The sequence below is a fragment of the Nostoc sp. CCY 9925 genome (assembly GCF_963920935.1).
Taxonomy (GTDB): domain Bacteria; phylum Cyanobacteriota; class Cyanobacteriia; order Cyanobacteriales; family Nostocaceae; genus Nostoc.
The window spans coordinates 57,672-115,342 of sequence record NZ_CAWUDO010000004.1; the positions used below are offsets into that span (position 1 = coordinate 57,672).

Below are 57,671 nucleotides of genomic sequence, written 5' to 3' on the forward strand. Positions count from 1 at the left end.
TCTGGTCAACAATGCTGGTATTTGTCCCCGTGCTGGTACCAGTTTTGAAGAAACGACTGAGGAAATATTTGACCAGGTGTTTGCTGTGAATGTTAAAGCACCATTCTTTTTGATACAGCAAGCGTTACCTCGCCTACGAGATGGCGGTCGCATCATTAATATTTCTTCTGTCGTCACCCGAATCGCTTTCCCCGACAACGTTGCTGCCTACTGTTTGACAAAAGGAGCAATTAACACTTTAAGTTTAGTACTTGCCGCAAAATTAGGCTTACGTAATATCACTGTCAACTCTTTGGCTCCTGGTGTCACAGATACCGATATAAATGCTAGTTGGCTACATCGCCCAGACTCGCAAAGCTTTGTCAAAAATGTTACAGCCCTCGGTCGCGTCGGTGAACCTGAAGATATTGCTGATGTAGCAGCGTTTCTCGCTTCTCCTGATGGCCGCTGGGTGACTGGTCAGTATTTGGAAGCTAGCGGCGGCTTTAGATTGTTCGCTTGGCACAAGGGCTAGTAGTCGATTAATACCATGTCCGTCATATCATCCTTAATTAGTCTATTGCGAGTGAAACGAAGCAATCGCAGAGTTTTTGGGATTGCTTCCCTTCGGTCGCAATGACGTTTATTTGAACGGACATGATATAATTCGCTTTTCGGGTTCGCCACTTTGCAATCGACGGAAACCGCCAAGATGGGGTAGTGTGAAGGTAGCTGCGTCCAGGGGCAAACTAAACTGTATAGTAGTTTAAAATTGAGGAATTTTTCTGCTACTAACACTTGAAAAAAGTACCGAATTTACAATTGGATTTGGTACTTTGACCAATTTGAACCCGGAATGCTTGATTAGCAGAAGCAATAAAAGCCCATTAGCCAGGGGAATTTTCCGACTCTACTTAAAGGCGGAACTTTAAGCACTATGGTTGCCATCGCCCACAGTGCAGCGTCGCTGATTGCTATTTCAAAAAGTGCGCCAAATCCTGAAGCGCTTATCTTGTAAAGCTTATAGAATACTTTGCAGTACTCGTGTCAGCTATATTCGCCCATAGTTAGATAAACTAAACCATTTAGTTTGCCCTTGGTCGCAGCTACCTTCACACTACCCCTTCAACGGTTTGTAAGCATCGATGTCAATGGGAAAGCGGAGAGTTGCTACATTCATGATTTTTCTTTCCTTATCCCTCTTCTGTTACTATCGGAAAACAATAATCGAAGCCAAATTCTGAAACTCTGATTTAATCCAGATTTGAGGCTTTATTTCCTAACAGAAACTAAAATTCCTAAACAAAAAGTCAAAACCAAAGCCCCGTAAACGTTTGAGAGATTGGATTATCCCAAAGTGACAGAAGAGGGATTATACTATTTTTAATTTGAGATTTGGGATTGTTGTAATTATTTTTCAAGCATTAATACTAGAAGTAAAGTTATTTTCCCGGTTTGTTGGAAAATATTTCTTAAGACGAAGAATAGGCTGCTCTAAACAATACCAGCTGACAAGAGAAACAGATAAAGTCAACAGTCCACAAAAGAAAAAATTAGCTAAATGTCCCACAATAAAAGAGTTACCGGCGTATTCATAAATTCTGTCGCACAACATCCACGATATAGGAAAATGATAAATGTAAAAACCGTAGCTAATAGTACCTAATTTTTGTAGGGGCGACCAATTTAAACATTTGACTAAAAGGCTATTTACTGATTGTGTGATGGACAATATTAACAGTGAACCAAAGAAAATAGCTATTAGAGAAAAGCCGAATGAAAGCAGCACTGGATTTAATGTATCAAGTCCTACTGAAAAAATTTCTATAATGCCCAAACTCATGCCAGTTACAAACAGGATTTTTGGCGAAATAGATAATAGCCGAGGAAGTATTTTATCTGAACGCATCCACAAAGCTATCAAAGAACCCATTGCTAGAGCATCCACACGGCAGACAGGATTAATGTAGATACTATTAAAAAGGCTATCAGTTAAGGGATGGGTCAATAACAACCAACAGCGAAAAAAAGCCGCCGACAAAATGACTGTACCAAAAAACCAGCTTAACAGTCTCGAAGGCAAAAAATAAATCAGCGCTGGAGAGATAAAATAAAATTGTTCTTCAATGGCTAATGTCCAAAAATGGTTGAGTGGCCCAACCAGAAAGTCTTGTTGAAAAATAAAGTACCAGTTTTCTAAATAAAACCAATACCAAATTTGGCTACTATCTAGGTGATTGGGAGATTCATAACTCCGAATTAGTGGATGTATTATTCCTAAAAAAATGCTCAAGGAAGCATAGTAAGCGGGAAATATTCTGAGTATTCGTCTGGCATAGAAATTTTGGAAATAATTCGGTTTTTCGCGGCTATCAAGGAGGATTCCTGTAATCAAAAACCCAGAAAGCACAAAAAAAGCATCTACCCCAAACCAACCTAAACCCATCAATTTTATGTAAAAACTTTCTACAAAGTTAACGTGTTCAGCAGCAGGTTCGGAAATACAATGACGCAGAAAAACTAACAAAATAGCAACGCCACGATAGCCATTCAATACGGGGATATAGCCACGTATAGTATTAGATACTTCCTTGACATTAGGAGATGATTTGAACATTTAAGGAAAAATGCGATCGCGCTGGTCGTGAATATATTGATAAAATTCGGCTCGTTCTTGTTCAGAACCACCTAAAAAAGTGCCATCTAGGTCAGTTGCTAATAGTAATGAGTGGTTAGATTTCATCATAAAATTAGCCTAAAATTAATCCACTGCGGGGTGCAAGTGTAAAATTCAGACTTGTTTGTGTTGCTTCATCACTCCAATTGGCGTTACCAGAATTATAGGTAAATAACACTTGCTGAGGTTGGGATGACAATGAAGGCTGAATACTAACTTTGGCGGTTTCATCACCAGCATTGACAGCTATAATTAATATTTCTGCTTCTAATATCCGCGCAAAAATGTAAACTTGTGCTTGAGCATATAAAGTTTGATATTTACCAATTCGCAATGCTGGGTGAGTATGGCGTAGTTTAATTAATTTACGGTGATATTCTAAAGTATCTCGATCCCATGCTTCTGGGGAAGGAAAAGCTTTACGACAGTCAGGATCGTAACCACCGGTTAAACCAATTTCATCGCCGTAATATATGCAAGGTGCGCCAGGAAAAGTAAATAGTAGCAGCGTTGATAAATATAAACTGGCGCGATCGCCACCGGCAACATCTATTAACCTTGCTGTATCATGATTGTTTAAGCCGTTGAGTTGGCTTAACTGAATTTCCCAATCATAAAGTTGCAACAATTGATTAATTTGTTCTGCATATCCAGCAGCATCTATAGTAGGTGGTGATGGATATTCTTTGAAATGACCTTTGACTAAGCGATCGCCTACAATAAAAGAAGTGGTAGCGAGTAAAAAAGGCAGACTTGACACACCATCAAATTGTGTACCATCTAACCATTCATTCGCCTCCAAGGGAATTTCCCCGACAATATATGCTTCGGGATTTATTGCTTTGATTCGGTCACGAAATTCTTGCCAAAATCCAGGGGTTTTGATGTAATCAGCTGAATCTAAACGCCAACCATCTGCACCGAGTTTAATCCAATGTTCACCCACACGCATAATATATTCTCGCGCTCCTGGGTTATTGGTATTGAACTCTGGTAAAGCACGATGCTCGCACCATGAAGCATAATTAGCAGGGCGAGATCCATCATAAGGTGCAAGAGGCCAGCCTAGAATTTTAAACCAATCTACCCAAGGAGAATGGGGTCCATTTTCTAAAATATCGTTGAAAAAATAAAATCCCCTACTGGCATGATTAAAAGTGCCATCTAAAACCAATTTAATATTACGGTGATGAACTTCTTTGAGGAGACTTGTAAAGGCTTCATCACCTCCTAATAAAGGGTCAACTTGATAGTAATCGAGGGTATGATAACGATGATTACTTGCAGAGCTAAAGATGGGATTGATGTAAATTGCATTAATACCTAAATCTTGCAAATAATCGAGTTTATCAATCACTCCCCAAAGATTTCCCCCCTTATAACCTTGAACCGTTGGAGGAGCATTCCAATCTTCTAATGGTACATTCAATAACCAATTTTGATCTGGTGGAACACTTCTTGCAAAGCGGTCAGGAAATATTTGATAGAAGATGGCGTGTTTGACCCAATCAGGTGTTTTAAACAGCATAATTTTCTTGATAATTGTGGGTAAAATTCCCAGCTTTGGGATTGAGGGCTGGGAAAATATTTTAACAAGGAAGGAAAAGTTTACTTTTTTCAGCAGAACGGCTAATGCCGATTACCTCATTTTTCTCATCTTCCAATCACAAATCAATAAAGTCACTACCTGAAAATGAATTACTACTAATTACGGCTATTTTGCGAGTGGGTGTCATAAATGATTGGTAAAATATTGGTAAAAAAATGGATTCCTAGACGTTAATTTTTCCTTGGGCTTTCTCTATATATCAATCTGGAACATAGTCGAAAAAATTGTCTTCTCTTTGGTAGTCAAAGCCCTTCAATTCAGCCCAATCTTTGACTGTCTGCATACACTTTTCCAGCCATGCCAGTGTTTCATCTCCGCAATAAGATTGATAAACAATAGTTTTCATCTCAACTATCCTCTGTAAAATCCAAAATACTCTAATCCTTCTAAAATTCCAGATGCAAAATGATTTTTTGCCAAATAACGTTTTCCTAGTGGGGCTTTTTCATGCCATGCTAATACTTCTTTTTGGGCATTACCAACAATAATGGCCGGACAAAGCATGTTTTCAAACATGGATAAATCGTTACTGGAATCTCCGCAAATAATAGTTTGCTCATCAGTAAAACCTAAACGTTGTTGCACATAAATAGCAGCTGAAGCTTTATTGGCTGACTCAGGCAATATGTCTAAAAATCCACCACCATAACAATCTAGCGTTTGGACTGCTAAGCCTTGATTCTTAGCCATTGACTTTAATGGAGGAATTGTAACAGCTAAGCCATCTAAGGAGGTGTAATAGCTAACTTTGAACGAAGTCTGTTCTAGGGGAGGTTGAAAAACAAAACAAGGAAACCGCTTGGCTATTTCTACTACTTTTTCTCTATCCCAACCTGGAGAAATTTTAGCTGTCCATTCAGAATCAGGGGTGTCGCTGCCTGGGTAATAAATTTCTGTACCAACAGCCAACATTAATATATCAGGTTCTAATAGTTCTTTTTGGGCAATTAGTTGTTGATAAAGGGGAAGCGATCGCCCTGTCGTGTAAGCAATAACAGTACCATAGTTTTGACGCTGTTCGCTTAACCATTGATTTAATTTCTCCAATGCTAAATCATCACCGACGAGGGTGTGATCCAAGTCGGTTACAAATAAAAATTTAGCCACTGTTACTCCTGAATGAGGATGTTGCCGATTTTATTTACATCAATACTCAAAATTTCTTCAATTATATAAAGCAGTAGACAATACTGCTACATGACAACATTTTCTCAGTTTGTTTTGATGGTCAGCATCATTCTACATGTTTAATATCATCTATCAAGCACAATTAAAATTACAAACTTTGATATTTGATTAACTAATGTAACACAAAATCAAATTAGGTAAAATCATTTAACTGTTTTTACGATTCCTCCCTGTTTTTAGCTCTTAACTGTCTTAACTGTCCTAAATGTCTTAACTGTCTACTTAACTGTCTGATTTTGATATTGCATTTTCATCACAAAAGTAAGATGATATGAAAATAGTAATTTGAGAAGCCTTGATGCCCAACCACCAAAAATAATGCATCTACCATTTTATAATTTTTTGTATTGTAGAAATATGAAAATTAGTATATATAGAAAAGTGTAATTACTAATATCTAGAATCAATGCCGACAGTACAGCAACAACTATATTCATTTTCCACGGAATACTTTAGCCAACTAGCTAACCTGGGAGAAAAATTTCAAGTTACAAATTATCAAGGCGAATATTTTTCAATTTCTGAAGGCATTAATTTAGCTGCTAATTTAGTAAGCCAGCAAAATCAGCGGCAGAAAAAAGTTATTTTTATTGGTAATGGAGGAAGTGCAACTGTAGCTAGTCATCAGGCAATTGACTACTGGCGCAATGGTAACATTCCCGCGATCGCTTTCAATGACAGCGCCTTAGTTACCTGCATTAGCAATGATTTTGGCTACGAACAAGTTTTTAGCAAGCCAATTTCTACATTTGCCCAATCTGGAGATATTTTATTTGCAATTAGCAGTTCTGGAGAATCAGCAAACATTCTTGCTGGTGTGCGTCAAGCAATCGAAATGAACTGTCATGTAATTACTTTATCAGCCTTTCAACCTCATAACCCCTTGCGTCAATTAGGACATCTGAATTTCTACGTTCCAACTATGTCCTATGGGTTTGCAGAAATCATGCATTTATGTATTTGTCACTGCATTATAGATGGCTTGATTACAGGAGCTTTTCCTAGTGAGGATGTCGGTACAAGCCAATATGAAGTTTCTCGTTAAAAATAATTGGTATTACCAATAAAATTGACTAATGACGGGCTGAAATAGTTAACTTGATTTGTATCAATACTAAATGAAATTAGCAATAAATAGCGAAAATAGCCTTGATTTTGAGACTTGTAGCGAGGTGTTTGCTATCTACCGACAACAGGGTGTAGTGTGAAGGTAGCTGCGACCAAGGGCAAACTAAATGGTTTAGTTTATCTAACTATGGGCGAATATAGCTGACACGAGTACTGCAAAGTATTCTATAAGCTTTACAAGATAAGCGCTTCAGGATTTGGCGCACTTTTTGAAATAGCAATCAGCGACGCTGCACTGTGGGCGATGGCAACCATAGTGCTTAAAGTTCCGCCTTTAAGTAGAGTCGGAAAATTCCCCTGGCTAATGGGCTTTTATTGCTTCTGCTAATCAAGCATTCCGGGTTCAAATTGGTCAAAGTACCAAATCCAATTGTAAATTCGGTACTTTTTTCAAGTGTTAGTAGCAGAAAAATTCCTCGATTTTAAACTACTATACAGTTTAGTTTGCCCCTGGACGCAGCTACCTTCACACTACCCCTATTACCTTGCTCTGTTCAATGATGATTTCCACCAGTTCTTCTTTGGACAACTGGCTCAAACTTTCTCGGTCTAAATCTTGAAGCAGGTTTTGGTTCATACTTGTGATACTGACCCTCAAGTGTTCCCTTTGTCAATACTCTGCTACCTGAATCCTTACAATTTGGTCTTCCAGCAGTATCCCTTTCCCTATCACCAAGTCATCTATTATTAGAAGTATTTAGGGAATAGAAAATAGGCAATAGGGAAGAGGCAATATATTTTCTCTTGTCTTTTAATCTAATCACTTCCACCCCAAGTCCAGGCAGGATTACCCTTTTTTAAGCTGCTTTTTAGGACAACTAAGGGATAATTATTGGGATAAAAGCCGCCTGCCAAATCTAAAATAAAATAAACTTTACCTTTAAGAAAGTGCATCCGTGTGAGGTAAGGAGCGGTCGCCTCCTTTACTTTTTTTCAAAACTTATTTTTGCATTTTATAAACCATTTTACTTAATTCTTCACAATTTACTATAATATCTCCATTTTTAACTTCACATAACATACAAGCGTAATTAAATCCTAAACCCTCAGATACTGCATAAAAGAAATGACTAATTTTTTTTGGACCGAAGAGTTCAATTACACTTAAGTTTTGGCTAAAGAGAATATTTGTTAATCCGCTTCCATGAGGAGAAATAATAAATTTAGCTTGAGTAAATACTTTCACTTGTTCTGAAAAATCTAAATCTTCAATAACATAAGGTACAAAATCCATTTTAGCCAAAGTATTTATTACTTCTTCTTCATTCAATATACGTCGAGCATTTGTTTTTTTCCGAGAAAGAAAAATATATGGACTATAAATACCATCAGAACTCGTAGAATTATCTATGTTACTAAGAATACGTTCTTTTAACCAATGACAAGCTTTAACAGAAGTGCGTCCATCTTCCCGGCGGTTAGAACAAATTACTAATTCGCTAACTTTAGCTCTATATCCATTCCATTGGATACAGTCTTCTGGGCGATAACCCATCAATTCCAAAGTACGGTATTTCCATGCTGGAGAGTTTTTATCAATGATTAATTTTGGCTTTCTACCTGTCTTTTGAGAATAATATTCCAAAGCTTCTAATCGAGTTAAGCCTTCATATATCCAATGACCATATAAATGACTCCAACAATTAACCAGTGAACAAGCTAAATCAATATAGTTTGAATCAGCTATGGGTGTAATATATTGAAAATTAAAACCTTGCTTGAATGTGGTAATGGCACTGTATTCTAAACAGTCTACTCTGTTGATAGATGTTTCTAAAATAATTTTTTTATCTTCAGTAAATCCAAAGGCATGAATTCCAAATAATTCGACATCTTTAACAATCGCAGCAAAAGGATCAGTGAATTTAAAAAATCCCTCTTTTGGTTTTAATACACTCAATATTTCTTCGTGACAGATAACTGGAGCCAGGTTAACACTTTCATCATAAAGCAATTGATAAAGTTGATTTTCCTCTTTAGACTTTTCTATCAACTCCGCTCTATCAATGAAGTTATGGCGTAGGTAATTAAATAAAATTAAATGGATAAATTTGAGAAAGGGTAATTGTTGATATTCTTCCTCTAAATTAGGAAAATCATTTTGTCTTTTGAGTTGCTCCATTGACTCAGTGACAATCAGGAGATTTTTATAAATAAATTTTAACAATACAGGATATATCAGTTTAAAAATCAGAAAGTATTGAAAAATACGCAAAGTTGGAGTCATATACCTGTAAGCCTTTGAAAATTTAATTAACGTAATTGCTAGTTGGGAATGAGTTTTGTGTAATTGCCGATAAAAGAGTAAAAACTGGATAATTTTTAGCTATTTTAGCTACTTGTTTGTTATTCCAATTACCAAAAATCTCAACCATAAAAACTTAGTCACTGCCACTCTTGAACGAGGATGTTGCAATATTGCTATTTTTTTACATCAAAACTCAAAATTTTCTTCAGTTAGCAAGCAGTCAACAATACTATTACATTACAACATTTTCTTCATTTATTTTGATGTTTTGCATCATTATACATGTTTAATAGCATCTAAACTAATATATTTAAAATTACGATTCTTACTTATTTGTTAATTTATATGATACACAGTAAATTAGTTTAACTATTTTTGTGATCCCTGCCTGTATTTTTCTTCTTAACTGTCTTAACTGTCTTAACTGTCTTAACTGTCTCAATTTGCTATTGCATTTTTATTAGAAAAGCTAGAAAATATTAATATCCTGATTTGAGATGCCTTGACATTCAAGCACCAAAAATATTATATTTACCAAAACCTCAATAGCTACAAGTGCAAATAACGGTACTTGAATCAATGATTGCAACATGTTCTTTATGAATGCAGATTGTCGCGTCTGAAGAAGAAATTTAGCTGACGCATTTTTATAATTGATTTAGTACAAAAATTTACCATTTGTAAATAAATATAAACATGTTTGATATTTAAATCAATATCAAACATGTTTGTGTGGTTGTAAAAGCAGTAAATATTTAAATATAGAATATAGATAAACTATTGAATCAGCTGATGAAAAAAATATATTGTAATAAATGCTTTATATTTTTTGTATTGTCAAAACAAAAAAAATAGTATATATAAATTATGTAATCAAGAATTTACCACTGCATCATAGATGGCTTGATTACAAAAGCCTTTTCTTAGCGAAAATATCGCCACAGGTCATTATTAATTTTATCATCAACAAAAATTTGTGTTAGCAATAAAAATGCTCAATGATGACCCTAAATAGTTAACGTTATTTGCATCTAATCAAGGCAAATTTCTTCTATTTTGTCTAAAAATTACCACCTAGTAAGGTATTAAATCACTATGTCTCTAACTGAACTAATTACACAGTTTCTTAATCAAGCAAAGCAAGAAGATCAAAATCTTTTTCCATTCATTGCTAATAAAGAAACATTTAATAGTGAAAAAGATTCAGTCTATTATTCAGGTCCCTATTGGAATGAAAAGGAAATTGAAGCAATTTTTTATACTGTTCTTAAAGGCAAATGGTTATCTTCTGGTGATTCAGTTAATAAGTTTGAAAGGGAGTTTTCTAAAAAGTTTAATAAAGATTATTCTGTAATGGTTAACTCTGGTAGTTCTGCAAACCTTGTAATGATTGCTGCACTTAAAAAATATTTTGGTTGGCAAGATGGAGATGAGATTATTGTTTCTTGTGTGGGTTTTCCTACTACAATAAATCCCATTATTCAAAATAACCTAAAACCAGTGTTTGTAGATATCGATTGGGATGATCTCAACTGGAATATTGATGAGATTGAGAAAAAGATTACTTCCAGAACCAAAGCAGTGTTTTCTTCTCCAGTTTTGGGAAATGTCTATGACCTGAAGAGACTTATTCAAATCTGTTCTGATTTTGGTCTTGAGATAATTGCTGACAACTGTGATAGCCTTGGGAGTAAGTGGAATGATCAATATCTAACTGATTTTGCAGTTGCAGCTTCTTGTTCTTTCTATCCAGCACATCACATCACTACAATTGAAGGTGGTATGGTTTCCTCTAATATCAAAGAAATTGTAGATATTGCCAGAAGTTTTGCTTGGTGGGGTCGCGGCTGTTATTGTGTTGGGCAACAAAACCTTCTTCCCAATGGAGTTTGTGGAAAAAGATTTGATACTTGGATTCCTGGATACGAGGAAATAGTTGATCACAAGTATGTATTTACTAATATTGGATATAATTTAAAACCAACCGATTTTCAAGGAGCAATTGGTTCTGTTCAACTTGAGAAGTTTGATGAAGTTCACAGAAAAAGACGAGCTAATAAACAAAAAATAGATTCTATTTTTCAAAAGATTCGGGGTGTCAGAACTATTAATGAACTACCAGAATCGGAAACAAGTTGGTTTGGTGTTCCATTAATTTGTGAATCTGCTGAGAAAAAAAGAAATTTAGTACAACATCTAGAAACCAATAGAGTTCAAACTAGAAACTATTTTGCAGGGAATATTTTGATGCATCCAGCATATAAAGATGTTGATGATTATACAAAGTATCAAAATGCTAATAAAGTTCTAGATCAAGTTTTCTTTGTTGGATGTTCTCCCACAATTACCGTTCAAATGATTAATTATATTGAAGAGGTAGTTGATAAGTTTATTATCAAGGAGACTATTAACTTAAGCCGGACACTTAGCCTAAGCGGCACAAGTGCGACCGGGAGCATATCAACTTTGTTAAAATAAAAGAACTAACAGGAGCTAAAGCTGGTCATTAAGATAAGCACAGCGATGCATGAGGACTGTCACTAGCACGAATAATTTAGAGCTGATTCGTAAATAAAATATTAAGCTGCCATTCGCCTTACCATCAGACGAATCAACGAGCCATAAATCATTGCTTCACTTAACTCTGTATACAACTCATAATCCTTACTCAAACGCCGAAATCGATTGAGCCTACTCTCGATTTAGCCTATAACCTCAGTCAAGCAATATTCAGTCCTCTTTAGATTTTCTTTACGAATCAGCTCTAAGTAGGGTGTGTTGCCGCAAAGCGCAACGCACCTCAATTGATATAGTCTATCGAGGTGCGTTAGCCTTCGGCATAACACACCCTACATTTATTTACTATTGCTTGAGATTTAGCGATTATAGTTTTAAATTCCCACAATCATTTTTACTGTTACTGGTTCGTCAATTCCAGCAGATTGATTTTCATCTAAATGATATGTATCGGGATCTAAATAAGTTCCAAATAAGCGATCGAAAATAGTTAAACTATCTCCGAAGTTTCTGCCCCTCATGTCATAATGATGTAAGCTATGAAACCGAGGTGTGACATAAATCCACTCTAATATTCTCATCCAAGGTTGCGATTTGACATTGAGATGTATCCAATTATTTTGAAAAGCGCCATGTAAAGGTACTATCGTCATTAGTTCTAGAGGAATGCCTAGCAATGGAAACCAAATAATTGGAAATGTATATAAAATTTCACTGGTCAAACTCGATCTTTGTGCCGCTAACCACCATACTGACTGACTTGAATGATGCCACTTATGAGTTAACCAGGTATACTCGTTTGCATGTTGCATTCGATGGATTATGTAATAAACAAACTCTTTTAGGACAAAAGCAGTAACGAATCTCACCCATAATGGAAAAGATAAAATTCCAGTTGATTCTACAATTTCCCTTGGAAAAGTTAAGACTTTTGTGAGTATCATCCAAGTAACATAGTTATTGATTAGCATATAACAAAATGCTACTGATGCCGCCTGAAATTCTTTAAAAAATTCAGATTTATATTTGACCAAGCGGAGGGGATCTTGTTTTTCCCAAAGCCAGAGTATTACACCTGAACTAAAAGTCATTAGCCAGTATAAAAGTATAGTTTTCATCAGAATTCAATGCACAAGATGTTGTTAGACTGTCAGATTAGCACTTCAAATATTGCGCTTAATCATTGATTTGGGATCTATAACTAAGCACAAGAGTCATCACTGTAATATTCTTAAATACACAAGTATCTCTAAAGTAATTTTTACATCACCATCTGCGATCGAGTGAGTAAAAATTATTTCAGATTGACTGTGCTATTTTATTAAGGATGTTTTACATCCGTAATATTTTGACTCGATATCGAAGTAGTTAATCTTGAGTTTCAAACTAGTAATTTATCACCAATCAAGCGATCGCACAAGGACAGTTAAGACAGTTAAGACAGTTAAGACAGTTAAGACAGTTAATCCCATAATTTTTAGATAAACTAATTACAGGTAAAATGCACTACTCCTAAAATCTTGATAATTAGAGCTTTTATTCAGTCAGAGTTTCAGCCTGAGTGTGAATTTCTGTAGGATTGCTACAAAAACCCTTAGAAGCCGCGTTACTGATTTCATGTGAATCTATTTATTAAACATTCATAAAATTTAGATTAAATCATCCTAAAAAAGAGGAAGATTACTTTGTCGCTGGATTTGAGCTAGCAGTAGATTGTCAAATTTTTGACTTCCCTAAGCTGCATGAATATGGTGTTTTCTCATAAATCATTTAGGATTCTATATGAAAGCTAAATTAAATTCTCGTAGACGTTGCTTAGTAACTGGTGCTGCTGGTTTTATTGGTTCTCACTTATGCGATCGCCTACTCAATAATGGTCATAGTGTCGTTGGATTGGATAACCTGATTACAGGTAGAACGACCAATTTAAAAGTAGCTCAAACCTATCCCACATTTAGATTTATTGAACAAGATTTAGCTAATATTTCTCCGGAGACTTTAACAGATATTGATTGGGTATTTCATTTAGCAGGATTAGCCGATTTAGTACCTTCAATCCAAAATCCTGGGCAATATTATCATTCCAATCTGCATAGTACCTTTGTGCTTTTAGAAGCTTGTCGTCATGCTCAAATTGAGAAATTTATCTACACAGCGTCCTCCACCTGCTATGGTATTCCTGACCAATATCCCACACCAGAAACCTATCCCTGTCATCCCAAACACCCCTATGGTTTGACGAAATATTTAGGGGAACAACTAGTGATGCACTGGGCGCAAGTTTATCAACTTCCAGCCCTTTCTTTACGACTGTTTAATGTATACGGGCCGCGATCGCGTACAACTGGGGCTTATGGTGCAGTATTTGGTGTATTTCTAGCTCAGAAACTAGCCAGTAAACCCTTTACTGTGGTGGGAGATGGAACCCAAACAAGAGATTTTACCTTCGTTAGTGATGTAGTAGAAGCCTTTGTCAAAGCAGCCGAATCAGATATTACAGGGGAAATAATTAACGTTGGTTCGGGTAAATCTGAAAGCGTTTTGACACTCGTGAAATTATTACAGGGGCCAATTACTCATATCCCCAAACGTCCAGGGGAACCAGATTGTACTTGGGCAGATATTACCAAAGCTACAACTCTTTTAAAATGGCAACCTCAAGTGACTTTGAGCCAAGGAGTCAGCGAAATGTTAGCTAATATTGAACTTTGGCGAGATGCTCCCGTTTGGACAACAGAAACGATTCAGCAAGAGACAAAATTGTGGTTTGAGCATCTAGGAAAAGCATAAAAATGACAAACTCATCCCTCAGACTTTACCAACAAGCAATCAAAGTGCAAACCACTGGTAAATCTCTGTGTCAGATTACACCGCAAGTCCAAGCGATCGTTACAGAATCAGGAATTCAAGCAGGGCTTTGCACTCTTTTTATTCGTCATACCTCAGCCAGCTTACTCATTCAGGAAAATGATGCCAAGCCCGATGTAGAAGCCTTTTTTGCCCAACTAGTACCAGAAACAGGTAAATATCTCCTCGCTGGAGAAGGTTTAGACGACATGCCTGCCCATATTCGATCTGCCCTCACCCATACCTCTGAACAAATTCCCGTTGCCCAAGGCATTTTACAACTGGGTCGTTTACAAGATATTTTTATCTGGGAACATCGGCAGTCTGGTTACACCCGTGAAGTCCTTATCAACATTTTGGGATATTAAAGTGCAGCAATTAACAATTAACCAAATTCCCTTCGTCAACCTCAAAACTCAACACGCTGCTTTGAAGTCTGAATTGTTAGCAGCTATTGGCGAAGTCCTTGATGACTGCAACTTTATTTTAGGCGAACAAGTTGCAGAATTTGAGCGTCAGTTTGCTCAATTGTGCGGTGTTAGTTATGCAGTCGGCGTTAATTCTGGGACAGATGCCTTAATTTTCGCACTCAAAGCCCTTGGTATTGGCTCTGGTGATGAAGTCATTACAGCCCCCAATTCCTTCGTGGCTTCAGCTAGTTGTATTCGCGTGCTTGGGGCAAAACCTGTATTCGTTGATGTGGGCGATGATTACAACATTGATGTGAGTCAAATTGCAGCTGCAATTACTCCCAAAACCAAAGCAATTATCCCAGTGCATCTGACAGGCCGACCATGCGAGATGGAACCAATTTTAGCCCTGGCTCAAGAAAAAAGAATCGCCGTAGTGGAAGATGCAGCCCAAGCAGTACTCGCTGAATATCAAAATCAACCAGTGGGTTCTTTTGGCATAGTAGGCTGTTTCAGTTTACATCCCTTAAAAATTTTAAATGGTTGTGGGGATGGAGGGGTGTTAGTTACAAACGATCCCCAACTGTACGAACAGTTCAAAATTATGCGTAATATTGGCTTGCGTACCCGTGACGACTGTGTTTTATGGTCGCACAATTCCCGTTTAGATACCCTACAAGCAGCAATTCTTTTAGTCAAATTGCGCTACGTCCAAGAATGGACACAGCAGCGTCGGCAAAATGCTCGTTACTACCAAACTCAACTTGCTGGCATTCCTCAGATCAAAATACCCCTAGAGCGAGAGTGGGAAAAAAGCGTGTATAGCAACTTTATCATCCAAGCAGAACGCCGCGATGAACTGCGCCAATTTTTAAGCGATCGGGGTATTGGTACCGCAATTCATTATCCAGTACCAATTCACTTATCCACAGTAGGTAAAGAATTAGGTTATCCAGAAGGAAGTTTCCCTGTTACAGAAATGCAAGCACAGCGAATCCTCAGCTTACCTATTTATCAAGGATTAACCGTTGAGGAACTCCATCGAGTCTGTGAAAACATTAAATTATTCTATCGATATTCGTAACGCTTACACAGGCATTGCAGGATCGATTAATATTCCCTTCCCGTTAAAAAATTGCCCATATCCTCTTTTTCTCTGCGTTCTCTGCGCCTCTGCGGTTCGTAAAAAACGGTATTGCCTTGCCAAGCAAATAAACCAGATACAAAACCCGTTTCACAATCCAAAATCCAAAATCCAAATATGCCCAATAACATTACTCCACCAAATATTGCCTGTGCAGCTTGGGGCTGGAGAGAAGTGGAAATACCAGAATATTTTCACTGGATAAGCAACCAAGGCATTCGCTCAGTAGAAGTCAATGCTCACCCCCAAGCACCCAAACATCTTTTAAACGATGGTGACGATGAATCAGTCTCTAAAATAGCTACTTGGGCACAAGAAGCAGGAGTAGATATTATCTGTATAGCCGGACGAAATAATTTTACAATTCCAGAAGAAGCTGATTTAGAAAAAGAGATTCAAAGAGTAGGACATTTCGTTGACATAGCGCAACAACTAGGAGCAAAATTTGTCCGATTATTGTCTGGCGATCACAGAAACGATCATATTCTTCCAGATGTTTTTCCTCGGCTCCACTATGCCTTTAACCGTATTGGTGATTATGCCGAAGCAAGAGGTATTAAAATAACTATTGAAAATCACGGCGGCCCCACAGCAACAGGGCAAAGAGTTGCCAGAATTATGGAAGGCATCAAAACTCCTGCGGTTGGTGTCAACTACGATCCCGCTAACTTTTTGAATCAAGGAACCGATCCCTTGATGGCATTACGCTACATCCTTCCTTGGGTAAACTACAGTCATTGGAAAGATGTGCGATGGGTTAATGGTGGCCCTCAATTTTGTGCTTTTGGAGAAGGAGAAATTGTTTGGCAACCAATTATCCAAGAACTATTAAATGCAGGTTACCAGGGATATTGGGTAGTTGAATATGAAGAACCATCAGATGTTGAACATGGAACCAAAGAAAGTGTAAATAATTTGTGTAAATTATTACAAAAATTCTGATTCCTGTTCCTTGATTTTCATCAAAGGTTAGTAATTAAATGTCATTTTCTCTAGATGGACATGTTGCCTTAGTCACAGGAAGTTCTGCTGGTTTGGGAAAAGCGATCGCCCTGAAATTGGGACAAGCCGGCGCCAAGGTAGCAATTAACTACAACAACAACGAATCACGAGCTAAACAGGCTTTGGCTGAACTAGAACAGCAAGGTAGCCAAGGAATTTTAGTGCGTGGGGATGTCACCGAAGAAGCAGACGTGGCAGATATTTATGAAGCGATCGCCACACAACTTGGTGCTGTAGATATTTTGGTGTTGAATGCCACAGGAAACCAGCCCCAGATTCCCTTTGAGGAGTATAGCTGGCAAGATTTCCAAACAATGCTTGACTTTTTTGTCAAGAGTCCCTACTTACTGACTCGTATTTGCCTACCCGTGATGAAGCACAAACAATGGGGACGAATTATCAATATCAGTAGTGACGTTTGCTTTCGGGGGGTGAATAACTTTAGTGCTTACGTTACCGCCAAAAGTGGACAACTTGGTTTTACACGCAGTATGGCAACCGAACTTGCACCCTTTGGAATCACAGTCAACGCCGTTGCTCCGGGGTGGATTCCTGTAGAACGCCATGAAAGCGTCCCTCAAGACAAAAAAGATGCTTACCAAGTAAGAATTCCTATGCAGCAATGGGGTACTCCACAGGATATTGCTGAAGCAGTGCTTTACTTTGCTAGTCAAGAGTCCAAATTTGTCACAGGGCAGTATTTATGTATTAACGGTGGCTTTACTCTTATGTAAATATATTTAAACAACACGTAACTCAAAAAAATAAATAACAGCTTTAAGCTGTTGACTGTTAACTGTTTTTTGTCTCACGCAAAGACGCAAAGGCGCAAAGAATAAGAAAGAACTAAGCTCTGTACAAATTAATCATAGTGTAAATACCTGAAAGCATCTGAAAAATTCAGTCTGTGCTATGTCTAAAGATACAAGCTTTTTACCAGTAGTTTATGTGATTCTCAATTGGGAAAAGTAGTTATCTTTGAATCAGGGATTATGCCGCAATATTTTGGACAGCTGCACACAAGCGAGCCACCTTGGTCAATTCTGGGAGCAGTAGAAGCAATACAAAAAGACGATCGCCATATCCTATTAAAATGCGGCATTCCCTGTCTGAAGATTAGTATCCTAGCACCTAACTTAATTCGGGTAAGGTTGACCCCAACTGGCGAATTTTTACCCAGGCGATCGTGGGCAGTGGCACAGGCGGATGAAGAATGGTCTAAAGTGCCCTTTGAAGTACGAGAAACAGCAGAGACTATAGAAATTACAACCGAGAAATTGTCTATTGTCGTCTCCCGCGATCCTTGTCGTATCCAGTGCTTCGACTCAGCAGGACAGCCCTTTGCTGAGGATGCAGACATGGGGATGGGGTGGCGGACTGGTGCGATCGCTGGGTGGAAACGCATAGAAACCGACGAACATTTCTATGGTTTTGGTGAACCCACTGGCTTGCTAGATCAGCGATCGAAAGTAAGAACTAATTGGACAACTGATGCGATCGATTTTGGGATTTTGACAGACAGTATGTATCAGTCGATTCCCTTTTTTATCGCCTTGCGTCCGGGTTTGGGCTACGGGCTTTTTTTCAATACTACTTTTTGGAGCCGATTCGATCTCGGTGCCCAGCAGCCTGGAGTCTGGCGGATGGAAACCCAGGGAAGCGAACTAGATTACTACATCATTTATGGGCCGGAACCCGCAAAAATTCTTCAAACCTACACCCAACTAACTGGACGGATGCCTTTACCACCCCGATGGTCGTTAGGTTACCACCAGTGTCGCTGGAGTTATGAATCACAGGATATAGTACAGAAACTGGCGCGGGAATTTCGTCAGCGGCAAATTCCCTGTGATGTTATCCATTTAGATATTGATTATATGAACGGCTACCGGGTTTTTACCTGGAGTCCCAAGCGATTTGCAAATCCTAAAGAATTAATCGAAAATCTCAAGGAAAATGGCTTTAAAGTAGCGACAATTGTCGAACCTGGGGTCAAGTACGATCCAGAAGCAGATTATAAAGTATTCGATGAAGGATTAAAGAACGATTATTTTGTCCGTAAAACCAACGGCCAGCTATTTCACGGCTATGTTTGGCCTGACAAAGCTGTGTTTCCTGATTACATGCGTCCAGAAGTTCAAGATTGGTGGGGAGGTTTACTAAACAGCCTAACTGACATTGGTATTGCCGGTATCTGGAATGACATGAATGAACCCACGCTAGATGATCGCCCATTTGGTGACCCTGGTCGTAAAATTGACTTTCCCCTTGATGCAGCACAGGGGCCGACTGAAGAGAAAACTAACCACGCTGAAACCCATAACGTGTATGGGTTAATGATGTCCCAGGCATCTTATCAGGCAGTTTTAAAATCCCGTCCGACAGAACGGACATTTTTCTTGACGCGCTCCGGATTTGCGGGCATTCAGCGTTGGTCAGCAGTGTGGACGGGAGACAATCAATCTCTGTGGGAACACTTAGAAATGTCCATACCAATGCTGTGTAACTTGGGGTTATCGGGCATTGCCTTTGTCGGTACAGATATTGGAGGGTTTGCGGGGAATGCCACACCGGAACTATTTACTCGTTGGATGCAGCTAGGAATGCTTTACCCTTTCATGCGGGGACATTCAGCATTGACTACAGCACAGCATGAACCTTGGGCATTTGGCGATCGCGTTGAAAAAATTTGCCGCGAGTACATTCAACTCCGCTACCGACTACTGCCTTACATCTACACCCTCTTCTGGGAAGCTGCAACCACAGGCGCACCAATTCTGCGTCCCCTACTCTATCATTTTCCCAACGATCCGCAGACTTTCAGCCTCGCAGACCAAGTAATGCTTGGTTCATCATTACTCGCAGCACCAATTTATCGTCCCGGTGTTCAATATCGTGCTGTATATTTGCCTGAAGGTGAGTGGTATGACTGGTGGAGTGGTGAGGCTTTCACAGGCCCAACCCACATCTTGGCACACGCACCACTTGAGCAAATGCCATTGTACGTCCGTGCTGGTTCCATTATTCCCATGATACCAGTCATGCAATACGTAGATGAACGTCCCATAGACCAGATGAGGCTACGGATTTGGAAGGGCGTAGGTGAGTTTACCCTGTACGAAGATGACGGTCACACTTTTGAGTACAAAACAGGAGCGTTTTGCACAACAACTTACCGCGTTAATTCACAAGAACAACGAACCATTGTTGAGATTGAAGCCAGAGAAGGTGAGTTTTCACCTGCAAAGCGTGAAATCATTGTGGAATTAGTTGGTGTTGGCGAACAAAGCTTTGTTGATGATGGCACTGCACATCAATTAGAGTTTTCTACTTAGCGGTTTATCCCATTAGGGATTTCCAAATAAAAAAATATTCAACTTTTTCAACTTTTATTGTGGGGAGGGCAAGATGCCATTGGTGTCAAGTTAAGAAAAATAGAATCTTGTCAAGTGGTTAAAGCTCAATTTATATTTTTACGATCGCCCACGAGCGCACAATTCACAACTACAACTTATTCCTTGGTTAGTCGAACATCAGCGTTCTATGGGCTTGGTTAAAGCTGTTCGTCAACGGCATCGACGCAACGCCGCAAGGTCGCTTGACATCTCGGCATCTGCTTTCACTTGACACCAATGGCGTCTCGCCCGCCCTAAATTAGCCCTCTTGTTTTTGAAGAAGATTAGCAGAGTCAACAACTTATTTGATAATGATAAATAGCTAGGCTATGAGAAAAGCCTGGACATTCGTGATTGTAGCTGAGCATTCACTGAAGGTATGGCAACTATCGTTGCAGATGGTCGGGATTTTAATACGGTTGTCTTAAAAGGAACTATAGACACTTAGACATGGAAAAGATAGTCATCGTCAAATGGAAACTCAAAGAGTCGGAAGTGTCACGCATTTTGAAAATGCTACCGGAACTGGCTGAGAAGACTAGAAATGAGGAAGGTAATATTTCCTACACGATCTATCAGTCGGAAAGCGATCCTCGTGAACTCATACTTCATGAGCATTACGTCGACGACGATGCCGCAGAAACTCATAAACAATCGCAACACTACAAGAGAATCGTCGTGAACGAAATCATCCCGCATCTTGAAGTCCGCGAGGTAATATTGGTAAAAAAACTCGTTTAAATTGGTTATTGATACAAATATCGCAATCAACCGTGCCAAGGAGGTTTTATGTCGAAAAAGGTGCTAATCATTGTATCGAACGCTCATGTCATTGGTCCCCACAACAGAAGAACAGGTATTTTTTTGCCGGAAGTAGCGCATCCTTATGCTGAATTCGACAAAGCAAAATACCAAATCGATTTTGCAAGTCTTACCGGAGACACTCCGTTTCTCGACGCGCTCAATCTGGCTGACGACCCCGACAATCTATCCTTTTTGGTGGGAAAAGGATGGGCATCAATGCAGAAAGCCAAGAAACTATCAGACGTGGATGTCAGCCAGTATGACGCCATCTTCGTTCCCGGTGGTTTGGCGCCAATGGTTGATATGCCTGAACACCCGCTTCTTAAAAAGGTTGTCAAAGAAACTTACGAGCGAAGTGCCGTCGTTGGAGCAGTTTGTCATGGTCCGGTGTCGTTGCTAAACGTAAAACTGAGTGACGGTGCCTATTTGCTCGCCGGAAAGAATATCACTTCATTCACAAACGATGAAGAAGACAACTACGCCAAAGCTGATGTGCCTTTCGAGCTGGAAACAGCCCTCATCAAACAAGGCGCGATCTTTCACAAAGTCGCACCTTGGCAAGCAAACAGCATTTATGACGGTAATCTCGTCACTGGCCAAAATCCCGCTTCTGCCAAAGGCGTTGCCGAGAAAATGATAAAGCTTTTAGGAGAATTGTACGAAACACCAACCCGCTTCGCAACCTGACGGAGCAACAAAAACTAAAATTTATAGATAAAAAGCGGAAACTAAAGCCCCGTAATCGTTTGGGCGATTGGATTATCCTAAAGTGACAAAAGAGGGTTAGGAACTTCCAGAAAATAAATTATGCCATTAACAATAATAATAATCATTTTAAAGGGGGTGAAAGGGCTTCCGTCGGCAGCCCTTTCACCCCCTTTTGTAGTAAAGTTCCCAGCGTACCCAATTCATGAAACGTATAGTAGAGTTTGCTCACAAACATCAAGGAAATATACGTTTAGCCTACTATCCTCCCTATTACAGTAAATATAATCCGATAGAAAGGACATGGGCAATACTAGAAAACCATTGGAATGGTAGTATTTTAGATGAAATAGAAACAGCTTTAAACTTTGCTAGTACTATGAAATGGAAAGGTAAGCATCCAGTAGTTAAGCTAGTACATGAAACCTCTGCTCAAGGCGTAAAGCTGACAAAAAAAGCTATGAATCAAATCGAAAAAAAGATTGAGCGATTAACCAATTCTAGCCATGAAATTTTCCCAAATCTAGGTAATTGGTTGATTGATATATGTTGTGGTAAAACAAGCGTGATTTGATTTGAATAACAGCATTTATTAATCTACAAAGCAATACTAAATTTACACTTTTTCATTGTCAGCCAGACAACAAGTGTATAGACTATTCATGCGTAGATGAAGGGGAGAAGAGGGGTTGCCGTCGGCAACCCCTCTTCTCCCCCCTAAAATAATTATCATTATCTAAACCAGCCTGCCTCTTATTTTTTTGGAATAATTTATTCTTTGGAAGTCCCTTATGTAATGTAAATGTGCAGCATCTTACCTTATTGGGGCGAATATCCATAAATTTTCTGAAAATTATCCTTTTTCAAAATAATAGGTAAAAATATTTCGTATATTCACTTAATTTTGTACCTAAGTAGGAGCTTTTCGGTATATTCATCACTGGTATCCAGAAACTTTCGGCATAACATCCAAATTAGGAGATTAGACTGAAATTTTCTCAAGGCTATAGTCGCTTTATTTACCTACAGAGGAGCTATAAAGCTCTTAATCCTTAACTCTTTATTTGCAAATGATATACAAACACCATCGACAAAAGCTGTTGAAATCGATCGCATTATTTTTAGTTGGAATATTTCTGCAATTTTTGTTTTACATTCCAACACCAGTCTTATCCCAAAATTCCAATAACTGTAGCAGTATTACAGTTCCTTTAACACCTGAGGAACAAACTTATGCTCGTGCTGCTTGGCAGTATTTTGTGAAAAATTATCAGCCAGCAACGGGATTTACCAATTCTACTGGGGGTTATCCTTCCGGTACGCTCTGGGATATGGGAAATTACCTGATGGCGTTGAATGCTGCACGCTGGTTGAATCTTACTGACCAAGCAGACTTTGATGCTCGTCTGAATAAGTTTTTGACAACTCTTAGCAGCCTAAAGTTATTTGAGGATGCGTTACCTAATAAAGTCTATAACGCAGCCACCGGACAGATGGTTGATTATGGCAACAATCCCATTGAACGGGGTATTGGCTGGTCTGCTTTGGATGTCGGTAGAATTCTGGCTGCGTTCGATGTTATTCGCAGCTGTCATCCCCAATATAATGATTGGCTCAAAGGCATTGTAACGAAATGGCAGGTAGGGCGATCGCTCAAAGATGAACAACTTTTTGGTGCTACTGTTCTCTCAGACAATAAAACATTACTGGTGCAAGAAGGACGACTCGGCTACGAAGAATATGGTGCTAGAGGTTATCAACTTTGGGGTTTCTCTGCACCAAAAGCTATTGCTTTTGAACCGTTTAAGTTAGTGGAAATTAATGGCGTACAAATTCCCGTTGATACCCGTGATTTTCAAACTACTAACGCCAATAATTACGTAGTGAGTGAGTCTTATATTCTTGATGGTATTGAATTTGGCTTGCAAGGTGAGTTAGCTGATTTTGCAGCTAGAGTTTTAGATGTGCAAAAACGCCGTTACGATACTACAGGTCAGTTAACTGCGGTTACAGAAGACAATATTGACCAAGCACCTTATTTTCTCTATAACACCGTTTACGCCAACGGTAAAAATTGGGCAACAATTACCGACGCTAATCAGTCTTATCCACAATTCCGCAGTATCAGCACCAAAGCTGCTTTTGGTTGGCGGTATCTTTTTCCAGATAATTCCTATGCCCAAAAGATTTTTGATGCTGTCAAGGATCTCCGGAGTCCTGATGATGGTGGCTACTATGCTGGTATTTATGAAGAATCAAAGCAACCCAATAAAGCTTTGACAGGTAATACTAATGGTCTAATTTTGGAGATTTTATACTACAAAGCTAGGGGAAATCGCCCTTTAATTGCCTCTGGTTCTGTAAGCGTGTCTACTGGTAAACCCAGTGAGAATGCAACACCCTCAAATCAAGCGAATTCTACTGTTACGGCTCCTACCCCAACCCCTACGGATACTTCTAAAATTACAGAAGTGGCTGTTGCACCGATTCCACCTGTGGGTAGTCCGCAAGCATCATCTAACCTCAAATTAGAACGATCGCTAAGTCTGATTGAAAAACGCTATGCAGAGGCAGCTTGGCGATACTTTCAAGCTAATTATCATTCTAAGAGTGGGCTAATTGACGATCGCAGCGATTTCAAAGGTGCAACTCTTTGGGGCTTAGGAGATTATCTCGCAGCCCTCCATGCGGCGCGATCGCTCGATATAATTAACCCCAAAGAATTTGAAGGGCGCACCCGACATCTTTTAGCAGCCTTGACAAAATTACCGTTATTTGCTGGAGAGCTACCGAGTCGTAGTTACGATACTAGAACGCTGCAATCAATAGATTATGGTGGAAATCCCATTCCAGAAGGAAATGGCTGGTCAGCTTTAGATTTAGGTAGAATGCTGGCAGCGCTTTATAACTTGAAAACCTGTCATCCAGAATACACGGCTGCGGTTGATAAAATTGTGCTGGATTGGTCATACTTGCGTGTGGTACGGGAAGGTATTCTTTCGAGTGCTACTGTTAGCAAAGAGGAAGATGGGCGATATTTTACTCGCGTTAACCCTGAAACCCGCTTAGGTTATGAAGAATATGCCGCTCGTGCTTTTCAATTATGGGGGTTTAATGTTGAGCGTTCGGCTGTTGGCGGTGAATATCAAACTGCCTCAGTAGAGGGAGTAAAAGTACCAATCCAACGCCATCGCATAGATACTAACTCCAAAGTTAACCAATACACAGTTAGCAATCCTTTCTTACTCTATGCTTTGGAATTTGGACTAGATCCACAAATGCGATCGCTCTTTGAGCCTATTTTCCAGGCGCAAGCCGAACGTTACCGTCGTACCGGCACTCTCACAGCCTCAGCTACTACGCTAATCGATCGCAAGCCTTACACTGTCCACAGTACAATTACTGGTCAAGGCGATGGTTGGGTAGCTTTAGGAGATGACGGTCAACCTGTACTAAAGGGACGATTGGTAAGTACAGCAGTAGCTTTTGCTTATCATGCTTTGCTTCCAGAAAACAAGTATAGTCAAGAATTACTGCAAGCAACAACTGATTTATATAATCCATCGGCTGGATTTTATGAAGGCTTCTATGAAACTACGGGTAAAAGGGCAGTTGGTTTCACTAGCGGCACCAACAGTATGATTTTGCAATCCTTATTGTACAAAGTGATCAATAGACAACCTCTAATTCGTCCGACTACCACCATGAAGTCTCCTTGGTGGGTGGCAGTAAACAAGGGTAATTCTGGGCGAGGTTTGCCCAACAATGCAATACAACAAACCAAATTAATTTCTGATGGTTCTGGAAGTTACTGGGGTTCAACTAGTGAAAATACTTCACTAGTAAGTGGTACAAAAGTTACAGAATAAATTAAAAGGCAACTAACTCAGAACTTACGCACAGGTAACAGAAAACGTAGAGTCCTATAACCGTAATCACAAAGCTGTGTTTGTTAATAACCAGTTGTATTTGGGAATACTTGTACATGAGTCAATCTAGTCATATCATGTCTGCCTAATCAGTAATCCAAAATCTAAAATCCAAAATATTACCAAGATGACTTCAGTTTCTATTATTGATAATTCCGCAAATTTTTCTGGTAATAGCCGCTCCTTACTCAAAAAAAGAACGCTGTTATTTCGCTATCTGGCAGAAATAAATTTAATTTTTGGTATCTGGTATTTGCAATGGCGCATCACTCACTCTATTAATTTCGATGCGCTTTGGATATCTATTCCTTTGCTAATAGCAGAAATTTATAGTTATTTCGGTGGCGTGATGTTTGTAATTGGCTTGTGGCGGCCTTTAGTTAGACAAATTAAGTCTCTCGACCAGATGACCCCATCAATACCTAAATCTGACTGGCCAACAGTGGATGTGTTTATAACGTGTTATAACGAGCCGCCGGAAATTGTAGAAGAAACTGCTAAAGCTGCTCTAGCAATGGATTACCCACCAAGTAAGTTACGTGTTTACGTGCTGGATGATGGTAACTCAGCTGATATGCGAGCGATGACAGAAAGATTGTGCATTGAGGACTTGCAATCACCACAATTAGAGCAGGAAGCAGAACGAATTGATGCAGAATACTCTTGTTTGTTGGAGCGCTTGAAGCAACTAGAAAATCTCACACCCAAAACTCAAGCTGCTGAAGAATGGCTGCAAGCATCATCGGAACCAGAGGTAAACCAGTTTGGTAGCAAATTTGTGGAAAGTTTGCGACAGTTTATTCTTTGGTTACCTCCACAGCATCAAAGTATCAGGGAACGCCTCACCACCGAATGCAAAGCCTTAGAAGAAAGTATTCGCAAAAAAGAACTAGAACTAGTTGAACTCGCTCGTTTTCGCTACATTGCTCGTCCTAAACCAGCTGGTGTACCCCACCACGCTAAAGCGGGTAACCTCAATTACGCAATTTTTTCTGGGGAAACTTCTGGAGAGTTTATTCTCACCTTAGATGCTGACCATATTCCCAAACCACAATTTATTAAGCGTGTTCTGCCTCATTTCTATACTTATAATCTTTTCACAGGGAAATATGACCAGAATCAAATTGCTTTTGTCCAGACCCGTCAGGATTTTTACAACATTCCTCCAGGCGATCCTTTTGGACATCGAGCAAATTTATTTTATGGCCCGCTCCAACAAGGTAAAGATGGCATGAATGCTGCTTTTTATACAGGCACAAATGCACTTTTGAGACGGGAAGCACTGATTAGTGTAGGACTGCAATATTTTGCTGATGAATTTGCCAAAGATGAAAAACGTTTAAATGAATTTCAATTAATTGGTGGTGTATCCAGCAACAGTATTACAGAAGATATGAATACAGCAATGCGTCTACATAGCGCTGGATGGAAATCTATTTATCACAATGAATTGCTAGCAGAAGGTTTAGCGCCAGATGACCTCAGTTCAACTCTTAAACAAAGGCTACGCTGGGCACAAGGAACTATTCAAGTGCTAGTGAGAGAAAATCCGTTAATAAAACCAGGCCTAAGTTTTTGGCAAAGGTTACATTATTTTAAAACGATGTATAGCTATTTTTCTGGTTTTGCAACTCTGGTTTTTATTTCTTGTCCAATTATCTATTTTTTCACGGATATTATTCCAGTTAAAACCTACGGACCGGACTTTGCCATACACTTTTTCCCAGCTTTTATTATCAACCGTTTGACTTTCCTTGCAGCCACCTGGGGCATTCCGGCTGGAGAAGTTTGGCGTTCCGAACAATATGCGATCGCTTTATTTCCTTTATTAATTCAAGCTGTATGGAGTGTGTTCACAGGACAAAAACTCAATTTCCAAGTCACACCTAAACAACGACAATCTGGTATTTATATCCGGCTAGTTTGGCCACAGGTTGTTGTTTTTATCTTGACTATCGTGGGAATATTATGGAGCCTTTATCGGTTCGCAACTGGTCATCTTAATTATCCTGAAGTTCACCTATTGAATGGTGCATGGGCTATTTATAACTTGTTACTTTTGTCGGCTATCATCCGCGCATCTGTTTGGCAACCTCCAAAAGAAGCGTAAAGAAGATGGGAAGACGTAGGGAATAACCAATGACAAACTCGAAAATAGGCATGAAGACTCATTTAGACTGTAACAACTTTGGTCAACGAACTGTGTTGACAATTTATGCTCATGCTGATGATGAAGTTCTACCTGCTGCTGGTACTCTCAGTCTGATGTCTAAAGCAGGGTGGAATGTTCGTTGCTTAATTTTGACTGATGGTATTCTTTCTAGTTCGCCTCTTAAGGGTACACGTCATCAAGAAGCAGACGCAGCGGGTAAAATCATCGGTGCAAATTACGAATTTTATGCGCTTGAGGAGTGTAATTTTTCAACGCAAGCAGTGATTAAAGTTACTGAAGAAGCTATTGGGCGTTGGCATCCGGATTTGATTATCACTCACGCACCACAACCTGAAAAATATGGGCATAGGGATCATGAAGTGTGTGCGATCGCAGTTTCTAATGTTGCTACCCGTAAAAACATACCTTTGTGGTATTCAGCACCGCCTGTTTTCTTGCGTGGTTTTGAACCAAATTTTTTGTAGATATAACTTCTGTAATTGAGGAAAAAGTCGCAGCTATTGGTTGTTATGAATCAGAAGCAAATAAAGCATTTATGCAACTCGACGCCATACTTGTTTTATCTCGCTTTTGGGCACGTGAATTAGGTCAAAAAGATGGATATTTTGAAGCTTTTGAAATTTCTCGTCAATGGGTTGATGCTAGTTTCTTTACTGCGATCGCAAATAGTAATTACCAAGTAATCAAATAGAAGTTTTTCAGCCAATTTTTTGAAAAAATGCACTATAGTCATTAGCCATTAAACAAATGATTAATGACAAATAACAGATGTCATTAATCAGATGAAAATCTTTATATATACTAATGATATTTTATTCCTGAAAAAAATCTGAGCATTTTAATCTTAATATGAGCCTATTAGCTTTTGTCTACCTTTACAGTTAATTTCATATACCTACGAATCTTATTATATATAAAAAAATATTTCTATAGCTATTGCAGTTTATATTAAGCCAATGCCAAAATAATATTCAAGTAACTAATTGGAGAATTGATCTATGAATATGAGTGTAACTGTACTAGAATTATCTGGAATTTTAGATGGCATTAGAGGTAATGAATTGCGTCGTGAAGTTAGCAGTATTGTGGAAAAGGGAACAGATATTTTGTTGCTGGATCTTAAAGAGGTAAAGTTTATTGATAGTTCTGGTTTAGGTGCTTTAGTATCAGCAATGCAAATGGTACGAAAAGCTGAGGGCAAACTTTTTGTCTGTTCGATCAGCGATCAAGTCAGAATGTTATTTGAATTGACTAAAATGGATAGGATTTTTCAAACTTTTGCCGATCAAGAGGAATTCAATCGCAAAGTACTAGCAATGCAAAATTGAAATATAGTAATCGGCTTGACTTTTGGAATATATTTGGTTCCATTAGGGAGTAAATCAAGACACAATTAATCGCGTCTGTAGATAATAGTAAATCAGCTTTTTAGAGCTGATAACGAGTTTTTTCAGGCAATCAAATAGGAGTTATATATCGACGTTTAAGTATACTAGCCAAAGTTAACTTTTACTAAAGATAAGTCATCATCAAGATTATCTTGAGTATTAAAGCTGAGAAGATTTGCTAATAATTGATTGAGGTTACAGATATCTGTTTGGCTACATTTAGTTAATAAGTTAATGAAAGCATCAAGACCTAAAATTGTCCCATCTGGCTGATTAATTTCATAAGCACCATCACTAAAAATATATAAACTACTGTTTTCTTGGACTTCAAAAACAGCATTGTCAAATTCAACATCAGGTAAAAATCCAATTGGTAAATCTAAAGAAATTAGCTGTTGAATTTGGATATTTGTTGTAGAGGGACTAGATAAAAGTAAAGCAGGTGGATGTCCGGCATTGGCATAAATGAGTTGGCGTTTCAGACGGTGATAAACTCCATACCAGATTGTGAAGTATTTATCACCGTGCTTCCTCATTTGGAAGGCGTGATTGAGAGCTTTTAAGACTTCACTGGGTTGACAAAAGTTGGTATTTGGTAGAGATTGCGATCGCAATACATTCAGCACCGATACAGATAATAGTGCTGAACCCACTCCATGTCCTGATACATCCAACAAATAAATTGCCAAATGATCGTCATCGATCCAATTATGGCCAAAGCAATCACCCCCTAGCTGTGCTGAAGGAATAAACAAATTTTCTGTAGTTACTGCTCCTACGAGGGGTGAGGGTAAAAGCGATCGCACGTAATCAGCTGCTTCAGCCAATTCTGTTTCTAAAATTTGCTTTTGGGTTTGCAAATCCTGATTGAGTTTTTCCAAAGCTTGCTTTTTACTTTGTAAATCCTGATTGACCTGGTGTAACCTGAGTCCTGCTCTAACTCTTGCTTTCAATTCATTCATCTCTATTGGTTTAGAGATAAACTCGTCTGCTCCAGCGTCAAGTCCCCTAACTCTATCTTCTTCCTCTCCTCGAGCTGCTCCCCTAGCAGTCAATAAAATAAAAAAGGTAGTCGCTAAGTCTGGATCTGACCTAATTCGCCGACATACTTCTAGTCCATCTAAGTGGGACATCATCCAATCACAAATAATCAGAGCAGGATGCAGCAGTTGTGCTTGTGTAATTCCTTCTTCACCATTACTGGCGATCGTAACATCATAACCCTGCTTTTTGAGGGTGCTTTTCAGTACTGCTCGGACTGTAGGATCGTCATCAATAACTAAAATTTTAAACATAAATTATATTTTTAAGTAGAATGAAAACGAAATATTCTATTTAATTTAAATTATATGAAATTTAGTTTTTCATGTATAGTGAAAATACTCAAATTAAATAAACTGATTAGCGAATAAGATGATTGTAAAATATTTAATTGGTTAAGAAGTGAATAAAAAAATATATCTCAAAGTCAACACAGATCTAACAGCTTCGCCTGAGGTTTTATCTTGGTTTGAGCAGATGAATCAACCAAGCTTTCGTAATAAACAAATTTGGTGGCAATGTCAGACACTTTTGATGGAGGGCTTTACTAACATTGTTGAACATGCCCACAAAAATTTACCCCTTGAAACTCCAATTGAGATAGAAGCTCTGCGTTTAAATGAGTATATAGAAATTCGCATTTGGTCACAAGGCGAATGCTTTGATTTAGAGGAGCAATTGCGAAAAACGTCAGAATTTGAAGATAATAACCAAGAGCGTGGGCGTGGTTTAAAAATCATGTCTGCTCTTGCTGACAAGTTGAGTTATGAGCGGACAATAGATAATCGTTACTGCTTATTTATTAGTAAATATTACTAATAAATAAGTAGATTTCAGCAAGGATAAAGTATACAAAAATTTGTCTCAAAGTCTATATAGCCGACTATCACTTGATGTCCTAAACTACCTGAAAACTGCTATATATGCTCAGGCTACAGCCTCTATTTCGTCATTAAAAACTCTTGGATACGTTTAACAAACTCTTCTAACTCTGAGATTAAGTTATTAGTGCCTTGACGCTCTTGGTTATAAGCTAGTTGTTCTAGTTTTTCTGCTGCCAGATGCATAGTTGTGACTCCCATATTGGCACTAGCACCTTTAATTTGATGGGTTTCTCGTGCTAGTTGCTCAAAGTCCTCACCAGCGATCGCGATTTTAATCATCTCTATACGAGCTTGAATATCGTCAACAAATATTTGCAGTAGTTCTATTTCAAATTCTGGGTTATTTTCTGAGACTTGATGCAAGCGTTCCCAATCAATTGCTAGGTCAAATAAATCAATATTTTTTGTAGAAATCTTTTCTTCGCATACAAAAGTTTGTTTTGGCAATATCACCATCGCCCAACGCTCTAAAGCTGCCGCTAATTTTTCCTTCATTACTGGCTTGCTCAAATAGTCATTCATGCCTGCATCTATACACATTTGTTCGTCTTCTTTCATAGCATTAGCTGTCATGGCAATTACCACAGGACGACGACCACTTGCAAAGCTGTTTTCTTGCCAACGATGAATTTCTCTTGTGGTTTCCAAACCATCAAGAACAGGCATTTGGCAGTCCATCAAAATTAAATCGTAAGGAATTTTTTCTAATAACTGCAAAACTTCTTGACCATTGCCAGCAACATCAGCGCTGTAGCCAAGACTTTGGAGTTGTTTCAAAGCTACTTTCTGATTTACTAAATTATCTTCTGCTAGAAGAATTCTTAATTTAGGTAAGTTAGAAGTTGGGGAAGGAGACCCAGGTACGCAGGGCCAAGGGGACGCAGGGAATGTACTAAATAGATTCTCCGTCGCCGTGTCCTTTTCTTTTGTTTCTAAAATGGTCACGATGGCATCAAAAAGTCGAGACGGCTTAACAGGTTTAACCAAATAAGCGGCAAATCCGATTTTTAGCGCTCGTTGGATTTCATCGCGTTGGTTAGTAGAGGTGAGCATAATCAAAGGTAACTGGGCAATGGCAGAATTTTTCTTAATTTCCTCTCCCAAAGTCATGCCATCCATTTCTGGCATCTGCATGTCAATTACAGCAATGTCATACAAACTTTTGTGCTTGGCAGCTTGTTGAATAGCTTTGAGGGCAATAGTAGCGGAAGCAGCTTGATCTACTACCATCCCCCAACGGGTAGCTTGATACTGGATGATTTTGCGATTTGTAGCGTTATCATCGACTACTAATAAGCGGCGATTAGTTAGAAGTGTGCGTTCGTGTATTGAGGAAATAGGTTGAAGTTGCTTGGGGAAAGTTATTTCAAACCAAAACTTAGATCCTTTACCCAGCGAACTTTCTACGCCAATTTCTCCTCCCATCAAGCTTACCAGTTGTTTGCAGATGGCTAATCCCAAACCTGTACCGCCATACTTGCGGGTAGTGGAAGCATCTACTTGGGTAAATGGCGTAAAGAGTTTGGATTGATCTTCAAAGGTAATGCCAAGACCAGTATCTATGATGGCAAAATTAATAGTAGCTGTAGTAAAAGTTTCTGATCGCAATTCTACTCTTACTATTACCTCTCCACTGCTAGTGAATTTGATGGCGTTGCTGATTAAATTCATCAGAATTTGCCGCAAACGACCAGCATCACCTTGCAGATGCGTGGGGACGTTGGGATAAATTAAGGCTGCAATTTCTAATCCCTTGTTATGGGCTGGGGGTGCCAATAATTCCAATACCTCTTCCACACAGGTAGATAAATCAAAATCTAAAGTTTCTAATACCATCTCTCCAGCTTCAAGTTTGGACAAATCCAAAATTTCGTTAATTAGGCTTAACAGAGCATCTCCACTAATGCGAATTGTTTCGATAAAATCCCGTTGCTCTGCATTCAGGGGAGTTTCTAACATTAAACCTGTCATCCCCAACACAGCATTCATGGGGGTACGGATTTCGTGGCTCATGTTGGCTAAAAAAGCGCTTTTGGTTTTAGAAGCTAATTCAGCTTCGTGACGGGCAACTTCGAGTTCTCGTCGCTGTTGAGTTTCTGCATCTAACATTTGAGCTTGGGCTAAGGCGATACCTACTTGGTCAGCTATTTGCCGCAAAAGATGAGTTTCAAAACTAGACCATTGACGAGAACTACCGCACTGATGAACAATCAGCAAACCGCAGAGTTCTTCTTTGACGAGAATAGGCACAACTAAATTGGACTTGACTCCAAATTGTTGGAGTAATTCTATGTGATTTTTTTGGGCTTCACCTAGATCCAAATCTGCAAGCCCCAAATTGCGTTTTTGACGATACTGCTGTAGATAATACTGTTGTAGATATTCCGCTCGAAAGTAAGCATCGGTGAGCTTTTTCTCTTTAATTGTCAGCCAGCCAGAAACTACTGCTTCGACGATGGTGGTTGCAGATCCATCTAACAAAGGTTGATAGATTAAAACTCGATCGCTATGAAGAATTTTTTGTACTTCCGTAACAGCGATTTGCAGAATTTCTTTAATTTGCAAAGATTGGCGAATCTTCAGGGTGATTTCCGTAAATAATTGCGATCGCAAGTTTTGGCGTTGCAGTTCTTCTTCTGCTTGTTTGCGCTCAATAAACTGTCCGACTTGCTCGCCAATGGAATTCATAACTTTTGCCAAATCTGAGTCAGGTTGCTGGATTTCATGGCTAAAGCAAGTAATCACACCAAGGATTTTTTTACCCCCACGAATCGGAAAACCAAAAGCTCCGTGCAGTCCTGCTTTAGCAGCAATTTTTAAGCGCACAAAATCGCGATCTTTCGCGACATCAGCAATCCAAACAGGTTTAGCACTAGCCCAGACACGACCAGGCAGACCAATTCCTGGCGCAAACGTGGCCTGCCGACTGAATATTTCAAATTCCTGCATTTCTAATGAGGTTTTATACCAGTTATCTAAAAAAGCCAGTATGTTAACTTGCTGATCCACCATCCAAATTTCACTCAGAGCCGCTCCCAAACTTTCGCAGATTCCTTGTAATATTTGGCTCATGGCTTCGTTGATGGTAGTAGACTCTGCTAAGACACGAGTTGTAGCATACTGGGCTTTGAGATGCTGTTCTGCTCGTTTGCGATCGCTGATATCAATACCTGTAGCAATAACGTATTCAACGCGACCTTCATAGTCTTGCAAAATAGTGTTAGTCCATGCAATTAACCGCCGACTACCATTCTTCATGCTCCAATAGCTTTCGTACTCTTTTGAGCCTTCACCAGTCCGCAGTCGTTCAAAAACTGCTTTCACCGAATCTACCTGTTCCGGAAGTAAAAACAGATTCCAGAAATGCCTTCCTCTGACTTCATCAAATGAGTAACCAGTTGTTTGCTCGCAAGCTTGATTGAAGCGAACAATTTGCCCTTGTGGGTCTAGAACTATTACCAAAGCACTGGCTGTATCAAGAACTGCTGAGATAAAGTTGCGTTCTTTGTTCAGTGTCTCCTCTGTCAATTTACGCTCCTTTACCTCACGATAAATAAAGTAGTAGACTATGGCCATAATCAGGAAACTTAAGCAAATAGCGATCGCCTGCATCAAAATCGTATTATTGACACTGGTTTTAGTGATTTTTAAATGCTGCTGAAGCTTTTGTTGTTCCTGCTTTTCCATCTCACGAATGATATTGCGAATATCACTCATGAAATTATTTCCCTGGTCTGTTTTGATTACCTCTAATGCCGCATCCAATCCTTGATGTTGGCGCAAGTCGATAGTCTTTTTGAGTTCGTTGAGTTTTACTACTATCAGGGGTTCAACAGTGTCGATTTGACTCAGTTGCTGAGGATCGTTTGCTGTTAATGTTCTTAGCTGCTGAATTTCTGGAATAACTTTGATAAGTGCTGTTCGGTATGGTTCCAAATACACATCGTTTCCAGTGAGTATATATCCACGTTGTCCCGTTTCAGCATCCTTGATATTAGAGAGAAGTTCTTCCAAACTGTTAATTGTCATTTGAGTGTTGAGCAAATTTTTACTCGTATTAATCAACACTTCTGTACTTTGATATGAGAGCGTGCCAATGATCACTAAAATAGCCAACGCCAACCCAAATCCTTGGGCAATTCTTGTTAAAAATTGTTTGCGTACCTTCTGTGCTTGTTTGCGTGTATCACTCGCCAAAACCAAACTTGCTAAAGTACGCCGCATTTCTAGTTGCTTGATTACTTGGCGGCCAAGCATTCGTAATGCTTCAATTTGTTCTGGAGAGAGGTTTCTGGGTACATGGTCAATTACACAAAGTGTTCCTATTGCATATCCTTCGGGATTTGTCAATGGTATACCAGCATAAAACTGCACATGAGGATCGGAATTAACTAGCGGGTTTGTGGCGAACCTTTCGTCTTTTGTGGCATCAGGGACAACAAAAACCTCAGGTTGCAGAATCGCATGGGCGCAGAACGCCACATCTCTGGGAGTTTGTAGGGCATCCAAACCAACTTTTGACTTGAACCACTGGCGATCGCGATCGACTAAACTGATTAAAGCAATGGGAGTTCCACAAATATATGAGGCTAGACGAGTCAGGTCGTCAAAAGCCTTTTCCGAAGGAGTATCGAGGATTTTATACTGTAAAAGAGATTCAATTCGCTGTGTTTCGTTCTCAGGTAATGGTGCTTTCATCATTCAGGAGTCAGAATTCAGAATTCAGGAGTTAGAAGTTAAGAGTTAGAAGTTAGGAGTTAAGAGTTAGGAGTTGGGAATTAAAAGACTTTGATAGTCAAGTTTTATAATTTGAAAAATATCAAAAAATCAAAAATCTATAGCACGCTTGATTTTATATTTCTTCTGAATTCTCAATTCTGAATTATTTTTTGCTAAAATTTGACACGCAACTGTCCTGTTAAAGAGTTACCGCCGTAAGCGCTTTCTCCTGTATCTTGATTGCGGACATTACTAAAGCTGTAGCCCAAGTCTGCTTCAATATTCGGTGATAGCTTTACCGTACAGCGTGTTTGATAGGTATTGGCATTATCGAATTCTCCTTTAAGTCGCTGTCGTCCTAAGTTAGCAGCTAGGCGACAGCGCAAGAATTTAGCAATATCTCCTTCCCAAGCTAATTCAGCGTTGTAAACTAGGAAATCTGGTGGTGAAAAATAGCCACTTGTGCTTTCTAAATCGCGATCGTAACTCCAAGTAAATAAGTTAGCTGCTAAAGAAAATTGTCCAAATTTCCGCTCTAGCCTACTAAAAGTCTGCACCTCAGAATTACCATCGTTGTAGTTACCCAAACGCAAAGAAGAAAATAAGCTGGTGTTTCGATCGATTTGCCAGAATAAATCAGGTCCAAATCGCCAAGTAGTAATTTCATTTTCTAAAGTTCGGGCATTAGATTTATAAGGTCCTTGTTCTAAATTACCTGATAATACTAATAGCGATCGCAATTGCCCTGATGGTGAAACTCGCGCTGGCACAATCGGAACTTCGACCTTAGCATTGAGATTCATCGCTGCCGGTAAACGGTCGAACACATCAATTCCGGTTGCTGTTTGTAGGGTCACTTGTCCAATTTTTCCCTGCCAGCCAACTTGCAAAGGAAAATTGCTAACTGATTCAACACCCCGTTGATCGAAGAAATTAAAGCCCGTCTTCAAAAAGATTTTGTTGCCATTTCTCAATCGAAACTGAAGCGTTGGTTCAATGAATAAATTTGTTTGCCCAAAGTTATCTGTGTCATAGCGATAGTCGGTATGAATACTTTCCAAAACCGCACTTGGTGTTGCTGGTTCCGTGGAAGGTGTTGGAGGGCTTGAATTCTCTGGTGGCTTCGGTTTTGGTCTTGGTGGCGGTAGTCGTAAATCCGGATTCAAGTTTTCGGGTGCCGCAATCAAAAATCGATAGGGCAGAGGTTTTGAGAGTTCTAAGTGATACTGGTTTCCATTTAATGGGGAAGATGAGAGAGATTTGGTGTTTTCATGGAGTTGGGCAGCTTGTAACTTAACTTCACAGAATGCCCAAATACCTACACTCAAGATGACTCCCAATTGAATTTGTAAGTATCCCAAAATATACTTAGTAAAACTATATCGATAAATCAAGAGATAAGGTCTAAAACTATCTGCCATCAGCCGATACTGTAGGTGTATATCAATGAAAAACTAGCTGCCAAAGAATTTTTTGGCTGCTAGTTTGTGTATTCTGCTTGGATTATGATGCCCACAATATATGCTGATTACAGCGATTTTCACATGAGAGGTTTACGGAACTTTTTCAAAAATAAACTTTCATAGTAGGGTGCGTTTTCCCCAAGCGGCGCACCATCTTGATATTATCTATCGGCGTGTCGAATTACTTACCTTACTTTGGAACATTCTTAAATCCAAGATTTTGAATATTTCAATCCAAAATCGCAAATCTAAAATCTAAAATTGAATCAAGTTTGCTCCCCGCGACGGTGATTAGCGGCTTGCAATAACAAAGATTCGGCAAAAGCGATCGCATCACTCGCTGATTTTCCACCAGCTAACTGTGCTAGTTCTTCCCGGCGAGTAGTTAAATTATCTAAAGCAGTAACTCGCACAACAGTACGTTGTTCCACACTACCATTGTTAGCTTTTTTACCTTTACCTTGATTAATAGTTTGTTTATCCACCCGGAAATGACGGTCTGCCATTGCTGCAACTAAAGGTTGGTGGGTAACACACAATACTTGGTTGCGTTGACTTAACTGGTGTAATTTTTCCGCGATCGCTTGGGCAACTCTTCCGGAAACCCCTACATCAATTTCATCAAATACCATTGTCCCGGCTGCATCAACTTGAGAAAAACAAGCTTTCAATGCCAGTAAAAAGCGGCTCATTTCTCCACCAGAGGCAATTTCTGTTAAAGGTTGCAGTGGTTCTCCGGGGTTGGGACTAAACATAAAGGTAATTTTATCTGCTCCCATAGCAGTTGGGGGAGTCGGCAAAATTTCAACTTGAAATTTCACCTTTTCCATCGCTAGAGGTTTGAGTTCAGATATCAAACGTGATTCTAAATTAGCAGCAGCTTTACTACGCAGTTGAGTTAATTGATTACTTAACTGGGTGAGTTTTTCAAAACAGGTATTTTCTTGCTGTTCTAGACTTTCGATAGATTGTTCGCTGTCATTAAGTTGGGCTAATTCGCCTTGGATACGTTGGTAATAGGCGATCGCTTCTGTTAATGTCGGCCCATACTTGCGACAAATGTGCTTTAATTCCCGAACCCGTTCTTCCACTTCTTCCAATCGCTGGGGATCGGCTTCCAAACCGTCTCCATAGGCATTAATCTGCCTTCCCACTTCCATAACCGCAGCTTGGGCATCCCTGACTAATTCCAACAGGTGTTGCAGTTGGGTGTCATATTCCACCATGTCATTTAATGTTGCTTCGCTGTCTCCCAATAAATCTGCGGCGGCGGGAGTTTCATCATCGTTTTGATATAAAGCCTGATAAATTTTGTAGCTCATTTGTTGCAAATCAACAACATGATTCAGGCGTTCGCGTTCTTGTGCCAACTGTTCCAATTCGTTCGCTTCGCACAGATTGGCTGCTCCCAATTCTTGCACTTGATAGGTGAGCAAGTCGAGTTGTTGCAAACGTTCCCGTTCTGATGTCCGGCGTTTTTCCAGTGCTAAATGCGCTTGTTGGTAAGCACTAAAGCTATTGGCGACCTTTTGCCGTTGATGCATCAACGAGTCACCGCCATACAAATCCAACCAGTCCCGGACTTGGGCAGATTGTCCCACTTGCACCGTTTGACCTTGGGCTGTGATTTCCACCAAGCGATCGCGTAGTCCTCCCATCACCTGCCGATTTACCAACACACCATTCACCCGCGATCGACTGCGGACATTACTAGCTGTGGCGGTGATTTCTCGGCTAATGACTACGGAATTTTCATCAAGCAAATCGATTTCCTGTTCGGTCAACCAAGCAGCTAAGGGGGCATTTGAAGTGAAAGTAGCTTCTACCATTGCCCGACTTGTGCCTGTACGAATCACTCGACTAGAGACTTTACCGCCCAAAGCGGCATCAATAGCATCCAAAATAATCGATTTCCCGGCACCGGTTTCACCCGTCAACACATTGAGTCCTGCGCCAAATTCCAATTCCAGTTCGTCAATCAGGGCAAAGTTTTCAATTCGCAAGCAAAGCAACATCTAGCCAAAGTCTCCTTCCATAGTGCTGTTAGCGGTAGCGGGGCGTTTAGCCCGTATTGAGTGCTGAGTTGTGAGTCGGAAGAAAATTTCGGAGTTAGTCAGGCCGCAAGCGATGTCTTTACTTAAGAGGACTTAGCACTTTCAACTCAGCACAGAGAAAAGCAGCAATACCTACTACTATTAAATTAATGTGCCCATATAAGTGTAGCAAAGCAATGTGGAGTGGGGAAATGGGAAGATAGGAAGACAAGGAGGATAACTCCTCAGTCAACACTCAACACTTCCAATGCCAGATGCCCAATCTTCAACATATTGTTACAATACTTAACACGATCATTCTCAGCGGTGGCCTTTTCCATGATTGTTAAGACACTTCCCCCTAATTCCGGATCGATTCAGGAGGACAGTCGCAACGGCAACATCAGCCAAGGCGAACTGCATATTATTGATGTAGTGCCAGAAAATGGTACACAAGACTTGGTAGTGCAATCGCCAAGACTTTTAGCAGCTCGAAGGGATACTAAAACAGCCGAACCTGAGACGCGTTATGATCCCGTGGAGATAGTGGCGCATTACCAAAATAAACCCCTGCAAGTTTTAGGGCGGATTTTTGCGGTGTTGAGGCCAACACTCTCCTTCGCTTTTGGGTTGTGGTCTGATAGTAAACGAGGAATTGTTGTCAAAAATGACCGCCGCCGAGCCGTTCAGCTACGAGAATTACTAACGCAACTAGGGCCTGCTTACATCAAAATTGGGCAAGCTTTGTCCACCAGACCGGATTTGGTTCCTCCGGTATATCTGGAAGAATTAACTAGGCTACAAGACCAATTACCGCCTTTTCCCAACGAAATTGCTTACCAGTTTATTCAAGAAGAATTAGGCGCACCTCCCCAAGAGATTTACGCCGAACTCTCACCCCACCCAATTGCTGCGGCTTCCTTGGGGCAAGTTTACAAAGGTAAGCTGAAAACTGGTGAAGAAGTCGCTGTAAAAGTCCAGCGTCCAGATTTAAGAGAGCGGATTACCATTGATTTGTATATCTTGCGTAACCTCGCCGCTTGGGTACAGAAAAAGTTCAAACGGGTACGCAGTGACTTAGTTGGAATTCTCGATGAATTAGGCGATCGCATTTTTGAAGAAATGGATTATATCCATGAAGGCGAAAATGCCGAACTGTTTTTCGAGTTATACGGTCATATAAAAGACATTTACGTACCGAAAATTTACTGGGAATATACCAATCGTCGTGTGTTGACGATGGAGTGGATTAACGGCACTAAATTAACCCAGACAGAAGAAATTCGCGCCCAAGGTATAGATGCTCGTTATTTGATTGAAGTGGGTGTGCAGTGTTCTCTACGCCAACTACTAGAACACGGATTCTTCCACGCCGATCCTCATCCTGGTAATTTGTTAGCAACAACTGATGGTAAATTAGCTTATCTCGACTTTGGGATGATGAGCGAGATTAAACCACCGCAGCGCTATGGTTTAATTGAAGCGATCGTTCATGTGGTGAACCGCGACTTTGAAGGCTTAGCAAAAGACTACGTTAAATTAGATTTCTTATCACCAGAAACAGATTTAACACCAATTATTCCAGCTTTTGCTAGAGTATTTGCTGATGCCCAAGGAGCTAGTGTTGCTGAACTCAACATTAAAAGCATCACTGATGAATTATCGGCTTTGATGTATGAATATCCTTTCCGCGTACCACCCTATTACGCTTTAATTATTCGCTCCCTGGTGACGTTGGAAGGTATTGCAATATTTATAGATCCGAATTTTAAAGTTCTCAGCGAAGCTTATCCCTACGTTTCTAAACGCCTATTAACAGACCCAGCACCACAATTAAGAGCATCATTGCAAGATTTGTTATTTAAAGATGGTAGATTCCGCTGGAACCGCTTAGAAAACTTGTTAAAAAATGCGCGTAACAGCCAGGATTACGACTTTAATTTAGTGCTGAATCAGGGGATAGAATTCCTCTCATCTGAACGTGGCGCTTTCATTCGCGACAAGCTGGTGGATGAATCTGTTAATGGACTTGATGCTTTAGGTAAAAATATCTTGCATAACTTTACCTATTTACTAAGAGAACGGGTAGGGTTGACGGCAGTTAATGAAACTCCAGCCGCGACAGTTGAACAACAACAAACCTTAGAGCATATCAAACGGATTTTAAATATTCTCCGAGAAACGCGAGGCTTTGATCCAGCGCAACTTGCGCCTCAAATTGCTCAGTTATTGGTAAATCCGGGTGTGCAGCGTTTGGGTCAACAAGTGGCTAGTCGCTTTACGCAAAAGGCTTTAGCTAGGGTAATTCGGCAATTGTTGGCGTCAGAGTGAGGAGTTAGAAGTGAGGGGTTTTTAAGTCAGCACGGGCTAAATGCCCCGCTACTACTAACACCACTCAGCACTGCTGAAATTACTTGCCCGAAACTTCTCTTACTACGTTGAGAAAGTTAGACAAGATTTTTGATTGATTATCTCGTCGCCAAGCGATCGCTATTTTAAATATAGGCAATTGTCCTTGGATTTTTCGATAAACTTAAATCCTGCCGACAAACAAGCCATGGGAATTAGTGTATGTAATGGTGGTACTCTCTCATAGCAAGGAAGTACGAACGGTTCAGCCTTAAAGTCTTGAAGTTGAACTTGCGGGTAATGGGTTATACCAATTCACGAAAATTCTGATACAAATGATTAGTCTTTAAATTCTTTCCCCCTGCTCCCTGCCCCCCTGCTGCCTATTTGTTGTATCGATTTTAAAGTGAAATGGTATTAAGGGATGTTCCTTAGGGAGTACCATCACCAAAGGCTCTTGGTTGATAACTTCGTGAGAACAAAGTTGCTGAAATTTCTAATTATCAATCTTCAATCCAAAATACAAAATTTAAAATCTAATATTAAATGATTTTTAGCCCCTCATTCCTCATCTTTGTGATAACCATTTTTCTCACGTTTGAGGCTTTCTTCTAAAGCTTGAATTTGTTCGCGTCTGGCTTCTAATTCCAGAGAACGCCGGGCTAAGTCTTGGTTTTGTAACGTCAGTGATTGTCGCCAATGTTCTGCTCGCTCGGCTTCGTGCTGCAAGAATTCTGGTGTAATGCCTGTAGTGAGGTAGGTTTGTACTAAATGTAGTACCCAATCGGTAGCATCTTCTACTTTTTCAATATCGCCTGTGGGGGAAAGTTCGACTAAAACAAGCAAGTTTTCACTCATAGACTTTCCTTTCCCCAGCAGAATGAAAGCCTCTTCTGGAATTATCGCCCACAAATTATCAACTTCCTGACGTGCTAATAAGCGTAACTGGTGCTGCTCTAAAAAATCGTTTTTACGCACCTGGGCTAGATATAGCATGAGAGTTACTCCGCTTTCACAAAAAATTCAAAATCATTTTTAATCAATAAACAAGTATAAACATTAGTCGCCAAATCAAAATTTAAAGAATTAAAGTAAGCCGCAGCCAAAAATTTAGCTAGATGAGTTGTGATTCCAAAAAATCTGGAACAGTTTATTTGCAGTAGGTAATGGGTAATTCGCAATTAATCATCCCATTACCCATTACAGCATTACAATCCTAAGCTACGTAGACGTTCGCGCAGAATTTCTGCTTGTTTTTCGGCTTCTGCTAAGGCATCTCTCGCTCCTTGAACCACGTCGGGTCTAGCTTTATCGACAAAATTCGGATTTTTTAATCTGCCACTCAAAGATTGAATTTCCGCTTCGGCTTTGGTGAGGCTTTTCTCTAGTTTGGCACGCACAACTTCAATATCCACCACACCACTGAGGGGAATTACTACTTGTATTGTACCTATCACACCAGCGATTGCATTTTCTGGTTCTTGTGCCTGTTGTACTTCTGTCTCTGGGAAAAACTGTCTCCATAGCTTTTGTCTAGTTTCCGCAGTCAGTAAATTTTCGGTAACAAACCAAGCTGCATAAAGAAAACCAACCATTTCAAAGAAAGCTCCGACGATGGGAGTTTCATAAATCGTATTTCCCACAGCAAAACCTAACCTAGCAAAGACAATCCCCAAAATAGTTAAGCCAATTACTTTCAAACCCTTCTGAGGTTTTTTCACAGCAACGGTTTGGCTTTTTTGCTTGTCAGTAATAGTTAAAGTTTCAACCTTTGCCAAATCTTTAATATAAACCTGTCCAGCAGTGAGGATTTGTCTTTCTTTTTCACTTTCAGTTTGCAAATTAGCTGTCACCTTCACCCCTGGTTTAACATCCGCTTCAGCACGCAAATTCCGAATTGTGCGGATAGTATCAATTAGTAATTCAAACTGTTCCTCTAGTGCTGAATCTATCAGATTTGCATCTACCTGGGGATAAGGTTGTAAAGGTAGAGTTTGAGGGGAGTCTACTGGTTGTTGGGTGAGAGATTGCCAAATTTCCTCGGTAATATGAGGCATAAAGGGATGAAGTAGTTTTAAAATCCCTTCCAGCACGTAGGCGAGGGTTTGTTGTGCTACTCGTCGTGATGCGGGATCTGCATCTGGCTGGAGGCGAGATTTCACCAATTCAATATACTGATCGCAGAAATCACCCCAAATGAACTCGTATAATCCTTTTGCTGCTTCTCCTAAACCGTAATTGTCAATGTAATTGCTAGTTTGTTTGACGGTTTGATTATAACGGGAAAGAATCCAGCGATCGCTCAATTCAGTGCTAAGTGGTTGACCAAGTTGTGCAGGTGTTTGTCCATCCAAGTTGATCATCACAAACCGCGCTGCATTCCACAACTTGTTAGCAAAGTTGCGAGACGCTTCTACAGATGGTGATTCATCCTTTTTGCGATCGTACTCTAAGCGGATATCTTGTCCAGCCCCCGCTACTTCCCTAATTAGGGTATAGCGCAGAGCGTCAGTACCATATTTGTCAATTAATAACAGTGGATCAATGCCATTACCTTTAGTCTTTGACATCTTCTGACCTTTTTCATCCAGAACCAAGCCGTGGATGTAAACGGTTTGGAAAGGCATTTTTTCTGTAAAATGCCCAGCCATCATTGTCATTCTCGCTACCCAGAAAAAGATGATGTCAAAGCCTGTCACCAAAGTAGTGGTAGGGTAGTAAGTCGTTAAATCCTGAGTTTGTTCTGGCCAGCCCAAAGTTGAAAACGGCCAAAGTCCAGAAGAAAACCAAGTATCTAGAACATCTGGGTCTTGTTTTAACTTGACATTTTCGCCAAATTGCGCCTTAGCTTTGTCCCAAGCTTCCTCTTCCGATTTCGCCACCACAAAGGGCGTATTATCGGTAACTTGGCCATCGGTTTCACTGACAGCGTACCAAGCGGGGATTTGGTGTCCCCACCAGAGTTGACGAGAGATACACCAATCTTTGAGTTTTACTAACCAATCACGATAAACCTTAGTCCAGCGTTGGGGGACAAACTCCGGGGAATTTTGCCCATCAAGGAATTCTAAAGTTTTGTCAGCGAGGGGGCGAATTTTGACAAACCACTGAGTTGAAAGTAAGGGTTCAATGGGTACTTTACCGCGATCGCTGTAGGGAACGGTATGTTTATAATCCTCAATTTTCACCAAAACCCCATCTGCTTCTAGGCGAGAAACCACATTTTTTCTAGCAACAAAGCGGTCTTGCCCTTGAAACTCCCCAGCATTGGCGTTGAGGGTGCCGTCTTTATTCATAATGTTGATTAACGGCAGATTGTGACGTTTGCCCATGTCAAAATCGTTGAGGTCATGGGCAGGAGTCACCTTCACACAGCCTGTGCCGAAAGTGGGGTCAACGAATTCATCGCTAATGATGGGAATTTCTCGTTGTAGAATGGGCAGAGTTAAAGTTTTGCCAATGAGATGTTTGTAGCGATCGTCATTGGGATTAACTGCCACTGCTGTATCGCCGAGCATCGTTTCTGGTCGAGTCGTCGCCACTTCCACAAAACCAGAACCATCTGTTAGGGGATAGCGGAAGTGCCATAGATTGCCATTAACCTCTTGATTTTCTACCTCCACATCAGACACAGCCGACTGGGAAGCCGGACACCAGTTAACTAAATATTCACCACGATAAATTAAGCCTTCCTCGTAAAGTCGAGTAAATGCCTCAACAACAGCTTTGGATAAACCCTCATCTAGGGTGAACCTCTCGCGTGACCAGTCTGCCGAAACACCCAAGCGTCGCAATTGATTAACAATCGTTCCTTCAGACTCCGCCTTCCATTGCCAAGCGCGTTCTAAGAATTGGTCGCGCCCCAACTCATAGCGAGTTTTACCCTCGGTCTTGAGTTGCTTTTCCAGCATCGTATGGACAGCAATGCTGGCGTGGTCAGTTCCGGGTAACCACAGGGTATTACGTCCCTGCATACGATGGTAGCGCACGAGGGTATCAATCAAGGCACTTTCAAAAGCGTGACCCATGTGCAAACTGCCGGTGACATTAGGCGGTGGAATAACGATGCAGTAAGGTTCACCGTTATGGTTGGGGTCGGCTTTGTAAACTTGGTTGTCTTCCCAGAATTTTTGCCACTTGGCTTCAGTGGAAAAGGGGTCGTAGAGACTGGGGAGATTGAGAATGGTTGCGGTCATGCGGGGCAAACTAACTATGGAAGGACTCTAATAAATTTTGCCACAGGGTTGGGGGGGGTTTTGATGGAAACGAACCGCAAAGGGCGCAAAGGACGCAAAGGAAGAGGAGGAAGAGGAGGAAGATAAGATGAGACAACCAAGTGTTGAGGTAGAAAATCTAGCTTATAGGGTGATTGGGGCAGCAATTGAGGTACATCAAGTATTGGGAGCAGGGTTTTTAGAGGAGGTTTATCACAAGGCACTAAAAGAAGAATTTTTAATTCGCGGAATACCCCATAAGTTTGAGCATCCAGTAAAAGTACGCTACAAAGGTCGTCCGGTAGGTGAGGGCAAATTAGATTTTTTGGTTGGAGACTCTCTAATTATTGAATTGAAAGCTGTCCAAAACTTAACCCCTATTCATGAAGCCCAAGTCATCTCATACCTTAAAATGACTCATTACCCCCTAGCTCTCCTCATCAACTTTAACGTCCCCCTCCTCAAAGACGGCATCAAACGCATCATTCTTTCTTCTTAATCTTCTCTTCTTAATCTTCTTTGCGCCCTTTGCAGTTCGTTAACCAAAACCCATGAAACACCAAACCACTTCCCCCTGGACATTCATCCCCACCCTATATTTCACCTCCGGCATACCTTACGTCATCATCAATACAGTTTCCGTCATCTTTTACAAAAAACTCGGAATAGATAACGCTCAAATTGCTTTATGGACAAGTTTTCTCTATCTACCTTGGGTCATCAAAATGTTTTGGGGGCCAATTGTCGATATTTACTTTACCAAACGCAAATGGATAACTTATACCCAATTAGCCATGTCTGCCTGCTTAGCTTTGGTAGCCTTTACTTTACAACTACCAAACTTCTTCTTCATCTCCCTGACAGCATTAACAATAGGAGCCTTTATTTCAGCAACTTATGACATTGCCACAGATGGCTTTTATTTGCTAGCTTTATCTCCCGAACAACAAGCCTTTTTTGTCGGTATTCGCTCACTATTTTATAGACTTGCTGTTATCTTTGGGTCTGGAATCTTAGTATTCATGGCAGGTCAGCTTGAAGTATCTCTTAACAATATCCCTCTCAGTTGGACTTTTGCTATTGGCTTCTCAGCTTTAATTTTAGGAATACTGTTTATTTTCCATCGCCTAATTTTACCCGTACCTGAATCATATTCTCAAGGACAAAAAGCCACCAACAAGATAAACTTTTGGTCAATTATTAGTTCATATTTTGCTCAAAATAAAATTATCAATATTATAACCTTTATCTTACTTTACAGACTTGGCGAAGCAATGCTTGTCAAGATTGCGTCTTTATTTTTATTAGACAAAGCAGAAGTAGGAGGCTTAGGTTTATCAACATCAGATGTCGGATTAGCCTACGGAACATTTGGAGTAATCTCACTAATTTGTGGAGGGATATTAGGAGGCTTACTCATTTCAAAACATGGATTAAAGAAATGTCTTTTGCCTATGGCTTTAGCATTGAATTTGCCTGATATCTTTTATGTGTATATGGCTTATACAAAACCTTCATTAACATTGGTATATCCTTTAGTTTCCTTAGAGCAATTCGGCTATGGTTTTGGGTTTACAGCCTTTAGTGTTTACTTAATGTATATTTGCCAAGGTGAGTATAAAACTTCTCATTTTGCCATATCTACTGGCATCATGGCTTTAGGAATGATGCTACCCGGATTAATTAGCGGTTATCTCCAAAAAGCACTTGGCTATCCACTATTTTTTATTTTAGTTTGTTTACTCACGATTCCTGGAATGATTGCTATGTTTTTTATACCTTTAAAAGAAGAATCGAAACTTGCGAATAATTAACTATTTCATATTTTATGCCTTATGTTTTGGGAATAGATGGCGGCGGTAGTAAGACAGTCTGTGTGTTGGTGGATGATTCTGGACAAGTTCTAGGACGCGCCGAAGCTGGGGAATCTAACTATCAGAGTATAGGTATTGAAGCCACTTTCAAATCAATTGAATCTGCAATTCATACTGCGACTAATGAAGCAAGACAAATTATAAATACTATTACTATTGAAGCAATATGTCTGGGTTTGGCAGGTGTGGGACGTGCATCAGATATCGAAGTAGTAAAAAATTTAGTACAAGAGTTGCAAAATAGCAAAATTTTACCTATTACTTGGTCATTACAGCCAGAAAATATTGTAATTTGTAACGACGCTTTGATTGCTTTAGTTGGTGGAATTGGTCATGATGTAGGAATTGTGGTTGCTGTAGGTACTGGTTCCATAGTTTTTGGGCGAAATCATCAGGGAAAGACTAAGCGAGTAGGCGGCTGGGGCTACATTTTAGGAGATGAAGGTAGTGCTTATAAAATTGCTGTTGCTGGGATGAATGCAGCATTAAAATCCTATGATGGGCGAGAGATAGCAACTAGTTTAGTGGATGCTTTTAAACAGCATCTTAATTTGGAAAGTATAGAAGATTTAATAGAAGTAATATATCGGCAACAATGGGGAGTTAAACAGATAGCTGCTTTGGCGCCAATTGTCGATTTAGCAGCAGCATCAGGTGATGAAGTAGCGAATAATATAATTAATGATGCTGTTCAAGAATTGGTAAAATCTACATCTACAGTAATTGATGCAATTTTCATTCCAGACTCAATTTATGAAGTAGTCACAACGGGAAGTGTATGGCTAAGTAGATCCAAAATACATGAGAGGTTTTCAGCTTCGATAATTAAGAAGTTTCCTTTTATGCAAGTGATTTATCCAAGGTTTGAGCCTGCTTATGGTGCTGCTTTGTTGGCATTGACTACTTTATTATGATTATTGTATAGACAAGAATAATACTAAATTAATAAATAAGTATTTACTTTAATAAAGTGATAAATCGGGTTATGACTACGAAGAATATACCGCTGATATTAAAGAAAATCAGATACTGGCATGGAAACTTTATATCATCGCTCGTAGTAAGTAGAACGGTATGAAAAATTCAATGTTTGTAGTAAGGACTTTAGTCCTAAGAAAAGAGCTAAAGCCCTTACTAAGAGCTAAGTTTGGCTAACGTTATATTAGTTAACATAGTTTGATTTATTCTCACCGACTTAGTTAATTCACTTAGAATTAACTCCAATCATTAGTAAAGGGGATAGATGACATTCGCTTGTCGCAAAGCACCCATCCCCGAATAGCTGCCCAGATCATGAAACCTGGAATCCTATAGTCCGGTATCTAATAATCACAGTATCGGCCGAGATATGTAGATTGTCACCCGGATACATACTGATTTAAAAGATATCTGTCACGGGGTATAGGGCATTAAGCATTGGGAGTGTTGACTGTTGAGTTAAGAGTTAGGAATTCTGACCTTTCTTTGCCACTGATTCCCTCAGTCCCACATTCCCCCACACTCCTCTGACTTCCCACACTCCCTCATCCCTGTGTTTCTCCGCATCGCTAACAATGCTGTCCCATAAGCAGCTTCAGTATATTTTGAGGCTATGACAGGCACATTTAAACACCGCCCACGAATAGCAGTCCAAGTGTCATTTGCTGCGCCACCGCCAGCAGTATAAACACGAGTTAACTTGTCTGCACCCATTTGCTGCAATAATTCATACCCTTTTGTTTCTATACGGGCAATACTTTCTAATAATCCATGCAAAAATTCCACTGGGTTATCTGGGCGTGGTTCCAAACGTGGGGGTAAATTGGGATCGTTAATCGGAAAGCGATCGCCTGCTTTCAACAATGGATAATAATCTAGTTCGCTGGCTTTTGATGCATCAATCTCACGGCTCAGGCTTGCTAACTCAGGGTTGGTGAAAAATTGCTGTAGCACTGCACCACCAGTGTTAGAAGCACCTCCAGTCAACCACAATTTACCCAAGCGATGGCTATAAATTCCATATCGCGCATCCTCTACACGGGTACGACTCAAAAGTTTTAGTACCAGCGTTGAACCTAAGGAAGTCACAGCTTCACCAGGTAATTTTGCCCTACTGGCAAGAAAAGCGGCAATACTATCAGTTGTACCAGTACATACCAAACAATCACGCCGAAAACCAAAGTTATCTGCAATTTCAGAACGTAATTCTGTCACAGGTGTACCAGGTGGCAAAACTCTGGGTAGTTGAATCGGTATTTGCAACTTTTCTATCCATTCTGGGTATTTCAACTCTTCCACGTCATAACCTAGTTTTAGGGCGTTATGGTAGTCACTAATGCCTAAATACCCATGCAGCAAAAACCCCAGCCAATCTGCTTGATGTAGGAAATATCTAGCTTCACTAAAAGAAGGTAATTGTTTCATCCAAATCAGTTTACTAAGGCTGGAGGTGGCGCTTAACACGGTATGATTCGGGGGTGCTATGCTCCTCAAATCATCTACCACAGATGATCCCCGCGTGTCGTTGTACAATAACGGTGCATCTATTGGTTTGCCAGCAGCATCCACCAGTAAGACAGTGGAAGAAGTACCGTTAATTGCGATCGCTCTAATTTCTCGCCGCAATCCCTGAGGTATTTGTTCCAGCAATGCAAACAAAGCCTCTTGCCAACAACTTGCCATCGCACCCGCTGGTAAATCTTCAAAAGGATATCGCACCTCAGCCTGGATGCTAGTTTCCTCATTAATCACCACACCACGTGCGCCAGATGTGCCAAAGTCGATACCCAAATAAAAATCCATAGATTTATAAATTTTTTTAAAGGATAATAACTAACGACTACTGACTAATAACTGCTTTTGTTGCATCTTGTAACAAGATCTTCCACGAACCCGGCAAAACAAGGAAAAGTAGTAAACGAACAGTTCAAAATCTATTGAAGTTAGGAGAATTTCAGCCATGCCTATCTTAGATACTCTGTACATCGCTCAAGTATCTTCCATCTCAGATACCCAAGTGTACATCGCTCTAGTTGTGGCGCTGATTCCAGGAGTTCTAGCTTGGCGTTTAGCCACAGAACTTTACAAATAAGGCTACGATGTGACACAGTTGAAAAGCTAATAATCCTGGCATTACGGGGGTGCAATTTCCAAACGCTTACGGCTTTACGCCCTAAGTAGTTGCGATCTTGCACTTACGTAAGCCAGGTTATTTTTTAACTTGTGCAGCACTTGTAGCGATTTGCAAAAAATGAAGTAATATGACAGCTAAATCAAGTAGTAATTAGCGTCAGAGAGCTTTTTAAAGTGCTTTTCTTCACTCAGCGAGGTTAATTTTTAGGATCATGAACGCGATTCAACCCTCTAGACCACCGTTACAACCGATACAAAAACGTCGGGTCATTCCTCGACCAAAGCGGCATCTTCGTCAACGTTCTTACCAAGTGATGGCATTGGAAAGTACTGCCAAGATTGCTGTTAATCTTTTCATTACAGCCGCCGCCGCATCTGCCTTGGCACAACTTTTGCCTTATCACTGGTTACAGCAAGCAAAATTGCGAGAAATCCGCACTGAAGTCAAGCTGATGGAAGAACATGTCAACACTTTACAGGCAGAATTTAGCCGTAACTTCGATCCCCAGCAAGCTAAAAGTATTAGGCAACAACAAGGATATCGATTCGATCCCAGCCAGCGTCGGGTGGTGCTGATGAATCAAGATGGCAGAGTCATTGAACAAACAGATTTATTACCCTAAGAGAAATATCAAGTTTGGGATTATTCTGTTCTTTGTGATTTTGGCTACGTAGAAACCGGGTGAAAATTTATATTTATTGATAATAAATAACAGCGTCCTATACTCTAATTCCAAATTAAAAATGAATTTTTCATTTTTGGAATCTTGAATTTGCCAGAATGGCTCATCTACCAATTAGGACGCCCAGGAGATAGCAGATTGTTAAGCCAATTTTCGAGTTGTAAACGCAAGCGATAACCAGTAATGTCCTTACTGTTGTTTACAGGAGGTAGTTGAGTGAGGGCACGACGATAATCAGCGATCGCACAATTCCAGTCACCCCAAAGATGGTAAGTTCTGCCGCGTTCAGCCCAAATGTGACCTTCCAGTTGACCGAAAAGCAATGCTACCTCAAAATTCTCAATAGCCTCTTCGTATTGACCCAAATCACGCAAGGTAATCCCTCGGTTAATCCACGCCCGGACGTGACGAGGATTCAAATTAATCGCTTCATCGTAGTCAGCAAGTGCTAATGCTAATTCTCCACAAGCAGCATAGTAATTTCCTCGATTGTTATAAGCGCTGGCTAAATAGGGATTCAGTTCCAGGGCGGTATTATAGTCACAAAACGCTTTTTGCATTTCACCACTTTGGAAATAAATCAGTCCCCGGTTGTTATAATTAATCGCATTGTAGGGATGGCGAAAAATTAGTTGGTTTAAAAGTGCGATCGCCTCAGTATAATTTCCTTCTTGAGCCAACTTCAAAGCATAAGAGCGTAAGTGGCTATCCCCTAATTCATTGCGATCGTTTGCCCTCTGGTCTTGATGATTATTTGTCTTATTTATAACAAGTCTTTTATATTGGTTACTTTGATGGTCACCGGAAGCTAAAAATGAGTGAATATTCATCTTTTTATGCCTAAAATACCTGCTATATGAAATCAAATTCTAGTTTTATTTGTTATTGGCTTTACCACTACATCTATTTTTAGAGTATTGAATATTACCTGAAAGCCATCTCAAGAGAGAACTTCAACTACTCACACAAGTGGAAATCTACGCCCTAAATTGACAATCGATCCTCAACCTAATCATGGATACTTCATCCCTAAGGTCAATTCCAGAAATAGCCAAGATAAATTTCCAACACTGGTTGGTATCGCTAGGCCAAAGTAAAAGGGATTGGGGATTGGGGATTGGGGATTGAAAAACTTTTTGCCAGTTCCCAGTACCGCGCGATCGGTAAAAAATTAAAAATCCTGTATTTCTGGGCTTTTGAAACATTTAGAATGCTATTCTTATTCCCGTCGCAGTGTACAAATCAAGTAGTAAGAGCGACAAGTTGGTAGAATGCCAAGAACCTGGATTAGGAACTGGGTACTGGAGACTAGAAATTTGTTACCCTCTGGCTCTTATTCCCAATCCCCAATCCCCAGCCCTTAAGTTTTGAGAAATTTTCTAATGACAACCGCAATTTCTTATCCCAATGCCCCAGATTTAGCAGCCGATGATTACATTGTTATCGGTTTGGCAACCTGCTTCGTTAAAGAAGATGGAGAAGTTTATCAAATCGAAGTTATAGAACCAATTCCCTCTGCGGCTTTGGAAGCACTGTTGAAAGGCATTCCTACCTCCTATAAGTTGGCTTATGCAACAACTTTGGGATCTGTGTTGGATGGCGATTCACAACTTGTGCCAGATGGATTCCCAGAGTCGGCTCAGTTCGGAGAGGAATTTATACCACGCGTATTTGCAGCAGCTCGTACTTACAAGCGTCGTGAATCTGCAAAATCCCTAATTCCTGTAGGTACAAGCTACAGTGAGTTCAAGTATTCAATTGACCGTAAGCGGGTGCTAAATGCCAGTAGAGTTGTTACTAAAGAAGATAACGTTAAGCAGCATTCTCATACTCACAAAGTTCTTTAAGTAATTATGCTAAAACTTTACGGTGGCGCTCGTAGTCGAGCAGCAATTGTTCATTGGTATTTAGAGGAACTAGAAGTTCCCTATGAATTTGTCAAGCTTGATATGCAGGCGGGTGAACACCTCCAGCCTGAGTTTTTGACAATTAATCCATTTGCACGGGTTCCAGCAATTGTTGATGGAGATCTTCAGCTTTGGGAATCTGGGGCAATTTTGCTTTATTTGATGGACAAGTATGCAAAAGCGCCAGTTTCACTAGAAGAACGTGCTGTGATTTACCAGTGGGTATTATTTGCCAATTCCACCCTCAGTACAGCAATTACGGTAGAAGCAAATCGCGATCGCCAAATATCCCGTTTGTTGAGTACGTTGAATGAAACTTTCATTAAACAACCTTTTTTGCTGGGCAATGAATTCACCGTTGCCGATGTCGCAGTGGGGTCTGTTTTAAACTACATTCCCATGATTCTGAAACTAGACTTCAGCCCTTACCCAGCTGTATTAAATTACATGAAGCAGTTAGCTGACCGTCCGGCATTTCAAAAAAGTATCGGTGCGAGAACATAAAAGGGACTGGGAATTGGGGATTAGGGATTGGGTATTGAGTACTGAATATTAGCAGTTAAAAAAATTATTTTCTAGTCCCCAGTACCCAGTCCCCAATCCCTTTTACCGATAATTTGTAAATTGCAAAGCCACAGGATAGTCTTCTTGTTTTAGTCGCACAATCACAACTTGCAAGTCATCTTTAGATTTAGCAGAAACCCTTACAGCGTCACCTTGAATTGAGGCTTGTACTTTTTTGAATTCGTCACGAATCAATTTGGAAATTTGTTTGGCGATTTCTTGACTGATACCTTTTTTGAGTTTAATTTCTTGACGTACGCGGTTACCGCTTGCTGATTCAATTTTGCCAAAATCAAAGATTTTTTGGGACAGGTTACGCTTTGCGGCTTTTTCCCGCAGGATGTTGTGTACAGAATCCAAGGTAAACTCGCTGTCAGTACTGACATTAATGCTTTGATCGGCTAACTCAACAGTAGTTTGAGTATCTTTAAGGTCATAACGGCTTTTGATTTCTCGCACAACTTGATCGACAGCGTTAACCAATTCTTGTTGGTCAAAGTCGCTCACAATGTCAAAGGAAAAAGTAGAAGCCATAAAGAATTTTGGATTTTAGATTTTGGATTTTAGATTAGCATTGGGCATTGGGCATTGGGCATCGGGAAGAGGATGGGGGGCACCAGGGGAAAGACTTACTGCAACTTGCCCTCTGCTCCTCTGCTCCTCTGCTCCTTTGCCCCTGCGCCTCCCTCATGTCCGTCATTTTCCCCATGCCCCATGCCCCGTGCCCAATTAACTACTAGCTTGGATGATGCTCAGGAAAATGAGAATAGCAGAGCCAAGGGAGCCAATGCCAAACATTAGGGAGCGCAAAAGGGGTATATTCAAAATATAAAAAATTGAGTAAAGAAAACGGGCAGCCACAAAAGCGATCGCAGCCGTCGCTGCTGTAGAAGAATTTACACCAGTTACGTATGCCATGAATGCGGCTGCGGCAAATACCATAAACGCTTCAAAGGAGTTCTGATGTGCCCAGGTGGCTCTTTGAGCGTATGGTGGCAATTTATCAAACATAGCGCGAGGGGCAGAGAGATCGTACCCAACACGCACACGGGCATAAGCTACTACCAAGAATGGCACGTAAATTAGAACGGCAGCAGCAGCGATCGAGTACAAAAAAATTATCATTAGTTATTAGTCATTGGTCATTAGTCATTAGTCATTAGTCATTAGTCACTTGTACTGAGCATACTTCGACTCCGCTACTTCGACTGCGCTCAGTACAGGTCAGTACAAGGAAAGCGTAGCGTCTCGTAGAGAAGCCGAAGTATTGGTCATTGTTCAAATACATAGACGTGTTTTGCTCTGTTCATCACGAACTAGGACAAAGGACGAAACGCAAAGTCTGAGCGGAGGAAACCTCCGTTCGCCTTTGCCGTTGCCACAGGCATCCGAACTTTGTAAGAGAGGACTTTTGACAAATAACTAATCAAAGTAGAAAAGTGTCACCACTTTTCTTTGTTCTTCTGCATCTTGACAAGTTTGCAGTAAAGTGCGGCTGTCGTGAAACGCAAAGCAAATTAGTTGCTGGCAACGAGAGACAATTTCCTTGTTGCACAAGTAACTAGCTTCCGCAAGAGACAGATTATCATTACTAGGATTTTCCACCAGATGCATTACTTGTTCTAGTTGCTGGCGCGATTCTAAGGGCTGGCGTTCCAAGCTTTGGGGTAGAATCACGGTTAACAAGTTTGGATCGGCCCGTGTCGCTCCCCGGATGGCAGCAGAATTTGTGCCTATAGCACCAGAAGTGATGATCCGATTACCCGATAAAACTAGGGCATATGTCATCATTTCAATAAGATTCTGATGTGTAATCGGCACATGACGAGAACCCAGCAAGGCAATTCTTTTAGAACCCGTTTGCTGGATTGTCGCTAGTTCTTGCGCTAATGTATCGACGTTAATAAGGTCTGTTGACTGACTCAAAGATAGACATGCATCAGATTAAACGACCCAGATATTCTACCAAAGAGCGTGTAGGTGCGAGGCAAACCTGAGTTAGACATCACTACAATTTTTCACTTTTTTGCTTCAATGACTGAGATTACGCGATCGCACCAAGCCAGCCAATGTCTTTCATAAGTAATCCCATTCAGGAGAGTCAAATACTGAAATTGTTGTACTTCTGGCAGCTCTTGGGGATTCTGAAAGTAATGCTGCTCCAAATTCTCGTATGTAGACAATTTTTCTAAGTGGGCTTTTTGGTGTCGCTCCAGTTCTGCCAAAATCGTCTCCTTAGGAGCAACATGACCAGCAAAAATTTTTACAAGTAAATCATCTTTTATCGGTGTGGGTTCACAAGGTTGAGCAATCCACTGTTTTAACTGCTGTTCTCCCAAGCCTGTAACGCTGTAAAGCTTTTTATCTGGTCGTCCTGCTTGCAGAATCGTCTCGCAACTAATCCACCCTTGGTCTTCTAACTTCGACAACTCCCGATAAATCTGCTGGTGGCTTGCTGACCAAAAAAAGCCTACAGAGCCATCGAATCGCTTTGCTAAATCATACCCACTACAAGGGGCATCAACGAGAGCAGCTAATATCGCGTGGGCTAATGCCATGATTTTTGATTCACTACTTGACGTATGCAACTAATTGCATAAAATATTTATATGCAACTAATTGCATAATAAACTGAAATAACAAGGAATGTAACTCATGCCTCAAGTAATGCCAGGAAGATTTACCGCCGAGATTGATGAACCCTTCGTTGTGTTTCTGATTGGGATGAGAATTAATAAATTCTTTGCTTTTTCTAAATGGATTCCCACAGCTATGGCAATGTCGCCGATGCTACGGAGCCTTCAGCAGAATCCCGATAAGGGGTTTTTAGGGGGAGAAGGTTTTGTTTACTCGCGGGGAGTAGGACTGATTCAGTATTGGCGATCGTTTGAGGATTTGGAGCGTTTTGCCAGAAATCCCGCAGATGCACATTTAGAAGCTTGGCAAAGGTTTAATCGAGCCATTGGTGCTGATGGTAGTGTTGGCATTTGGCACGAAACTTATTTAATCGATCCGGGAAAATATGAGGCAGTTTACGGAAATATGCCTGTATTTGGATTAGCTGCTGCAACCAAGCACGTCCCCGCTAAGGGACGAAAGGAAACCGCACGCCGTCGCTTGGGAGGTGACAGCGAACCCGGTGTGCCTTCGCCAGGGAGTGGGGAAATGGAGGGATGAGGGAGATGGGGAGATGGGGAGATGGGGAGATGGGGAGATGGGCAGGGCAAACGCATCTAAATTACTCTTGATCACAACGAAGGTTAAAAACCAACGAAAAAATCAGGATTTCGCGCTTGATTATTTTTTAAGCCCCAAAGCGATCGCCTAAAATTTTCGCAATAAGCAAGAGTTAATGACATTAATTTTAGTTCTATTGAGAATAGACTTTGCTTGTTGACATGATGCGGCCGCCCTGGGGAGATGGGGGAGTGTGGGAAGAAAAGGGGGAAAGATTTCTTTCCATCCTCCCACACCTCCCTCACCTCCCACACTCCCTGTTTACCCTCTGCCCCCCGCACCCCGCCCCTGGAGCCTCTTTTCAATGCCCCATGCCCCATGCTCCATGCCCTAACTAAGACAATGCCGTTGCGGGAGTTAAACCGAGTTTAGATAACAGGCGGTCAATGTCAAAATGCTCAACCATCAACTGGCGAATATACTGAACCTTAATCGGCTCGTGGAGACGG

At 40.3% G+C, this 57,671-nt stretch carries 46 protein-coding genes and 2 pseudogenes (2 of these 48 cut by a window edge); 27 read left to right on the forward strand and 21 right to left on the reverse strand.

The window, feature by feature from the left end; all coding sequences use genetic code 11:
- Positions 1-514 carry the 3' portion of an SDR family oxidoreductase gene (locus tag ACM0OY_RS03340; RefSeq protein ID WP_414567473.1) on the forward strand. 281 nt of this gene lie to the left of the window's left edge, so 514 of the gene's 795 nt are visible here — the last part of the coding sequence; its start codon lies beyond the left edge, outside the window; the stop codon is at positions 512-514.
- A gap of 882 nt (positions 515-1,396) precedes the next feature.
- Here the strand turns inward: ACM0OY_RS03340 and ACM0OY_RS03345 are convergent.
- The 5 genes from ACM0OY_RS03345 to ACM0OY_RS03365 all read right to left on the reverse strand — a co-directional run bounded on the left by ACM0OY_RS03345 (position 1,397) and on the right by ACM0OY_RS03365 (position 5,372).
- Positions 1,397-2,596: an acyltransferase family protein gene (locus ACM0OY_RS03345; protein WP_414567474.1), complete on the reverse strand. Its 1,200-nt coding sequence runs from the start codon at positions 2,594-2,596 to the stop codon at positions 1,397-1,399.
- Complete coding sequence (locus ACM0OY_RS03350; RefSeq protein WP_414567475.1) at positions 2,597-2,725, reverse strand: hypothetical protein; 129 nt, start codon at positions 2,723-2,725, stop codon at positions 2,597-2,599.
- A 4-nt stretch (positions 2,726-2,729) separates the two neighbouring features.
- The gene (locus ACM0OY_RS03355; protein WP_414567476.1) at positions 2,730-4,184 is read right to left on the reverse strand and encodes a glycoside hydrolase family 13 protein; all 1,455 of its coding nucleotides are present in this window, start codon (positions 4,182-4,184) and stop codon (positions 2,730-2,732) included.
- Between the two features lie 280 nt (positions 4,185-4,464).
- Positions 4,465-4,611, reverse strand: coding sequence for a hypothetical protein (locus ACM0OY_RS03360; protein ID WP_414567477.1), 147 nt, complete (start codon positions 4,609-4,611; stop codon positions 4,465-4,467).
- Positions 4,612-4,616: 5 nt separating this feature from the next.
- Entirely contained in the window at positions 4,617-5,372 is a 756-nt protein-coding gene (locus tag ACM0OY_RS03365) for a sucrose-phosphate phosphatase (RefSeq protein WP_414567478.1), read from the reverse strand.
- A 487-nt stretch (positions 5,373-5,859) separates the two neighbouring features.
- Here ACM0OY_RS03365 and ACM0OY_RS03370 point away from each other — a divergent pair, with 487 nt between their 5' ends.
- Positions 5,860-6,498 (forward strand): SIS domain-containing protein, encoded by a 639-nt coding sequence (locus ACM0OY_RS03370; RefSeq protein WP_414567479.1) that lies wholly within the window; start codon positions 5,860-5,862, stop codon positions 6,496-6,498.
- A 1,023-nt stretch (positions 6,499-7,521) separates the two neighbouring features.
- On the opposite strand, the gene ACM0OY_RS03375 is transcribed toward ACM0OY_RS03370, so the two are convergent.
- Entirely contained in the window at positions 7,522-8,808 is a 1,287-nt protein-coding gene (locus tag ACM0OY_RS03375; RefSeq protein WP_414567480.1) for a glycosyltransferase family 61 protein, read from the reverse strand.
- 1,116 nt (positions 8,809-9,924) lie between these two features.
- On the opposite strand from ACM0OY_RS03375, the gene ACM0OY_RS03380 reads away from it, so the two are divergent.
- A complete protein-coding gene (locus ACM0OY_RS03380; RefSeq protein WP_414567481.1) occupies positions 9,925-11,307 on the forward strand; it encodes an aminotransferase class V-fold PLP-dependent enzyme in 1,383 nt (460 codons plus the stop codon).
- A gap of 101 nt (positions 11,308-11,408) precedes the next feature.
- Here ACM0OY_RS03380 and ACM0OY_RS03385 read toward each other — a convergent pair.
- Together ACM0OY_RS03385 and ACM0OY_RS03390 are read right to left on the reverse strand one after the other, a co-directional pair.
- Positions 11,409-11,516, reverse strand: a pseudogene (locus ACM0OY_RS03385) (IS5/IS1182 family transposase); the annotation flags it as partial.
- A gap of 204 nt (positions 11,517-11,720) precedes the next feature.
- On the reverse strand, positions 11,721-12,464 hold the full coding sequence (locus ACM0OY_RS03390) for a sterol desaturase family protein (RefSeq protein WP_414567482.1): 744 nt from the start codon (positions 12,462-12,464) through the stop codon (positions 11,721-11,723).
- Between the two features lie 664 nt (positions 12,465-13,128).
- On the opposite strand from ACM0OY_RS03390, the gene ACM0OY_RS03395 reads away from it, so the two are divergent.
- From ACM0OY_RS03395 to ACM0OY_RS03460, 14 genes and pseudogenes are all read left to right on the forward strand, one after another.
- The gene (locus ACM0OY_RS03395) at positions 13,129-14,136 is read left to right on the forward strand and encodes an SDR family oxidoreductase (RefSeq protein ID WP_414567483.1); all 1,008 of its coding nucleotides are present in this window, start codon (positions 13,129-13,131) and stop codon (positions 14,134-14,136) included.
- Between the two features lie 2 nt (positions 14,137-14,138).
- Positions 14,139-14,561 carry a secondary thiamine-phosphate synthase enzyme YjbQ gene (locus tag ACM0OY_RS03400; protein ID WP_414567484.1) on the forward strand — a complete coding sequence of 141 codons (423 nt, stop codon included), beginning with the start codon at positions 14,139-14,141 and terminating at the stop codon, positions 14,559-14,561.
- Between the two features lies 1 nt (position 14,562).
- Positions 14,563-15,687, forward strand: a complete 1,125-nt coding sequence (locus tag ACM0OY_RS03405) for a DegT/DnrJ/EryC1/StrS family aminotransferase (protein WP_414567485.1) — start codon at positions 14,563-14,565, stop codon at positions 15,685-15,687.
- Between the two features lie 177 nt (positions 15,688-15,864).
- Complete coding sequence (locus ACM0OY_RS03410) at positions 15,865-16,689, forward strand: sugar phosphate isomerase/epimerase family protein (protein ID WP_414567486.1); 825 nt, start codon at positions 15,865-15,867, stop codon at positions 16,687-16,689.
- Between the two features lie 38 nt (positions 16,690-16,727).
- Entirely contained in the window at positions 16,728-17,483 is a 756-nt protein-coding gene (locus ACM0OY_RS03415; protein WP_414567487.1) for an SDR family NAD(P)-dependent oxidoreductase, read from the forward strand.
- A 258-nt stretch (positions 17,484-17,741) separates the two neighbouring features.
- Positions 17,742-20,084: a glycoside hydrolase family 31 protein gene (locus tag ACM0OY_RS03420; RefSeq protein ID WP_414567488.1), complete on the forward strand. Its 2,343-nt coding sequence runs from the start codon at positions 17,742-17,744 to the stop codon at positions 20,082-20,084.
- Between the two features lie 510 nt (positions 20,085-20,594).
- On the forward strand, positions 20,595-20,885 hold the full coding sequence (locus ACM0OY_RS03425) for a putative quinol monooxygenase (protein WP_414567489.1): 291 nt from the start codon (positions 20,595-20,597) through the stop codon (positions 20,883-20,885).
- A 48-nt stretch (positions 20,886-20,933) separates the two neighbouring features.
- On the forward strand, positions 20,934-21,635 hold the full coding sequence (locus ACM0OY_RS03430) for a type 1 glutamine amidotransferase domain-containing protein (RefSeq protein ID WP_414567490.1): 702 nt from the start codon (positions 20,934-20,936) through the stop codon (positions 21,633-21,635).
- A 202-nt stretch (positions 21,636-21,837) separates the two neighbouring features.
- Positions 21,838-22,227: pseudogene (locus ACM0OY_RS03435) on the forward strand (ISAzo13-like element transposase-related protein); the annotation flags it as partial.
- A gap of 496 nt (positions 22,228-22,723) precedes the next feature.
- The gene (locus ACM0OY_RS03440; RefSeq protein ID WP_414567491.1) at positions 22,724-25,522 is read left to right on the forward strand and encodes a DUF3131 domain-containing protein; all 2,799 of its coding nucleotides are present in this window, start codon (positions 22,724-22,726) and stop codon (positions 25,520-25,522) included.
- Positions 25,523-25,709: 187 nt separating this feature from the next.
- Complete coding sequence (locus tag ACM0OY_RS03445) at positions 25,710-27,692, forward strand: glycosyltransferase (protein WP_414567492.1); 1,983 nt, start codon at positions 25,710-25,712, stop codon at positions 27,690-27,692.
- Between the two features lie 29 nt (positions 27,693-27,721).
- Positions 27,722-28,219 carry a PIG-L deacetylase family protein gene (locus tag ACM0OY_RS03450; protein WP_414567493.1) on the forward strand — a complete coding sequence of 166 codons (498 nt, stop codon included), beginning with the start codon at positions 27,722-27,724 and terminating at the stop codon, positions 28,217-28,219.
- Between the two features lie 71 nt (positions 28,220-28,290).
- Positions 28,291-28,446, forward strand: a complete 156-nt coding sequence (locus ACM0OY_RS03455) for a hypothetical protein (RefSeq protein ID WP_414567494.1) — start codon at positions 28,291-28,293, stop codon at positions 28,444-28,446.
- Between the two features lie 307 nt (positions 28,447-28,753).
- The gene (locus ACM0OY_RS03460) at positions 28,754-29,083 is read left to right on the forward strand and encodes an STAS domain-containing protein (protein ID WP_414567495.1); all 330 of its coding nucleotides are present in this window, start codon (positions 28,754-28,756) and stop codon (positions 29,081-29,083) included.
- Between the two features lie 164 nt (positions 29,084-29,247).
- Here ACM0OY_RS03460 and ACM0OY_RS03465 read toward each other — a convergent pair whose 3' ends face one another.
- Positions 29,248-30,438 (reverse strand): SpoIIE family protein phosphatase, encoded by a 1,191-nt coding sequence (locus ACM0OY_RS03465; protein ID WP_414567496.1) that lies wholly within the window; start codon positions 30,436-30,438, stop codon positions 29,248-29,250.
- 148 nt (positions 30,439-30,586) lie between these two features.
- Between ACM0OY_RS03465 and ACM0OY_RS03470 the strand changes: the two genes are divergently transcribed.
- Positions 30,587-31,003 (forward strand): ATP-binding protein, encoded by a 417-nt coding sequence (locus ACM0OY_RS03470; protein ID WP_414567497.1) that lies wholly within the window; start codon positions 30,587-30,589, stop codon positions 31,001-31,003.
- A 122-nt stretch (positions 31,004-31,125) separates the two neighbouring features.
- Here ACM0OY_RS03470 and ACM0OY_RS03475 read toward each other — a convergent pair whose 3' ends face one another.
- The 3 genes from ACM0OY_RS03475 to recN all read right to left on the reverse strand — a co-directional run bounded on the left by ACM0OY_RS03475 (position 31,126) and on the right by recN (position 39,265).
- The gene (locus tag ACM0OY_RS03475; protein WP_414567498.1) at positions 31,126-35,766 is read right to left on the reverse strand and encodes a response regulator; all 4,641 of its coding nucleotides are present in this window, start codon (positions 35,764-35,766) and stop codon (positions 31,126-31,128) included.
- Between the two features lie 194 nt (positions 35,767-35,960).
- A complete protein-coding gene (locus ACM0OY_RS03480; RefSeq protein ID WP_414567499.1) occupies positions 35,961-37,208 on the reverse strand; it encodes a hypothetical protein in 1,248 nt (415 codons plus the stop codon).
- Positions 37,209-37,516: 308 nt separating this feature from the next.
- Positions 37,517-39,265, reverse strand: a complete 1,749-nt coding sequence (gene recN, locus ACM0OY_RS03485; protein ID WP_414567500.1) for a DNA repair protein RecN — start codon at positions 39,263-39,265, stop codon at positions 37,517-37,519.
- Between the two features lie 357 nt (positions 39,266-39,622).
- On the opposite strand from recN, the gene ACM0OY_RS03490 reads away from it, so the two are divergent.
- Positions 39,623-41,614 carry an ABC1 kinase family protein gene (locus ACM0OY_RS03490; RefSeq protein WP_414567501.1) on the forward strand — a complete coding sequence of 664 codons (1,992 nt, stop codon included), beginning with the start codon at positions 39,623-39,625 and terminating at the stop codon, positions 41,612-41,614.
- Positions 41,615-42,193: 579 nt separating this feature from the next.
- On the opposite strand, the gene ACM0OY_RS03495 is transcribed toward ACM0OY_RS03490, so the two are convergent.
- Positions 42,194-42,628 carry a hypothetical protein gene (locus ACM0OY_RS03495; RefSeq protein WP_414567502.1) on the reverse strand — a complete coding sequence of 145 codons (435 nt, stop codon included), beginning with the start codon at positions 42,626-42,628 and terminating at the stop codon, positions 42,194-42,196.
- A 212-nt stretch (positions 42,629-42,840) separates the two neighbouring features.
- Positions 42,841-45,828 (reverse strand): valine--tRNA ligase, encoded by a 2,988-nt coding sequence (locus ACM0OY_RS03500; protein WP_414567503.1) that lies wholly within the window; start codon positions 45,826-45,828, stop codon positions 42,841-42,843.
- 127 nt (positions 45,829-45,955) lie between these two features.
- Here ACM0OY_RS03500 and ACM0OY_RS03505 point away from each other — a divergent pair, with 127 nt between their 5' ends.
- Genes ACM0OY_RS03505 through ACM0OY_RS03515 form a run of 3 tightly spaced genes read left to right on the forward strand, consistent with a single transcriptional unit; the run spans position 45,956 to position 48,634 of the window.
- Positions 45,956-46,345 carry a GxxExxY protein gene (locus ACM0OY_RS03505; RefSeq protein ID WP_414567504.1) on the forward strand — a complete coding sequence of 130 codons (390 nt, stop codon included), beginning with the start codon at positions 45,956-45,958 and terminating at the stop codon, positions 46,343-46,345.
- Positions 46,346-46,397: 52 nt separating this feature from the next.
- Positions 46,398-47,660, forward strand: a complete 1,263-nt coding sequence (locus ACM0OY_RS03510; protein WP_414567505.1) for an MFS transporter — start codon at positions 46,398-46,400, stop codon at positions 47,658-47,660.
- Positions 47,661-47,674: 14 nt separating this feature from the next.
- Positions 47,675-48,634: an N-acetylglucosamine kinase gene (locus ACM0OY_RS03515; protein WP_414567506.1), complete on the forward strand. Its 960-nt coding sequence runs from the start codon at positions 47,675-47,677 to the stop codon at positions 48,632-48,634.
- 565 nt (positions 48,635-49,199) lie between these two features.
- On the opposite strand, the gene ACM0OY_RS03520 is transcribed toward ACM0OY_RS03515, so the two are convergent.
- Complete coding sequence (locus ACM0OY_RS03520; RefSeq protein WP_414567507.1) at positions 49,200-50,501, reverse strand: FGGY-family carbohydrate kinase; 1,302 nt, start codon at positions 50,499-50,501, stop codon at positions 49,200-49,202.
- 157 nt (positions 50,502-50,658) lie between these two features.
- Here ACM0OY_RS03520 and psaM point away from each other — a divergent pair, with 157 nt between their 5' ends.
- Complete coding sequence (gene psaM, locus ACM0OY_RS03525; protein ID WP_190912801.1) at positions 50,659-50,790, forward strand: photosystem I reaction center subunit XII; 132 nt, start codon at positions 50,659-50,661, stop codon at positions 50,788-50,790.
- A 253-nt stretch (positions 50,791-51,043) separates the two neighbouring features.
- On the forward strand, positions 51,044-51,454 hold the full coding sequence (locus tag ACM0OY_RS03530) for a hypothetical protein (RefSeq protein WP_414567508.1): 411 nt from the start codon (positions 51,044-51,046) through the stop codon (positions 51,452-51,454).
- Between the two features lie 167 nt (positions 51,455-51,621).
- Here ACM0OY_RS03530 and ACM0OY_RS03535 read toward each other — a convergent pair whose 3' ends face one another.
- Positions 51,622-52,344, reverse strand: a complete 723-nt coding sequence (locus tag ACM0OY_RS03535) for a tetratricopeptide repeat protein (RefSeq protein WP_414567509.1) — start codon at positions 52,342-52,344, stop codon at positions 51,622-51,624.
- A 552-nt stretch (positions 52,345-52,896) separates the two neighbouring features.
- Between ACM0OY_RS03535 and ACM0OY_RS03540 the strand changes: the two genes are divergently transcribed.
- Together ACM0OY_RS03540 and ACM0OY_RS03545 are read left to right on the forward strand one after the other, a co-directional pair.
- The gene (locus tag ACM0OY_RS03540; RefSeq protein WP_414567510.1) at positions 52,897-53,361 is read left to right on the forward strand and encodes a hypothetical protein; all 465 of its coding nucleotides are present in this window, start codon (positions 52,897-52,899) and stop codon (positions 53,359-53,361) included.
- A 6-nt stretch (positions 53,362-53,367) separates the two neighbouring features.
- Positions 53,368-53,925, forward strand: coding sequence for a glutathione S-transferase family protein (locus tag ACM0OY_RS03545; protein ID WP_414567511.1), 558 nt, complete (start codon positions 53,368-53,370; stop codon positions 53,923-53,925).
- A gap of 102 nt (positions 53,926-54,027) precedes the next feature.
- Here the strand turns inward: ACM0OY_RS03545 and ACM0OY_RS03550 are convergent, their stop codons facing one another.
- The 4 genes from ACM0OY_RS03550 to ACM0OY_RS03565 form a co-directional block, all read right to left on the reverse strand.
- Positions 54,028-54,519 carry a YajQ family cyclic di-GMP-binding protein gene (locus ACM0OY_RS03550; protein ID WP_414567512.1) on the reverse strand — a complete coding sequence of 164 codons (492 nt, stop codon included), beginning with the start codon at positions 54,517-54,519 and terminating at the stop codon, positions 54,028-54,030.
- 195 nt (positions 54,520-54,714) lie between these two features.
- Positions 54,715-55,110 (reverse strand): MAPEG family protein, encoded by a 396-nt coding sequence (locus ACM0OY_RS03555; protein WP_073641922.1) that lies wholly within the window; start codon positions 55,108-55,110, stop codon positions 54,715-54,717.
- A gap of 297 nt (positions 55,111-55,407) precedes the next feature.
- Positions 55,408-55,911 (reverse strand): DNA recombination-mediator protein A, encoded by a 504-nt coding sequence (locus tag ACM0OY_RS03560; protein WP_073641923.1) that lies wholly within the window; start codon positions 55,909-55,911, stop codon positions 55,408-55,410.
- Between the two features lie 92 nt (positions 55,912-56,003).
- Positions 56,004-56,543 carry a PadR family transcriptional regulator gene (locus tag ACM0OY_RS03565; RefSeq protein WP_414567513.1) on the reverse strand — a complete coding sequence of 180 codons (540 nt, stop codon included), beginning with the start codon at positions 56,541-56,543 and terminating at the stop codon, positions 56,004-56,006.
- A gap of 97 nt (positions 56,544-56,640) precedes the next feature.
- Between ACM0OY_RS03565 and ACM0OY_RS03570 the strand changes: the two genes are divergently transcribed.
- On the forward strand, positions 56,641-57,162 hold the full coding sequence (locus ACM0OY_RS03570; RefSeq protein ID WP_414567514.1) for a DUF4188 domain-containing protein: 522 nt from the start codon (positions 56,641-56,643) through the stop codon (positions 57,160-57,162).
- A gap of 394 nt (positions 57,163-57,556) precedes the next feature.
- Here the strand turns inward: ACM0OY_RS03570 and ACM0OY_RS03575 are convergent, their stop codons facing one another.
- A protein-coding gene (locus ACM0OY_RS03575; RefSeq protein ID WP_414567515.1) for a phosphotransacetylase family protein crosses the window boundary here: on the reverse strand, positions 57,557-57,671 show its final stretch. 980 nt of this gene lie beyond the right edge of the window; the window shows 115 of its 1,095 coding nt (coding positions 981-1,095); its start codon lies off the right edge, out of view; its stop codon occupies positions 57,557-57,559.

Coding starts and splice junctions, on each gene's coding strand:
- ACM0OY_RS03345 (WP_414567474.1), bottom strand. CDS start 2,596: ATGTTCAAATCATCTCCTAATGTCAAGGAAGTATCTAATACTATACGT.
- ACM0OY_RS03350 (WP_414567475.1), bottom strand. CDS start 2,725: ATGATGAAATCTAACCACTCATTACTATTAGCAACTGACCTAGATGGC.
- ACM0OY_RS03355 (WP_414567476.1), bottom strand. CDS start 4,184: ATGCTGTTTAAAACACCTGATTGGGTCAAACACGCCATCTTCTATCAA.
- ACM0OY_RS03360 (WP_414567477.1), bottom strand. CDS start 4,611: ATGAAAACTATTGTTTATCAATCTTATTGCGGAGATGAAACACTGGCA.
- ACM0OY_RS03370 (WP_414567479.1), top strand. CDS start 5,860: ATGCCGACAGTACAGCAACAACTATATTCATTTTCCACGGAATACTTT.
- ACM0OY_RS03375 (WP_414567480.1), bottom strand. CDS start 8,808: ATGACTCCAACTTTGCGTATTTTTCAATACTTTCTGATTTTTAAACTG.
- ACM0OY_RS03380 (WP_414567481.1), top strand. CDS start 9,925: ATGTCTCTAACTGAACTAATTACACAGTTTCTTAATCAAGCAAAGCAA.
- ACM0OY_RS03390 (WP_414567482.1), bottom strand. CDS start 12,464: ATGAAAACTATACTTTTATACTGGCTAATGACTTTTAGTTCAGGTGTA.
- ACM0OY_RS03395 (WP_414567483.1), top strand. CDS start 13,129: ATGAAAGCTAAATTAAATTCTCGTAGACGTTGCTTAGTAACTGGTGCT.
- ACM0OY_RS03400 (WP_414567484.1), top strand. CDS start 14,139: ATGACAAACTCATCCCTCAGACTTTACCAACAAGCAATCAAAGTGCAA.
- ACM0OY_RS03410 (WP_414567486.1), top strand. CDS start 15,865: ATGCCCAATAACATTACTCCACCAAATATTGCCTGTGCAGCTTGGGGC.
- ACM0OY_RS03415 (WP_414567487.1), top strand. CDS start 16,728: ATGTCATTTTCTCTAGATGGACATGTTGCCTTAGTCACAGGAAGTTCT.
- ACM0OY_RS03420 (WP_414567488.1), top strand. CDS start 17,742: ATGCCGCAATATTTTGGACAGCTGCACACAAGCGAGCCACCTTGGTCA.
- ACM0OY_RS03425 (WP_414567489.1), top strand. CDS start 20,595: ATGGAAAAGATAGTCATCGTCAAATGGAAACTCAAAGAGTCGGAAGTG.
- ACM0OY_RS03430 (WP_414567490.1), top strand. CDS start 20,934: ATGTCGAAAAAGGTGCTAATCATTGTATCGAACGCTCATGTCATTGGT.
- ACM0OY_RS03440 (WP_414567491.1), top strand. CDS start 22,724: ATGATATACAAACACCATCGACAAAAGCTGTTGAAATCGATCGCATTA.
- ACM0OY_RS03445 (WP_414567492.1), top strand. CDS start 25,710: ATGACTTCAGTTTCTATTATTGATAATTCCGCAAATTTTTCTGGTAAT.
- ACM0OY_RS03450 (WP_414567493.1), top strand. CDS start 27,722: ATGACAAACTCGAAAATAGGCATGAAGACTCATTTAGACTGTAACAAC.
- ACM0OY_RS03455 (WP_414567494.1), top strand. CDS start 28,291: ATGCAACTCGACGCCATACTTGTTTTATCTCGCTTTTGGGCACGTGAA.
- ACM0OY_RS03460 (WP_414567495.1), top strand. CDS start 28,754: ATGAATATGAGTGTAACTGTACTAGAATTATCTGGAATTTTAGATGGC.
- ACM0OY_RS03465 (WP_414567496.1), bottom strand. CDS start 30,438: ATGTTTAAAATTTTAGTTATTGATGACGATCCTACAGTCCGAGCAGTA.
- ACM0OY_RS03475 (WP_414567498.1), bottom strand. CDS start 35,766: ATGAAAGCACCATTACCTGAGAACGAAACACAGCGAATTGAATCTCTT.
- ACM0OY_RS03480 (WP_414567499.1), bottom strand. CDS start 37,208: ATGGCAGATAGTTTTAGACCTTATCTCTTGATTTATCGATATAGTTTT.
- recN (WP_414567500.1), bottom strand. CDS start 39,265: ATGTTGCTTTGCTTGCGAATTGAAAACTTTGCCCTGATTGACGAACTG.
- ACM0OY_RS03490 (WP_414567501.1), top strand. CDS start 39,623: ATGATTGTTAAGACACTTCCCCCTAATTCCGGATCGATTCAGGAGGAC.
- ACM0OY_RS03495 (WP_414567502.1), bottom strand. CDS start 42,628: ATGCTATATCTAGCCCAGGTGCGTAAAAACGATTTTTTAGAGCAGCAC.
- ACM0OY_RS03500 (WP_414567503.1), bottom strand. CDS start 45,828: ATGACCGCAACCATTCTCAATCTCCCCAGTCTCTACGACCCCTTTTCC.
- ACM0OY_RS03505 (WP_414567504.1), top strand. CDS start 45,956: ATGAGACAACCAAGTGTTGAGGTAGAAAATCTAGCTTATAGGGTGATT.
- ACM0OY_RS03510 (WP_414567505.1), top strand. CDS start 46,398: ATGAAACACCAAACCACTTCCCCCTGGACATTCATCCCCACCCTATAT.
- ACM0OY_RS03515 (WP_414567506.1), top strand. CDS start 47,675: ATGCCTTATGTTTTGGGAATAGATGGCGGCGGTAGTAAGACAGTCTGT.
- ACM0OY_RS03520 (WP_414567507.1), bottom strand. CDS start 50,501: ATGGATTTTTATTTGGGTATCGACTTTGGCACATCTGGCGCACGTGGT.
- psaM (WP_190912801.1), top strand. CDS start 50,659: ATGCCTATCTTAGATACTCTGTACATCGCTCAAGTATCTTCCATCTCA.
- ACM0OY_RS03530 (WP_414567508.1), top strand. CDS start 51,044: ATGAACGCGATTCAACCCTCTAGACCACCGTTACAACCGATACAAAAA.
- ACM0OY_RS03535 (WP_414567509.1), bottom strand. CDS start 52,344: ATGAATATTCACTCATTTTTAGCTTCCGGTGACCATCAAAGTAACCAA.
- ACM0OY_RS03540 (WP_414567510.1), top strand. CDS start 52,897: ATGACAACCGCAATTTCTTATCCCAATGCCCCAGATTTAGCAGCCGAT.
- ACM0OY_RS03545 (WP_414567511.1), top strand. CDS start 53,368: ATGCTAAAACTTTACGGTGGCGCTCGTAGTCGAGCAGCAATTGTTCAT.
- ACM0OY_RS03550 (WP_414567512.1), bottom strand. CDS start 54,519: ATGGCTTCTACTTTTTCCTTTGACATTGTGAGCGACTTTGACCAACAA.
- ACM0OY_RS03555 (WP_073641922.1), bottom strand. CDS start 55,110: ATGATAATTTTTTTGTACTCGATCGCTGCTGCTGCCGTTCTAATTTAC.
- ACM0OY_RS03565 (WP_414567513.1), bottom strand. CDS start 56,543: ATGGCATTAGCCCACGCGATATTAGCTGCTCTCGTTGATGCCCCTTGT.
- ACM0OY_RS03570 (WP_414567514.1), top strand. CDS start 56,641: ATGCCTCAAGTAATGCCAGGAAGATTTACCGCCGAGATTGATGAACCC.